At 33.8% G+C, this 57,671-nt stretch carries 47 protein-coding genes, 1 riboswitch and 2 other annotated features (1 of these 50 only partly in view); of the genes, 41 read left to right on the top strand and 6 right to left on the bottom strand.

Features of this window, described 5'->3' with window-relative positions; genetic code table 11:
• Window positions 1-10: 10 nt before the first annotated feature.
• Window positions 11-1,192, bottom strand: coding sequence for a cation:proton antiporter domain-containing protein (locus tag BN4220_RS02385; protein ID WP_066713077.1), 1,182 nt, complete (start codon window positions 1,190-1,192; stop codon window positions 11-13).
• Window positions 1,193-1,266: 74 nt separating this feature from the next.
• Window positions 1,267-1,339: riboswitch (Fluoride riboswitch) on the bottom strand.
• Between the two features lie 568 nt (window positions 1,340-1,907).
• Here BN4220_RS02385 and BN4220_RS02380 point away from each other — a divergent pair.
• Both BN4220_RS02380 and BN4220_RS02375 read left to right on the top strand, forming a co-directional pair.
• Complete coding sequence (locus tag BN4220_RS02380; RefSeq protein WP_066713075.1) at window positions 1,908-2,549, top strand: metal-dependent transcriptional regulator; 642 nt, start codon at window positions 1,908-1,910, stop codon at window positions 2,547-2,549.
• Between the two features lie 118 nt (window positions 2,550-2,667).
• Window positions 2,668-4,347: a S8 family peptidase gene (locus tag BN4220_RS02375; RefSeq protein ID WP_066713073.1), complete on the top strand. Its 1,680-nt coding sequence runs from the start codon at window positions 2,668-2,670 to the stop codon at window positions 4,345-4,347.
• An 85-nt stretch (window positions 4,348-4,432) separates the two neighbouring features.
• On the opposite strand, the gene BN4220_RS02370 is transcribed toward BN4220_RS02375, so the two are convergent.
• The 3 genes from BN4220_RS02370 to BN4220_RS02360 all read right to left on the bottom strand — a co-directional run bounded on the left by BN4220_RS02370 (window position 4,433) and on the right by BN4220_RS02360 (window position 7,010).
• A complete protein-coding gene (locus BN4220_RS02370; RefSeq protein WP_066713070.1) occupies window positions 4,433-4,774 on the bottom strand; it encodes a P-II family nitrogen regulator in 342 nt (113 codons plus the stop codon).
• The gene (gene amt, locus BN4220_RS02365; protein WP_082811989.1) at window positions 4,771-6,138 is read right to left on the bottom strand and encodes an ammonium transporter; all 1,368 of its coding nucleotides are present in this window, start codon (window positions 6,136-6,138) and stop codon (window positions 4,771-4,773) included. Before amt ends, BN4220_RS02370 begins: the two co-directional genes overlap by 4 nt.
• A 305-nt stretch (window positions 6,139-6,443) precedes the next feature.
• Complete coding sequence (locus BN4220_RS02360; protein WP_066713068.1) at window positions 6,444-7,010, bottom strand: manganese efflux pump MntP; 567 nt, start codon at window positions 7,008-7,010, stop codon at window positions 6,444-6,446.
• A 589-nt stretch (window positions 7,011-7,599) separates the two neighbouring features.
• Window positions 7,600-7,874 (top strand) — a binding site (T-box leader).
• A 229-nt stretch (window positions 7,875-8,103) separates the two neighbouring features.
• Here BN4220_RS02360 and BN4220_RS02355 point away from each other — a divergent pair.
• From BN4220_RS02355 to pepF, 12 genes are all read left to right on the top strand, one after another.
• The gene (locus BN4220_RS02355) at window positions 8,104-9,051 is read left to right on the top strand and encodes an AAA family ATPase (RefSeq protein ID WP_066713066.1); all 948 of its coding nucleotides are present in this window, start codon (window positions 8,104-8,106) and stop codon (window positions 9,049-9,051) included.
• A gap of 16 nt (window positions 9,052-9,067) precedes the next feature.
• On the top strand, window positions 9,068-10,243 hold the full coding sequence (locus BN4220_RS02350; protein WP_066713064.1) for a DUF58 domain-containing protein: 1,176 nt from the start codon (window positions 9,068-9,070) through the stop codon (window positions 10,241-10,243).
• A gap of 14 nt (window positions 10,244-10,257) precedes the next feature.
• Window positions 10,258-12,975 carry a transglutaminase domain-containing protein gene (locus tag BN4220_RS02345; RefSeq protein WP_066713061.1) on the top strand — a complete coding sequence of 906 codons (2,718 nt, stop codon included), beginning with the start codon at window positions 10,258-10,260 and terminating at the stop codon, window positions 12,973-12,975.
• A 136-nt stretch (window positions 12,976-13,111) separates the two neighbouring features.
• On the top strand, window positions 13,112-13,741 hold the full coding sequence (locus BN4220_RS02340) for a cytidylate kinase-like family protein (RefSeq protein WP_066713058.1): 630 nt from the start codon (window positions 13,112-13,114) through the stop codon (window positions 13,739-13,741).
• Between the two features lie 240 nt (window positions 13,742-13,981).
• Entirely contained in the window at window positions 13,982-14,959 is a 978-nt protein-coding gene (locus BN4220_RS20660; RefSeq protein WP_347477046.1) for an ABC transporter ATP-binding protein, read from the top strand.
• An 18-nt stretch (window positions 14,960-14,977) separates the two neighbouring features.
• Window positions 14,978-17,440 (top strand): COG1361 S-layer family protein, encoded by a 2,463-nt coding sequence (locus tag BN4220_RS02330; RefSeq protein ID WP_066713056.1) that lies wholly within the window; start codon window positions 14,978-14,980, stop codon window positions 17,438-17,440.
• 135 nt (window positions 17,441-17,575) lie between these two features.
• Window positions 17,576-17,872 carry a hypothetical protein gene (locus BN4220_RS02325; protein ID WP_066713053.1) on the top strand — a complete coding sequence of 99 codons (297 nt, stop codon included), beginning with the start codon at window positions 17,576-17,578 and terminating at the stop codon, window positions 17,870-17,872.
• A complete protein-coding gene (locus tag BN4220_RS02320; RefSeq protein ID WP_066713051.1) occupies window positions 17,862-19,193 on the top strand; it encodes an ABC transporter permease in 1,332 nt (443 codons plus the stop codon). Before BN4220_RS02325 ends, BN4220_RS02320 begins: the two co-directional genes overlap by 11 nt.
• A gap of 186 nt (window positions 19,194-19,379) precedes the next feature.
• Entirely contained in the window at window positions 19,380-19,886 is a 507-nt protein-coding gene (locus BN4220_RS02315; RefSeq protein WP_066713048.1) for a Gx transporter family protein, read from the top strand.
• A gap of 21 nt (window positions 19,887-19,907) precedes the next feature.
• The gene (locus tag BN4220_RS02310) at window positions 19,908-20,918 is read left to right on the top strand and encodes a LacI family DNA-binding transcriptional regulator (RefSeq protein ID WP_066713047.1); all 1,011 of its coding nucleotides are present in this window, start codon (window positions 19,908-19,910) and stop codon (window positions 20,916-20,918) included.
• A 15-nt stretch (window positions 20,919-20,933) separates the two neighbouring features.
• Window positions 20,934-22,022: an HD-GYP domain-containing protein gene (locus BN4220_RS02305; protein WP_066713045.1), complete on the top strand. Its 1,089-nt coding sequence runs from the start codon at window positions 20,934-20,936 to the stop codon at window positions 22,020-22,022.
• A 51-nt stretch (window positions 22,023-22,073) separates the two neighbouring features.
• Entirely contained in the window at window positions 22,074-23,870 is a 1,797-nt protein-coding gene (gene pepF, locus BN4220_RS02300; protein ID WP_066713044.1) for an oligoendopeptidase F, read from the top strand.
• Between the two features lie 209 nt (window positions 23,871-24,079).
• Here the strand turns inward: pepF and BN4220_RS02295 are convergent, their stop codons facing one another.
• Window positions 24,080-26,302, bottom strand: a complete 2,223-nt coding sequence (locus BN4220_RS02295; protein WP_066713043.1) for a S8 family serine peptidase — start codon at window positions 26,300-26,302, stop codon at window positions 24,080-24,082.
• A 230-nt stretch (window positions 26,303-26,532) separates the two neighbouring features.
• Between BN4220_RS02295 and BN4220_RS02290 the strand changes: the two genes are divergently transcribed.
• The 19 genes from BN4220_RS02290 (at window position 26,533) to BN4220_RS02210 (ending at window position 42,185) form a co-directional block, all read left to right on the top strand.
• On the top strand, window positions 26,533-28,095 hold the full coding sequence (locus tag BN4220_RS02290; protein ID WP_066713040.1) for a helix-turn-helix domain-containing protein: 1,563 nt from the start codon (window positions 26,533-26,535) through the stop codon (window positions 28,093-28,095).
• A gap of 641 nt (window positions 28,096-28,736) precedes the next feature.
• Window positions 28,737-28,886 (top strand): 50S ribosomal protein L33, encoded by a 150-nt coding sequence (rpmG, locus tag BN4220_RS19690; protein WP_081841852.1) that lies wholly within the window; start codon window positions 28,737-28,739, stop codon window positions 28,884-28,886.
• A gap of 81 nt (window positions 28,887-28,967) precedes the next feature.
• Window positions 28,968-29,174: a preprotein translocase subunit SecE gene (gene secE, locus BN4220_RS02285; protein ID WP_066713033.1), complete on the top strand. Its 207-nt coding sequence runs from the start codon at window positions 28,968-28,970 to the stop codon at window positions 29,172-29,174.
• A gap of 19 nt (window positions 29,175-29,193) precedes the next feature.
• Window positions 29,194-29,712, top strand: a complete 519-nt coding sequence (gene nusG, locus BN4220_RS02280) for a transcription termination/antitermination protein NusG (RefSeq protein ID WP_066713029.1) — start codon at window positions 29,194-29,196, stop codon at window positions 29,710-29,712.
• Between the two features lie 108 nt (window positions 29,713-29,820).
• Window positions 29,821-30,249, top strand: coding sequence for a 50S ribosomal protein L11 (rplK, locus tag BN4220_RS02275; protein WP_066713025.1), 429 nt, complete (start codon window positions 29,821-29,823; stop codon window positions 30,247-30,249).
• A gap of 63 nt (window positions 30,250-30,312) precedes the next feature.
• Window positions 30,313-31,005, top strand: coding sequence for a 50S ribosomal protein L1 (rplA, locus tag BN4220_RS02270; protein WP_082811985.1), 693 nt, complete (start codon window positions 30,313-30,315; stop codon window positions 31,003-31,005).
• Window positions 31,006-31,111: 106 nt separating this feature from the next.
• Window positions 31,112-31,256: a sequence feature (ribosomal protein L10 leader region), on the top strand.
• Between the two features lie 192 nt (window positions 31,257-31,448).
• Window positions 31,449-31,943 carry a 50S ribosomal protein L10 gene (gene rplJ / locus BN4220_RS02265; RefSeq protein ID WP_066713020.1) on the top strand — a complete coding sequence of 165 codons (495 nt, stop codon included), beginning with the start codon at window positions 31,449-31,451 and terminating at the stop codon, window positions 31,941-31,943.
• Between the two features lie 130 nt (window positions 31,944-32,073).
• On the top strand, window positions 32,074-32,436 hold the full coding sequence (gene rplL / locus BN4220_RS02260; RefSeq protein ID WP_066713012.1) for a 50S ribosomal protein L7/L12: 363 nt from the start codon (window positions 32,074-32,076) through the stop codon (window positions 32,434-32,436).
• A gap of 185 nt (window positions 32,437-32,621) precedes the next feature.
• Window positions 32,622-33,233 (top strand): GntR family transcriptional regulator, encoded by a 612-nt coding sequence (locus BN4220_RS02255; protein WP_066713009.1) that lies wholly within the window; start codon window positions 32,622-32,624, stop codon window positions 33,231-33,233.
• A gap of 1 nt (window position 33,234) precedes the next feature.
• Complete coding sequence (locus tag BN4220_RS02250; RefSeq protein WP_066713006.1) at window positions 33,235-33,879, top strand: GntR family transcriptional regulator; 645 nt, start codon at window positions 33,235-33,237, stop codon at window positions 33,877-33,879.
• 231 nt (window positions 33,880-34,110) lie between these two features.
• A complete protein-coding gene (locus BN4220_RS02245) occupies window positions 34,111-35,481 on the top strand; it encodes a carboxyl transferase domain-containing protein (RefSeq protein WP_066713004.1) in 1,371 nt (456 codons plus the stop codon).
• 21 nt (window positions 35,482-35,502) lie between these two features.
• Window positions 35,503-35,787: a hypothetical protein gene (locus BN4220_RS02240; RefSeq protein WP_066713002.1), complete on the top strand. Its 285-nt coding sequence runs from the start codon at window positions 35,503-35,505 to the stop codon at window positions 35,785-35,787.
• 148 nt (window positions 35,788-35,935) lie between these two features.
• Window positions 35,936-36,367, top strand: coding sequence for a biotin/lipoyl-containing protein (locus BN4220_RS02235; RefSeq protein ID WP_066712997.1), 432 nt, complete (start codon window positions 35,936-35,938; stop codon window positions 36,365-36,367).
• Window positions 36,368-36,384: 17 nt separating this feature from the next.
• Complete coding sequence (locus BN4220_RS02230; RefSeq protein WP_066712994.1) at window positions 36,385-37,773, top strand: oxaloacetate decarboxylase subunit alpha; 1,389 nt, start codon at window positions 36,385-36,387, stop codon at window positions 37,771-37,773.
• Between the two features lie 44 nt (window positions 37,774-37,817).
• Complete coding sequence (locus BN4220_RS02225) at window positions 37,818-38,954, top strand: sodium ion-translocating decarboxylase subunit beta (RefSeq protein ID WP_066712991.1); 1,137 nt, start codon at window positions 37,818-37,820, stop codon at window positions 38,952-38,954.
• A gap of 14 nt (window positions 38,955-38,968) precedes the next feature.
• Window positions 38,969-39,085 carry a sodium pump decarboxylase gamma subunit gene (locus tag BN4220_RS19970; protein WP_148401676.1) on the top strand — a complete coding sequence of 39 codons (117 nt, stop codon included), beginning with the start codon at window positions 38,969-38,971 and terminating at the stop codon, window positions 39,083-39,085.
• A 196-nt stretch (window positions 39,086-39,281) separates the two neighbouring features.
• The gene (gene ttdA / locus BN4220_RS02220) at window positions 39,282-40,181 is read left to right on the top strand and encodes a L(+)-tartrate dehydratase subunit alpha (RefSeq protein ID WP_066712988.1); all 900 of its coding nucleotides are present in this window, start codon (window positions 39,282-39,284) and stop codon (window positions 40,179-40,181) included.
• Window positions 40,178-40,792 carry a L(+)-tartrate dehydratase subunit beta gene (ttdB, locus tag BN4220_RS02215; protein WP_066712986.1) on the top strand — a complete coding sequence of 205 codons (615 nt, stop codon included), beginning with the start codon at window positions 40,178-40,180 and terminating at the stop codon, window positions 40,790-40,792. Before ttdA ends, ttdB begins: the two co-directional genes overlap by 4 nt.
• Window positions 40,793-40,820: 28 nt before the next feature.
• Entirely contained in the window at window positions 40,821-42,185 is a 1,365-nt protein-coding gene (locus BN4220_RS02210; protein WP_066712984.1) for a citrate:proton symporter, read from the top strand.
• A 176-nt stretch (window positions 42,186-42,361) separates the two neighbouring features.
• Here the strand turns inward: BN4220_RS02210 and BN4220_RS02205 are convergent, their stop codons facing one another.
• Window positions 42,362-43,372, bottom strand: coding sequence for a pectinesterase family protein (locus tag BN4220_RS02205; RefSeq protein WP_066712981.1), 1,011 nt, complete (start codon window positions 43,370-43,372; stop codon window positions 42,362-42,364).
• Between the two features lie 309 nt (window positions 43,373-43,681).
• On the opposite strand from BN4220_RS02205, the gene BN4220_RS02200 reads away from it, so the two are divergent.
• The 8 genes from BN4220_RS02200 to rpoC all read left to right on the top strand — a co-directional run.
• Entirely contained in the window at window positions 43,682-45,976 is a 2,295-nt protein-coding gene (locus tag BN4220_RS02200) for a helix-turn-helix domain-containing protein (protein WP_066712979.1), read from the top strand.
• Between the two features lie 318 nt (window positions 45,977-46,294).
• Complete coding sequence (locus BN4220_RS02195) at window positions 46,295-47,269, top strand: ABC transporter permease (protein WP_066712977.1); 975 nt, start codon at window positions 46,295-46,297, stop codon at window positions 47,267-47,269.
• A 12-nt stretch (window positions 47,270-47,281) separates the two neighbouring features.
• Entirely contained in the window at window positions 47,282-48,193 is a 912-nt protein-coding gene (locus tag BN4220_RS02190; protein WP_066712974.1) for a carbohydrate ABC transporter permease, read from the top strand.
• Window positions 48,194-48,257: 64 nt separating this feature from the next.
• A complete protein-coding gene (locus tag BN4220_RS02185; protein ID WP_066712972.1) occupies window positions 48,258-49,769 on the top strand; it encodes an ABC transporter substrate-binding protein in 1,512 nt (503 codons plus the stop codon).
• A gap of 42 nt (window positions 49,770-49,811) precedes the next feature.
• The gene (locus BN4220_RS02180; RefSeq protein ID WP_197467878.1) at window positions 49,812-50,768 is read left to right on the top strand and encodes a serine hydrolase domain-containing protein; all 957 of its coding nucleotides are present in this window, start codon (window positions 49,812-49,814) and stop codon (window positions 50,766-50,768) included.
• Window positions 50,769-51,150: 382 nt separating this feature from the next.
• A complete protein-coding gene (locus BN4220_RS02175; RefSeq protein ID WP_066712959.1) occupies window positions 51,151-52,302 on the top strand; it encodes an MFS transporter in 1,152 nt (383 codons plus the stop codon).
• Window positions 52,303-52,966: 664 nt separating this feature from the next.
• The gene (locus tag BN4220_RS02170) at window positions 52,967-56,803 is read left to right on the top strand and encodes a DNA-directed RNA polymerase subunit beta (RefSeq protein WP_066712957.1); all 3,837 of its coding nucleotides are present in this window, start codon (window positions 52,967-52,969) and stop codon (window positions 56,801-56,803) included.
• A 21-nt stretch (window positions 56,804-56,824) separates the two neighbouring features.
• Window positions 56,825-57,671: the start of a DNA-directed RNA polymerase subunit beta' gene (rpoC, locus tag BN4220_RS02165; RefSeq protein ID WP_066712954.1), read on the top strand. The gene runs 2,894 nt beyond the window's last position; only the first 847 of its 3,741 coding nucleotides appear in the window; its start codon is at window positions 56,825-56,827; its stop codon lies off the right edge, out of view.

Here is a 57,671-nt window from a genome sequence, read left to right as displayed (position 1 = left end):
TAATTAAGGCTTATTCTGTCTTGATTAAAAGCTTTTTATAAAAACGATCCACACAGATTGCGCCAAAAGGTGCTGTTATAAGAATGGATAATACCGCAACTGTTAAAACAGTCTGGCCACAAGGAAGTCCCATTGCCAACGGAATTGCGCCTATAGCAGCTTGAACGGTTGCTTTTGGCGTATAAGCAATCATACAAAAAATACGTTCATTTTTTGTTAGTTTTGTTTTAAATAAGCAAATAGCCACACCAAACATTCGAAATAGCATCGCACCAAGAACGATAAGAATTGCGGAGGCGCCAGACTTAATTGCATAATTTAAATCCACAGTTGCACCTACTAGTACAAAAAGTAATACTTCGGCAGCAACCCATAGCTTGTTATACTTTGTGGATAAGCGTTTGGCTACATTATGATTTTGTTGGTAAATAACGATTCCTGTACTCATAATAGCCAATAAGCCAGACATCGGTAAAATTCCAGAAAGACGGCTCTCACATTCAATTAATAAAAAGGATATACCAAGGAGAACTAATACCTTTATGGTATCCCTCATATGGTAGGCTTTAAAAAAACGTGTAAGGATAAGACCACATATTATACCAACGATGATTCCCATAATAATTGAAATAGGTATTTGTACAAAGCTAGTTACATTAAGCTGTTGTCCATTTGCTAGTGATGTAAAAGCGGTAAACATAACAATTACAAATACATCATCAACAGAAGCCCCTGCTAAAATTAGCTGAGGAATACTATGTTCCTTACCATATCCTTCATCAAGTAACTTTAGCATTCTTGGTACAATAACCGCAGGAGAGACAGCCGCAATGGTAGCACCAATAATTGCTGCTTCTAGTATAGTTACATTTAGAAGTTTCGGTGCAAGGACAATAACTCCGAACATTTCAAAGCATGCTGGCACAAAGCACATTAATATTGCGGGACGTCCGACTTTTTTTAAATCGCTAATGTCTAGGGATAAACCGGCACGAGTCAAGATAATAACTAATGCAAACTGGCGTAAATCAGGTGAAATTCCTAGAATCGAATCATCCAGTAAGTTAAAAGCATAAGGACTTAAAAGCATTCCTGTAATTATCATGCCAAGTAAACCAGGTAATTTTAATTTCTTAAAAATCGAGCTTAGAAATAATCCTAGTAAAAAAATAAGAGCTAAACTAGTTAACATAAAAACCTCCAATTAGATGATGAATAAAATTCTCATAATCAAAGACACAAAAAAAGCTGATGAGTCCTGCGATATGTATCACAGAAGTCATCAGCATATGTGCGGTTTAGGTCTAAGCCATGGGAGAACTTCATTCCCTAATGGGTACTATATCAAAATAAAGTATATGTGTCAAACAAATTATATAATTATAAAGTTATAATTGTATGGTTTTTAACAAAAGAATTAGAGAATTGTAAGGTTTGCTATCATCGTGCTCAGAATTTATTCTTGCTCATTAAAAATAAAATGTTTTTGTGTTCTATCTATTGACGAAATGTAAATTTTAAGGTATATTATAAATAAGATTAAGGCATGCCTAAAAATTAAATTAGACATACATTAATCCATAAAAATTAATAAAATTAATAAAATTAATAAAATTAATAAAATTACTAAAATTACTAAAATTACTAAAATTACTAAAAGAAAACTAAGCATCTGATAATTAAAAAAGATGTATTTAGAACAAACTAATATAAATTTAAATGAAACGTGGATATAGATATTAATATTAAAACGGATGGAGGATGTAATTATGAATTTATTAAAAAGAAAATTAATTGTTTTACTAGAAGTATTAAGTGTTTTGATGATCGCAACTTTAGTTGTTTAGATTAAAACAATCAGATAAAATTAAACTTACGAAGAGCTATACCAAAAGGAGTAACAAACAATGACACAGAGCAAAGAAGATTATTTAAAAATTATATATGAAGCTGATCTAAGGAATGAAGAAGTGAATAACAAATATATAATGAAAGAATTAGGTGTCAGCGCGGCTTCTGTAAGTGAGATGTTAAAGAAATTAGAAAAAGAAGGTTATGTGGAATACATTCCATATCACAATATTGTAATAACTAAGAAAGGCATAAAAGAGGCTGCTTCATTAGTGAGAAAGCATAAACTGTGGGAAGTCTTTTTAATGCAACATTTAGGATATACTTGGTCAGAAGTACATGAAGAAGCGGAACAATTAGAGCATGTAACTTCAGACAAAATGATAGAACGATTGGATCAATTTTTAAATTATCCCGAGGTATGTCCACATGGCGGTAAAATACCTAGAGATAACGATGAGGAGTATACGACTAAGTTATTTCCACTAAGTACGTGTATGGTTGGTCAGACTTGTAAAATCATGGGCGTCCCTGAGGATAAGGAGATACTAGATTATCTTTATCAGGTTGGCATATCCATTGGTGATGAATATGTTATTAAGGAGATTGGACCATTTGAAGGAATGTTTACTTTAGTCAATGATGAAAGGAATGTTCAATTAAGTTATAAAATTGCAACGGAGTTATATGTGATTTAATAAGAAACACCATCGGTTGATGGTGTTTTTTAGATTTTTAGAAATAATTAAAAATTGTCACTGACCACTAAGATATATCATATTTATATAAGAAGAAAAAGAATGCAGAGGCTTAAGTATGGATAATAAAATAGTGAGTGAGGATTATGCAGACATAATTGTTGAAAATCGTCTTTTGCAACCATATCTATCGACGTATGAGGTAATTCCCATTAACAGCAGTTATTCCATGATTAATATACCAGTCAATTTAATTAATAGATGTAGTATAGAGCAATTTGGTTATCATGGATTTCCATTTTGTTATACTACTGAAGCTAGTTTAAGTCTGAATGCTTCAGGAGTAACTGAGGTACAAAGAAATCCTAACCTTGGAATGAGGGGGCAGGGAATTTTAGTTGCAGTTATCGATACCGGAGTCAATTATCTTCATGAGGCTTTTATTAACCGAGATAATACTACTAGAATTACTTCTATATGGGATCAAACGATAAATGACTCGAATGCTATATCGAATGATGTTCTATATGGTACGGTTTATACTAGAGATATGATAGATTCTGCATTAAATTCTGAAAATCCCCTTGATATTGTACCTAGCACAGATGATACCGGACATGGTACAGCAATTGCTGGAATTATTGGAGGAAATGAGAAAATAAATGCTGATTTTAGTGGAGTGGTCACAGATGCCGAGTTTATAGTTGTAAAATTAAAGCAGGCAAAGAATATTACTAAGGAAATGTTTTGTATTCCTCTAGAGTCAGTATGTTATCAAGAAACAGATATATTATTTGCTTTAAATTATGTAATGCAACAAGCAAATATTTTAAGAAAACCTCTCTCTATATGTCTTGCAGTTGGATCAAGTCAAGGAAGCCATGATGGCAGAGGAGTACTAAGTAGTTATATATCAGAGATATCGAATCAGGCAGGTTTGGCAGTAGCAGTCTCTGCTGGTAATGAGGGACTTGCACGAAGACACTACTATGGAATGCTTGATGCGAGTAATGAGTTTAGTGAATTTCAAGTTAGAGTAGGGAGTAATGAACCAGGATTTGCAATGGAATTATGGAAAAGTACGCCGTTTAGGGTATCTATTGATATTACTTCTCCAACGGGGGAATATATAGCGCAGGTATATCCCACATTACGAGATTGCCGGGTGTTTCGATTTATTTTTGAGCCTACAACAATTTGGCTAAATAATATTATTTCTGAAGGGACAACTGGAGATCAATTGATTTTAGTACGATTTAATTTACCAACAGAAGGATTATGGAGATTTCGTATTTATAATCTTGATAAAGAAACATCTGATTATCACGTATGGCTTCCAGCAAATGGTATGATTTCGGATGAAACCTACTTTATAAATCCGAATCCTGATACTACGATTACTTCTCCAGGCAATTCTAGATTTGCTACAACCATAACAGCTTATAATGTAGAGACAAATAGTATCTATAACAATGCCAGTAGGGGATTAACTAGATTGGGACAAATAAAACCAGAGTTGGCTGCACCGGGTGTTGATATTGTATGTCCTACATTTAATAGTAAGGACTCGTATGGATTGATTACTGGAACAGGGGCAGCCGCTGCTCAAGCAGCAGGAATTAATGCAATGTTACTTGAATGGGGAATACTAAAAGGTAATAATACGGGAATTGATGGGATAGAAATTCGAACAATGCTTATTCGTGGGGCACAAAAAAATCCGGATAATTCAATTAATAATGTTTGGGGGTATGGTAAAATTGATGTGTATGGTGCTTTTGAAGCCCTAAGGCCTTAATAATAATTAAAGTAAAAAAAAGCTGTTGCCATATAGTTATTAAATACTTTAAATAACTATATGACAACAGCCTTTTTATGAATTACTATAAGGCATCTTCTCCTTTTTCACCGGTGCGTATCCTTATAACTTCTTCAACTTGATAAACAAATATTTTACCGTCACCAATTTCTCCTGATCTGGCTGCATTCAATATTATATTTTTAACCTTCTCAAGCTCTGTATCTTTTATAACCAAATCAATCATAACTTTTGGAATTAAATCCATTTGAAATTTTTCACCACGCCAAGCTTGAATAATACCTTTTTGATTCCCCTGCCCCATAACATCTGTAACGATAATTCCACGATAACTTTCTGTTTGCTCTAATGCTTGTCGTACTGCATTTAATCTGTCTGGTTGGATGATTGCTTTGATATGTTTCATTGCTTTTTACCCTCCTCGTTATTTTGCTTTTTATTATCATATTGATAGTCTTGCATAATAAGTGTGTATGATGGTTTTCTAGTCAAAAATTCAGGGTAAGCTTGATTACCATGTTCATTCATATCAAGACCTTCTATCTCCTCATGTAATGGAACTCTAAGACCAATAGTTTTTTTAATAATAATCCATGTAATTAATGATGCTGTAAATACAAAAGCACCAACACAAATAATCCCGAGTAGCTGTTTTCCTAAAAGTTCGAATCCTCCGCCGTAAAATAAACCATTGCCTGTAGCTACGCCTGTAATACCATCCTCTGCAAAGAGACCAACAAAAATAGTTCCAAGGATACCATTTACTAAGTGGACAGCTATCGCACCAACTGGATCGTCAATCTTAGCACGATCAATTAAAATAACTGCAAATACAACTAAGATTCCACAGATTGCTCCAATAATAATGGAACTTGTAACGCTAACATAAGCACAGGAAGCAGTAATACCTACTAAACCAGCAAGACATCCATTAATCGTCATACCTAAATCTGGTTTGCCAATAACAATCCAAGCAGTTGCAGTTGAGGTAAGAACAGCAACGATAGCAGAGGTGTTCGTTGTCATTAAGATATGTGAGATTGAGGCAGGATTTGCTTCCATTGTAGAACCAGGATTAAATCCAAACCAGCCTAACCAAAGTATAAATAATCCTATAGTTGCAAGGCTTAAATTATGACCAGGGATTGGATTTATCTTTCCGTCTTTAGTATATTTGCCAACTCTAGGACCAAGAACTAATACTCCAGCAAGGGCTGCCCATCCACCTACGGAGTGCACAACGCTACATCCTGCAAAATCAAACATACCAAGTTTTGATAAGAATCCACCACCCCAGATCCAGTGACCCACGATTGGGTAAATGATTAAGGTGAGGAAAAATGAGAACACAATAAAGGAAATATACTTAATACGCTCTGCAACGGCCCCCGATACAATTGTGGCTGCTGTTCCACAGAATACTAATTGAAAGAAAAATTTTGCATAGAATGGAATTCCAGTCCATGAGATTGCAGAATAAACACCCTCGTATGCTTCACCAACAGCTGGTGAATTATCAGCGCCAGATAACATAAATAATCCTTTTAATCCTACAAAACCATTTCCATCGCCGTACATGAGTCCCCAACCTAAGAGAAGGTAGCCTAAGGATGATACAGCAAATACAATAAAGTTTTTCGATAAGATATTTACTGTGTTTTTTGCTCTTGCAAAGCCACTTTCCACTGCGGCAAACCCTAAATTCATAAAAAACACAAGCATTGCCGCTAAAATTACCCATAAGGTGTCCACTGTTACTTTAAAATCCATAAATGATCCTCCCTTGCCCTAATAACAAAATAGACGCGTAGATAATATCTACACGTCTTTGTTGTATTAGGTTATTTTATTTTATGCTAAGTAAGATAGAGTCACACAAAGGTGAATTTTAAACAAAAAAGAAGGCGTACAGAAAAAATTCTGAACGCCTTTGTTTTTGTCTTTTACTTAACTTATGCTATCATATTTCACTATCCCAAAAAAATCAACCAATAAATGTAAAAATTAGCGAAATCTTAACACAGCTTTAATGTATCGTCATCTTATGTTCAATATACCAATGCTTCATATAAGGTTTAAAAAGATAGAAATCCTAAATGCTCTAATAGTATTTTACTGCCTAATAAAATTAAGATAAAACCACCGGCAAATTCAGCTTTTGATTTGTAAACTGCACCAAAAACATTCCCGATTTTTACCCCAAGTGTAGATAAGGAAAATGTTATAACGCCAATGAAGGCCACAGCGATTGGAACATTTACTGTTAGGCATGCAAAAGTGATACCAACGGCTAATGCATCAATGCTTGTTGCAATTGCAAGAACTATCATATTAGAAAAAGATACGGAATCATTTGATGTCTCGTTATCTTTACTAAAGGATTCTTTTATCATATTACCACCAATTAAAAGTAATAGAATAAATGCAATCCAGTGGTCTACGGATTCAATTTTTTCACGGAAATTAACCCCAAGAAGAAAGCCAATCAAAGGCATAAATGCTTGTAAAAAGCCGAAGTACAAACCAACAATTCCAGCTTTCTTTAAACTAAATTTTTTCATAGATAGGCCCTTACAGACCGCAACAGCAAAAGCATCCATCGATAGGCCAATTGCTAAAATAAATAATTCCAAAGAACTCATAATAATTTCCCTTTCGTATTTAATTTTAGTGCAGACATAAAAAAAGACCTATCTGTGGCGTACCACAGATAAGTCTCGCTATTTAAAATAAAGCCAGATAGAAATTTCGTATCATTATGTTGACTTTATTACACTCAGAGTGCTAACTACTCCCTTATTTGTATTACGATTATAGCGTATTGATGAATTGTTGTCAACAGAATGATTCAAATGGAAAAATAAAGTATAGTTGATGTATTTGTATAATAAAACTCATAATTTGTATGTAGAAAAAAGAAAAATGGTAATACTTTAAAACAAACATATATAGAAAGGATGTAACGATAATGGTTCCATTTTTCTTTTATTTATATATTAGAGTGTTGATGAAAGTAAAAGCATTTATAAGCTGTGAGTTGTTCCAGTTGCTTAAAGAGCATAGAAGACTAAGTTATGAGCGTTTTACAGTTAAATAGGTAATGATGCATTAGCTTTAAAAAAGTAATGCTGCTTTATATTAAAAAAAGTAATGCTGCTTTAGGTTTATTATTGAATAAGTGATTTAACTGGTTGACAAATATAGTAAATTGAATTATAATGTGAAAAATTATGAAATGCGATGAAGAGAAGAGTAATAAAAGAAGAAATTTACAGAGAAATTCCTGGATGCTGAGAGGGAATAATGGATGCTTTTATGAAACAAGTCTTGGAGCAGCATACGGATCTTATCGGCCAATTAATGAATGATATTTCTTAAAGCGCAGGTAGGTGATGCTATGACGTGTGTTCCCGTTACAGAACTAGAGTATGATTTGTACTTGATGAGGTTAATATGGTGACATATTAATAAAATAGGGTGGTACCGCGAATATTCTCGCCCCTACAATTTATTGTAGGAGGTGTTTTTTTATACCCTTTTTTACAACGCAATTCTTAAATGAAGAAGCTTAATTTTAGTCTCGATTTTAATTATGCAACATGCCTTCTATAATTATGAAAAACTTGTCATTTTATCCTAAATAAGGTATATTTATCTAGAAAGAAACAGATACTAATGAGATGAAGATAACTAGATTTAAATAGATGAGAAGGATTGAGCGGAAAAGAGGTAATTATGGAACAGCATGTTGCAAAAGCGAATTTAATTAAACAAGAAATAAAAAAAGTAGTGATAGGTAAGGATGAAGTTATTCATAAAGTATTGACCGCAATTCTTGCAAAGGGGCATATATTAATTGAAGATATTCCTGGAGTTGGTAAAACGACCCTAGCACTAGCATTTTCTAAAGCAATGGAGCTAGAATATCATCGTTTGCAATTTACACCGGATGTTCTTCCATCCGATGTTGTTGGATTTCATATGTATAGCAAAGATGGTGGAGATCCCGTATATAAACCTGGCAGTATTATATGTAATATGTTTTTAGCAGATGAAATCAATCGAACTTCCTCAAAGACACAATCAGCGCTGCTAGAAGTAATGGAGGAAGGAAAAGTGACGGTAGATAGTGTTACGATGGAAATTCCAAAACCATTTACCGTCATTGCAACACAAAATCCCATTGGCTCGGTAGGAACGCAAATGCTACCTGAATCGCAGTTGGATCGTTTTATGGTAAGACTTAGTATGGGGTATCCAGATATTTTAAGTGAAATTGAAATATTAAAGGGACGACAAGCAAATGAGCCCCTTTCTAACGTCAATGGTGTTGTTAGTAGAGAAGAGTTATTATTTATTCAAGAAATGGTGGATAATATATATGTGCACGATGCTGTTTATGAGTATATAGCAAAACTTGTTTTAGCAACAAGAGAACAGGAATTAATAGCACTTGGCGTAAGCCCAAGAGGCACCTTAGCATTAACTAGTATGGCAAAAGCAAATGCGTTTTTAAAAGGAAGAAGTTATGTAATACCAGATGACGTAGCTAGTGTATTTAAGGATGTTACAGCACACCGTATGATATTACAGCCAAAAGCGAGGGTGAATCATGTAACCATATATGATTTAATTGACAACATTTTGGAACAGGTACCTGCTCCAAGATTGATTCTAAAATAGGAGTAAGGGTGAAATTATGTTACGACGGAAGATAATTTATTTACTACTGCTCATTATTTTGGGGTTCCTGTCAATTCTTTATGATTCTTATGTAATGAGCCTTATTTTTTTGGTTGCAGTGTTATTTCCGGTTGTGTTGGCAGCAATTGCGTGGTACGTAAGGAGTAAATTACAAGTTTCTGTGGCTAGTGCATCGAAAATTGAAAAGAAAAATAAAGAAATAGAAGTTGAGATATTAATTAAAAATCCCACAATATTTCCAGTGGCAAGGCTAGTTGTAAAGACAAAATATGGCCATCACTATGAGGAGGCTACAAAAAAAGAAAACTTAACTAGTTTCGTTGATGCAAGCAATGAACAAAAGCTAACAGTACATTTTTCCAGTATGTATTGTGGAAATATAACGTTTGCTGTGGAAACCATACGCTTATATGACTATTTGAATATATTTTCATTTAAAAAACAGATATCTAAGGAACTTACGATTTCAATTATACCGGAGTTTTATATAATTGAAGGAAAGTTAGTTTGGGAGAATCCAAATGTTTTATTGCAAAGTGATATTTATTCCACAATAAAAAGTGGTGATGATTCCTCTGAAATTTTTTCAATTCATGAATATAAAGAAGGAGATCGAATGAATCACATCCATTGGAAGTTAAGCTTAAAGGAAGATGCACTTATGGTAAAAGAGTTTGGACTTCCAATTGATTGTTCCGTGGTGATTTTGCTTGAACTTTGTGCAAATAATAAAAATACGCTAAAAGAGGTGGATGCTGCTCTTCAAGCTGTACTGTCCTTATCTTTTTCCATGATATTAAGTAAACAACAACATTTTATCGCGTGGTATGACAATTATGATGGAATATGTAAGAGAAGTAAAATCGAGAAGGAAGAGGATTTGTATGAAACATTCTCATATATATTTCAAAGTAAATTATATGTATTTTCTGATGCGGTTGTTCGTTTTCATGCTGCAGAATTTGAAAAAGAAGGATATACAAACATCTTTTATGTTACACCAGTGCTAACAGAGATTGCCTTACAAGAGCTAGAAGCTTGCAAAAGAAATGCCTGGTGTCATATCATAGCGATTTCAAAAGAGTCACAACTTACTGAGAGTGTAGAGCATAACTGGATTACAAGTACTGGTTTTAATTTCATAAATCCAGACGAGTTATTCCACTCGTAAAGGACGGTGAGATCATGGGAAAGAAAAATAAAAAACAAAAATTTCAAATCGATAGTATCTCACTGGGGAAAAGTATTAAGGTAACATCTGTTACAAATTACAAGGACTTTACTTGGTTTTATATCTTACAGTTATTTCTTGTTTGGCTTGGAATCTACACACCAATCATATGTTTTGCCAGTAGTTTTGATTTAAGCTATATGAAAGATGTAATTATATTAGCTAGCATAGCTACAACTGTTTTCTATTGGTTTATCTTTTATTTTTATCAATACTTAAAATATTCGATACCAATTACTGCAGTTGTAATTATTTATCTAATCATTAAATATAAAGCATACTTACTAAATGGATTTTATCATCTAGAGAATGCAATCATTGATAAGTTAAATTATTATTTTAATATGTCAGTAGTAAAATATAAAACTGAGCTTTCAAAGGTACTTTGTTTAACCCTTTTACTTATTGTTATTATGCAACTTCTTGGAATTTTACTCTCTTTATTAATTGTAAGAGAGAAGAGAAAAAGTGTATATATCTTTGTATCTCTTCTTTTTGTGTTGTCTGGATTTTTCGTTGGTGTAATACCGAATCCTTATGCTTTAGTAATGTATATACTATTTGTTTATACTATATTTGCAATGGATATCCGGGCATTTCGTAAAAAGATTGAACCAAAGCGTCACGAGACATCAATGAAGGATACTAAAGTTGAATATAAGCAAATTGTACGATTAAAAGTTGGTGCTGTAGTAGGAGGGCTTTTAGGCATAATTACAATTGTTATTTTAATTTTGTTTTCTCCAAAAACATATAGCAAATATGTTGACTTTACAGAAACAAAAATCAATATACAATCAACACTTATGAATTTTTCTTTTGAAGATTTCGTCAATGATGTAAGTAAAAAATTTGAACAGTTAAATTTATTTAATAATGAAGGTGCTTTTAAAGGTACTGGAACAATGGGTGGAGGCTTGTCAGGAGGTAAATTATCAGCGACGCCTAAGGTGGAATTTACAAATAAGACGGTGTTTAAATTAACGATGCCTGCAGAATCGGGCAGTTTATATTTAAAGGGATTTGCAGGTGCCACCTATACAGGAACATCATGGGAGGATTTAAATAGGGATGCAGAAAAGAAATATAGATCCATTGTAGAAACTTATGGTGGTGGAGCTTTTACTGGAGAAAATTTAAGTAATGAGTACTTAAACTTATTCCTTAATGGTGTAATATCATTTTCGACGAACAAATTAGAGGGTGCTGATGCAAATCCATTTGGTTTATTAAAGCGTTTTACTTTAGACATTGACTATGTGAATGCAAATGAAAATTTTATGTATGCACCTTATTTTCTAGGGGAGTTACCAACGGGAGATTTTTTATCAATTTCTGATTTATATGCGAAACCAATGAGAAATAAATCATTTTATAATTATTCATATTATAAATTAACAATGGTGGACACTCTAGCTGATAATCTCTATAAATTCAAGAATTTACAGGATTATATCTCCATTCAAGATGATTATAGGTATTCACAATTTTTAGAATTTGAAGAAAACTATAGAAAATTTGTATATGAAACATATGTAGGTATTCCAGTAGATAAATTTCAAAGACTTACGAAGATTGAGCTGGGCGTGCCAAAAGCATATGATACCGATTCTATGATTAGAGTTGTTAATATGGTAACAAGTTATTTATCGAATACTACCTCATATACATTATCACCAGGAGCACTTCCCAAAGGTCAAGATTACATTGAATATTTCTTATTTGATTCGAGAAGAGGATATTGCGCTCATTATGCATCTGCAGCTGTTATGCTTTTACGATATTATGGAGTGCCTGCTAGATATGTGGAGGGTTATATTGTTACGGAAAATGATATTAATCATGGGAGAGCTGGAGATATTACGTCTTTTCAAATGTATGACAACAACGGAAACGAAAGGCTGTATCAGACGAGGAATAGAACCGTTGAGATCCATGATACCAATGCACATGCTTGGGTAGAAGTTTATATGGATGGTGTTGGCTGGTTGCCAATTGAAGTAACTGCCGGCTACTCAATGAATGGAATAAATTCAATAAATAATACGATACAAAATGAAGTTTCCAATATACCATCGCCGACACCTTTGCCAACGAATACACCAAAGCCAACGGAAAAACCAGAGGTTACAGCAACCAATGCTCCAACACCAACCACAGGTATTAATCCGACAGAATCTGAAGTTAGTCCAAACCCAAGTATAACTGGGGGAGCAAACTCGGGAGAATACGATAAATTTGGTACGAGCATTTTAAAAGACATTATCTTTATCTTATGTATGGTCTTGTTATTACTAAGCCTTTGTTGGTTACGTTATCTGGTATTACGGTATTTTAGAGAAAAAAATAGTTATGATGCATTTCATCGTAATGAATCAGCGCTGTATTTATACAGTCAAATTGAAAAGATGTTAAAGATTCTAAAGTTTCAAAAAATGGAGAGCGAAACTTATGAACAGTTTTTTGAACGGTTGAAAGATGAATATGAGTCATTGCCAGAGGGGTATGAAAAGGTCTTAGCATTATTATTAAAAGCTCGCTTTTCGAATCAAAGAATTACTAAGGAAGAATTTGAAGAGATATTGTCGTATTTTATCGAATTTAGAGAGTCATTTTACAAACAGTTTAAAAAAATACGTCAATTCTATATTAAATACTGGAATATTCTATAAATAGTTATTCATTTTTTCTAAATTCTGTGATATAATTATTTATATAAAAGACTCGCAGTGACAAGCTGGTAACGGGTTTTGTTACTTTTGAAAATCAATTGTTGTTACCGTGGGTCATAAGAATGGAGGTACTGATATGAATAAAATAATTACTATCAGCAGGCAATATGGCAGTGGCGGCAGAGAAATTGGTGCAAAGCTGGCAGCAAAGTTGAATATACCATTCTATGATAAGGAGCTAATAACTAGAGCAGCAAAAGAAAGTGGATTTGCTGAAGCAGCTTTTGAAAATGCAGAAAATAAAGCAACAAATAGTTTATTATATTCCATAGCAATGGGTATGAATTCTTATGGTAATCAAGATCTTGGATTTTCACATCTATCACTTGATGATAGAATTTATTTAGCACAGTCGGATGTAATACGTAAGGTTGCAGCAGAAGGACCATGTGTTATTGTAGGACGTTGTGCAAACTATGTTTTAAGAGATGTACCAAATGTAGTGAATGTATTCATTTGGGCAGATATGAAGTTTAGAGTTGAACGAGCAATTCGTACAGATAATTTATCACCAAATAAAGCGGAAGAGCAAATAGCAAAAATTGACAAAAGAAGAGCGAACTACTATAACTATCATGCAAGTGAAAAGTGGGGAAGAATTGAAAATTATCAATTGGCATTACAAAGCAATTCCATAGGAATTGATAATTGCGTCGATCTGATTAAGATGTTCGTTGAAAGTGACACAAATAATTTGACTAAATAAACGTAATAAATTATTAGGTTGTCTTAATACATTTTTTCAAGGAAGAGTATGTTTTAGATTTATTCTTCTAAGGAGTTAGTGTATTAAGACAACCTTTTTAGCGCTTATTGGAAAAGTAGCTGGTAATTTGTACAAAACGTAAGGAAAAATTAAGAATAATTTATCATTAATTTAACATTTTTAAGTTAGTATATACTTGGTTTGCGTTTAATCAATAAAGGTTGGAAAGAGGGTGTGAGGGTGAAAAATGAGGTTAAACCTATAATTGAAGTACGACATGTGAAAAAGATATATCGCATGGGCTCAGAGCGCATAAGTGCGGTAGATGACGTAAGTTTTGAAATTAATAAAGGTGAATTTTGTTGTCTACTTGGTACTTCAGGCTCCGGTAAATCTACATTACTAAACCTAATGGCAGGGATTGAAAAGGCCTCAGCAGGTGAAATCATTATAAAAGGCCGTAACATTCATAAAATGAATGAGAATAAACTTGCTAAGTTTAGACAGAAATATTTAGGTTTTGTATTTCAATCATATAATCTAATAAACTCTATGACGGCACTTGAGAATGTTGAATTTCCATTGGTCTTTAAAAGAGTTCCACTAAAGCGAAGAAAAAAGATGGCAAAGGATATGTTAGTAAAAGTTGGATTAGGTACTAGACTTAAGCATAAGCCAAAAGAAATGAGTGGTGGTCAGCAACAAAGAGTTGGTATCGCAAGAGCGTTTGTTTCTAAGCCAGAAATTGTGTTTGCAGATGAGCCAACAGGAAATTTGGATACGAAAACTACGATGGAAGTTATGGAATTGATTAAGGACATGGCAAGGGATAACCATCAGACAATTGTAATGGTTACACATGATAAACGTTTGGCAGAGTTTGCTGATAAAATTATACATATTTTAGATGGTAAGATTCAAAGCATTGAAATTGTCCACGAAGTATCTATGGAAGATATAGATAATAGTGATGTTGATAGCGATATTAATATCGATGCCAATGGTGATACAAGTACTATTAGTATAGATAATAGTATAACTGTTGACACCGATGATAACAGTACTAATGGCATTGCAAATAGCATTGCAAATAGCAATGCTATGGATGAAAAAGCAGATATAGCTGTAACGGATGAGGAATCTATAATTACAGCTGCAAATACAAATGAAAGCAAAAACAAAGAAGAATTACCTCAGAGTCCTGAGGAAAACGTGTAGAAAGAAGAGGGTAAAAGAATGAAAAGAAAAAGAATCTTTGCATTATTGCTTGCACTTGCATTAATACTAACGGGCCTTAGTGGGGTAAATGTAGCAAAGGCAGATACCGCCAATCTTTTAATCGATAGTAAATATTCAAGAGTAATAGAAGCTGAGCCAGGTGCTACAGTACATGTAAAAGTACCATTTATGGCGGTGAGTAGCTATGCATATAATCCGATTGTTGTAACGACATATGATGACAAAGCTCCGTTTACAACAAGTAATGTTAAACTCACACAACATGATCAGGATACTTCATTAATTGGTAATTCTGACTACACTTATGTTGAGTTTGATGTATATATGAAGGATAGTGCAAAAATCGGTAATTATGATTTAGGAATCAAGTTTACTTATGATTATTTGGAGGAAACAGTTACACAAATAACAGAAGAACATAAACTAAGTATTCGTGTTCCATTTGAGAAAAATCCTACACAAATTGCAATAAGTAATATTCAATATGATGAGGGAAGTGCTGCTGTAGGAAATACCTTTGATCTTAACTTTGATATAAGCAATGAAGGCCAAATTGGTGCATTAAATACATACCTAACAATAAACTATGCTGAAACTGGTTTAGCACCAGGTTATGCGGTAGATAACATTAAAGTTGGTGACTTAAAAGCAGGCGGAAAACAAAAAATGACCCTTCCTATTAAGGTTCTTCCAACTGCGAAGGAAGGTTTTATTACCTTAACAGCTAAAATTACATATAAAGATGCAGATGGTGTGGAAAGTTCCGTAGAAAAAAATATCTATGTTAATATTAAGGCCACAAGTGTCGCCTCCACAGATGATGCCAGCTTAGTTCTAGGAAGCACTGCGTTAAATAAAGAAGTTTTAGCAGGTTCAGAAATAGATTTAAGTGGTACGATAGAAAACATCGGAAAACAAGCGGCTAAAAAAATAAAGATAACAGTTCCTAGTGGATTAGGTGTTGAAAGTGGTATCATAGCAAGCTTTAAGTCTGATGGAATTAGCGTAAATGATATTGCAGCTGGAAAAAATGCAGAATTTAAGGTACCACTTGTAGTATCAAAGACAGCAAAAGCCGGATTAAATGAAATAGCTGTTCAAGTAGATTTTGTTGATAGTGCAGGAGAGAGTCACTCCGTAGTTTCTAAGTACTATATTACTGTAGTGCAACCAGATGCAGAAGAAACCACAAGTGAAGTTGAAATATCAAACGTTACTCAAAGTCCTTCTGAACCTAAGGTTGGAGATACGGTAACTTTATCTTTTATGATACAGAATAAGGGAAACAAAACAGTAACGGATGTTAAAGTTGGACCGAAAGATTTGGCGGCTGGTACGGGGATAGAGCCTGTTACACCTGAACCAGAAGTGAATATAGGTAAACTTACTGCAGGTGAAAAGAAAAGTGTTTCCTTACAATTTAAAATCGCAAATGGAGCATCCGAGGGATTAAATCAATTAAAACTCGGTAGTACTTTTAAAGATAGCAGCGGAAAGGCACAAAGCCTTGAAACTACAGTTTACATATTAAACATAACAAATAGTGGTAATAGCAAACCTAAGTTAATAGTAAGTGATTCTAGCACAGATCCAGAAGAATTACGTGCGGGTTCAGAGTTTAATTTTACATTTGATTTAAAGAATACACACTCTTCTAAATCAGCAAGAAACATTAAGGTAACAATCTCTCAAAAAGATAATGTATTCTCTGCAAGTAAGGGAACAAACAGCTTTTATATTGAGCAGATTAAACCAGGAGAAACAGTTACAAGTACAATGCCAATGAAAGTAAAGGCTGATACAGCAACAGGAGCTTATGAACTTAATATTTCAGTAGAATATGAATACGATGATATGTCAAAGGTTGATGAAGAAGCTGGTGGAGTGAAAGAAGAAAATGTTTTACGATTACAAGCGGTTGAAAATGCGAGACCTGTAATTGAGAATATTGCCATCGGTTCCTATGACGTACCAACGGTAAATCAAGCAACAAGTGTTAGTTTTGAATTTTATAATATGGGAAAATCAACATTAAGTAATGTGTATTTTACTTTTGAAGGAGATTATCAATTAGATACTGGTGAAAAGTATATACAAGGATCTATGGAAGCTGGAAACTCTGAGTTTATTGAAGTAAGTTTAATTCCATTGGTTGAAGGAATGGCAAAAGGGACAATTGTTATTCACTTCGAAGATAGTAATGGGGAAGAAGTTACTGTGAATAAAGAAATGCCTGAGACATATATACAAGGACAAATGATGCCAGATCCAGACTTTAATGGCGGTGATGATTTACCAGTGAATGGCGGCGATGTAGTAGTTGCTAAAAAAGATATCGTGCCATTATGGGCATTCATTCTTATTCAAGTAGCTATCGTTTGTGTAGTCGTACCTGTAGTTCGTATTATAATCATTAAGATGCACAAACGTAAGATGGAGAAGGCAGAAGAAAAATTATAAATGATAGGACCTTAAATTAAATATTTTTTCTTAAAAGAAGTTTAAAATATGTGGTTGAAAAGAGGTTTTGAATTTCATAATTAGCAGTATTTGATTGCTAGGGTAGTAGATCAAATACTGCAGAAAGAGGTTATTATGCAGATTATAATGAATGAAGCGTTTGACACAACAGTAATACTTAATAGTGGGTTTAATGTAATAAATAATGTGGCAGTTAGCGCCGATAGTACCAGTGTAATGATGGGCGGTGGATCTGGAATTGATGCCGGAGATATGGGAGAAGGGATGCCTTCTGATAACGGAGGTTCCGTACTAAGCTCTTGGGGATTTGTCGGAGGTATTACAGGGGCAACTTTAATCGTTAGTATTGTGTTAGGTATCTTATTGGCTAAGAAGAGAATCAAAAAAGGATTTGATTTATATGAGGATTAGTGACTTAATTAAAATGGGTCTTAGAAATCTCGGTCGTAGAAAAGCTAGAACTTCACTAACGGTCATTGGTATGGTGATTGGTACGATTTCTATCGTAGTAATGGTTTCTATTGGTATTGGTGTGAATAAGAGCTTCAATGATGCAATTATTCAAAATGGAAGTATGACAATAATTACCATTTCTAAAAATCAATACTATGAAACAGAAGACGGAAATTGGGCATCTAAGGAGCAGAAATTAGATGATAGTGTAGTTGAGCAGATAAAAGGTATAAAACATGTTAAGAGTGTTTCGCCAATTTACCAAGCAGGAGTCCAATTTATGAGTGGTAAATATTATTCTTGGGGAAATATTATTGCAATGGATTCAAGCACTTTTAAAGACTTTGGAATGCCAGAGATTTCAGAAGGGACAATGATTACACCAGAGGAGAATAATGTAATTATATTTGGTTCACAATCATTATACGAGTTTTCATATTATTCAGGAAGAACACGTAAGACAAAGACGGTTGAGCTTGGAAAAGATAAGTTGACATTTAGTTTCCAGGACTATCAAGTCAATGATAAGAAAAAGCCACTTAATGTAAAGGTGGATAAGTATGGACTTTTACAAGAAAGTACAAACTGGCAATATAATTACAATATTTATATGGATATCGAATACTACAAGAGTATTTATAAAAAATACGCATCTACATTAAAGATAGAAGACCGAAAGAAAGCAATGGCTTCTTTGGAAAACTACCAAACAATACAAATTAACGTAGATAGTATGAAGAATGTTACTCAGGTACAAGATGAAATTGAAGCAATGGGATATAAAACAACAAGTGACATGCAATATCTAGAAGGGTATCTTGAAACAGCAGATATGCTTCAAATGGTATTAGGTGCCATAGGTGGTATTGCCATGTTAGTTTCTGCAATTAATATAGCAAATACTATGGTTATGTCTATTTACGAAAGAACCAAGGAAATAGGTATCATGAAGGTGCTTGGTTGTCTTGTGAAAGATGTTAAAAAGTTGTTTTTATTTGAAGCAGGTATCATTGGATTAATTGGTGGTATTATCGGAATTGGCTTTAGCTACTTAGCGTCTTACTTTATAAATAAATATGGAGGAAGCTTACTAGGAAGTTTAGTGGGAAATGGTGGAATGTACGGTGATAATTCAGGTGCACAATTCTCTCAAATACCAATATGGCTTCCATTTGTAGCGGCACTTTTCTCAATTCTCGTTGGCGTAATTTCTGGTTATTTTCCAGCTAGACGTGCAACAAAAATAAGTGCAATTGAAGCGATGAAAACTGAAAATTAAAAATCTCTTTAAAAGGGACTGTCGCAAGGTAGAGTTTTAGATATGTACGAATTCTATTTTGCGACAGTTCTTTCATTTCTTAGTAAACTATTGTGAAACGGGGAATATTGTTATATAATCTAGTAAACATTCGCATTTCGTATGTTAAATGGTTCCTACAATAGAATTTGGAAAGGCTTGTGTTTCATGCAAAAAAATCAAACAAAAAAAGTAGCTATTTTTGGAATGTTGATCGCCTTAGCATTTATCTTAAGTTATGTTGAAAGTGTCATCTCCTTTCATTTTGTAGTACCAGGAATAAAGTTAGGGCTTGCTAATTTAGTAGTATTACTAGCACTTTATCTATTGGATGCAAAGTCAGCATTGGTTTTATCCGTAATACGTGTCGTGCTAGTAAGCTTTACATTCGGTAATTTGTATAGTCTTTGGTATAGTTTAGCAGGGGCGATACTTAGTTATATTGTTATGGTTGTTCTAAAGAAGAGTAAGGCATTTAGCATTGTTGGGGTCAGCGTTTCTGGAGGTGTTGCCCATAATATGGGACAAGTTATGGTGGCAATGTATGTACTTGGCAGAGGGATGATGTATTACTTTCCATTTTTAATGGTGGGTGGAATCATTACTGGAATACTAATTGGGATTTTAGGTGGATTAGTATATAAACAGATAAAAAGGGCAGTTAAAATGGATTGATGAGTTTACGGAGAGAAAACGATGGTTACGATAAGAGATATTTCATTAAAGTGTGGTGTATCTGTTTCAACGGTTAGTAAGGTATTAAACGGATATCGTGAAATAGGAGAAGAAACAAAAAAAGAAGTATTAAGAGTTGCAGAAGAATTAGGTTATGTGCCGAATGCATATGCTAGACAACTAAAGCTTAAAAAGTCTTATAATATAGGTGTTTTATTTGACACCTTAGCATCTTATGGGTTAAAAAATGAGTATTTCGCGTATATACTAGCATCGTTTCGAGAGGAAGCTAGCAAAAGAGGTTATGACATTACTTTTATCGAGAATAATATTGGGAATCGTAAAATGACATTTTTGGAGCATTGCAAATATAGAGATTTTGATGGAGTTTGCATTGTATGTGCGGATTTTACAAACCCAGAAGTGATTGAAGTAATAAACAGTGATTTCTCTGTTGTTACAATTGATCATTCCTTTAGCAATGCAATTAGTATTTTATCGGATAATGCTAAGGGAATGAGGAAGTTAACAGAGTATATTATATCAAAAGGTCATAAAAAGATTGCTTATATTCATGGAACAAAATCAACGGTTACGCATAATCGCTTAGCTTCCTTTAATCAAGTTTTAATGGAACATAATATTTCAATACCTGAATATTATTATAAGCAAAGTGAGTATCGTAGTGATAAGCTAGCAGAGGAACTTACAAACGAACTATTAGATTTAAGCGATCGACCAACTTGCATTATAGCTCCTGATGATTATGCGGCATTAGGAGTTATAAAAGCAATCAAACGTCGTGGGTTAAGTATGCCAAAAGATATCTCTGTAGCAGGCTATGATGGTATTTCAATTTCTCAGGCATTAGAACCTAAGTTAACTACAATCAAGCAAGATACAGATAAAATTGGAGAATTGGCAGCAATAAAATTAATAAATTTAATGGAAAATCCAATGGCAACAATGATTGAACATGTCACTATGGATGTCGAACTATATGAGGGAGAGTCTATAAAAGATTTGAATTAAAAGAGAGGTAAACGGATGAGATTGGTATCCATTGAGATGTTGAAACCTGACATGGTTCTAGCGCGCTCTGTATATCAAAGGGATGCACTTGTTTTAAAGGCCGGTAGCCGAGGTATAAGTAGATTTATACCGAATCTAGAGCGTATGGGAATACGTTACGTATATGTAGAAGATGAACAGAGCAAGGGAATAGAAATTCCAGATGCAATAACAGAACAAACAAGAACAACTTGTAAATTAGTTCTTAGGAACACCATTGAAAGTTGTTTAGAAAAAAAATCAATGAGTTTATCAAGCTTATCGGATAGTGTTGATGATATTATAGTAGAGGTAATTCGAAATAAGGATGTACAAGTGAGTTTGAATGATATCGGAGCAAGCGATGAGTATACATATTATCATTCGGTAAGTGTTTGTGTATATTCCTTGTTGATAGGAAGAGCGCTAAACTATAGTAGAGCTGCAATGCAACAATTAGCCATTGGAACTTTATTGCATGACATTGGTAAAGTTGCATTGGATGCAAAAATTTTATATAAAAAAGAGAAATTAACAGATGATGAATATGAATATGTGAAGCAACATGTGGAGGCAGGATATCAAATACTCCAGCGTGGGGCTGCACTTCCTGAAATATCACGAAAGATAGCAATTACACATCATGAAAGGCTAGATGGTTCAGGTTATCCTTTTGGATTAAAGGAAAATCAATTGCATGAGTTTTCTAAAATCGTTGCTATTGCAGATGTGTATGATGCCTTAACAACGGATCGATGTTATCGAGAAAGATGGCCGACCAATAAAGCGGTCGATTATCTAATCGAAAAATCAGGAACCTTTTTTGCACCTGAATTAGTGCAATTATTCATTAGGCAAATTGCAATCTACCCTAATGGGTCACTGGTTTTATTATCGAATCGAATGCTTGCAATCATTAAGGATCAAAATCAAAACGTACCACTGCGTCCAATTGTTCGTATTATTACGGATGAAAACGGCAATAAGGTTACACCATATGAGATTGATCTGATGAAAGAATTAAATATTACGATTATTGAATCTGAATTAGAAATAAAGAGAAAACTACATAAAAAAGACGAGTAGTATAGATATCATATATATTAGACTACGATTAAGGAAAGGAATGGTAAGAATATGGCAAAAGAATTAAAAAAACGTTCTGAGGTAGAAGAACAATTTACTTGGAACTTAAAGGATTTATTTATAAGTGATGAAGCATTTTATGAGGCGTATAATGCAGCAAAAAGATTTCCAAAAGAATTGCAAGAATTTAAAGGTAAATTAGGTAGTTCAGCAAATACATTATTAGATTACTACCGTTTAAGCGATGAAGTATCACTTGAATTAGATAATTTATTGAATTATGCAGCAAGAAAAAAGGATGAGGATACAAAGAACTCAACTTATCAATCAATGTATGGATCCGTTATGTCCTTGTATGTTGAAATCTCAGGGGCAGCGTCCTTTGAAGGTCCTGAAATTATTGAAATACCGGAAGATACATTACAATCATTCTTTAAGGAAAATGAAGAATTACGTCTTTATGAACTTGATATTTTAAGAAAACGTAGAAAGATGGAACATACTTTATCAGAGAAAGAAGAAAAGATACTTGCAGAAGTTGGTGAAGTAGCGAACTCCGCTGCTGATATTTTTGGAGTATTTAACAATGCGGACTTAGTATTCCCAGAAATAACAGATAAAGATGGTAAGAAAGTGCGTCTAACACATGGTAATTATATACCGTTTATGGAAAGTTCTAATAGAGAAGTTCGTAAAGAGGCATTTCAGGCATTATATTCTGTTTATGGACAGTATAAGAATACAACAGCAGCTATTTTAAATGCACAAGTAAAACAGCTTCAGTTCTTTGCAAATGCAAGAAAATATGAATCTTCTTTACATGCAGCTTTGGATGAAACAGAAGTTCCAGTTGACGTTTATTATAATTTAGTTGACGCTGTAAATGACAATATGTCTTATATGCATCGCTATGTAAAGCTTCGCAAAAAATTAATGAACTTAGATGAGTTGCATATGTATGACCTTTATGCACCAGTAGTACCTAATATGGATGTTGAGATTCCTTATGAGGAAGCAAAAGACACAATTATCAAGGCGTTAGAACCATTAGGTAAGGAGTATTTAGAAATCTTAAAGAATGGTTTTAATAATCGTTGGGTTGATATTTATGAAAATGAAGGAAAACGAAGTGGTGCTTATTCAGCAGGTGCAAAAGTGCATCCATATGTATTAATGAACTATGCAGATACATTAGATAGCGAGTTTACACTTGCTCATGAGATGGGTCATGCCCTACATTCTTACCTATCAAATGCAACACAACCTACCATATATTCTGATTATAAAATATTTGTTGCTGAAGTTGCATCTACATGCAATGAATCTTTATTAATGCAATATTTATTAAAGAACACAACAGATAAAATGCAAAGAGCTTATTTAATCAATCATTTCTTAGAGAAGTTTAGAGGTACATTATTTAGACAGACAATGTTTGCAGAGTTTGAGTTACTTATCAATCGTATGGTTGAACAAGGGGTAAGTTTAACAGCAGATGTTTTATGCGATGCTTATCATGACTTAAATGTAAAATATTTTGGAGAAGATATCGTAGTTGATCATGAAATTGACGTAGAATGGGCAAGAATTCCTCATTTTTATTACAACTATTATGTATATCAATATGCTACAGGATATTCAGCTGCTATTGCATTATCAAATCGTATCTTAACAGAGGGTGAACCAGCGGTAAAAGATTATCTTAAATTCTTAAGCAGCGGTTCCTCTTATGATCCAATTTCATTGTTAAAAATTGCAGGTGTTGATATGTCAACAGCGACACCAATTAAGGAAGCACTTGAAGTGTTCGGAAAATTAATCGATGAAATGGAAGAATTATTAGCGTAATAACTATTAGAAACTAATAAAAGGGTCTGCCGCAAAATGGAAGTAAAATTCTATTTTGTAGCAGACCCTTTTGTTTATTATAAAAATTTGTTCTTTGTCTTATGATTTAATGCATACCTAGTCTTTTATTGTGCAAAAACATAATTAATAACATAAAACCTTAGCTAATAACACGAAATCATAATTAATAGTATAAGACCATAAGGAAATTATTCCTTAGGATACTTTACTGTAACGACGCATGTTCTCTTTATACCGCTTGAGGTTGTAGCTGTTATAGTAGCCTTCCCAGGGGAGATTCCCTTTAGTAATCCCCATTTACTTACGGTAACAACGGAAGGATTTGAACTTACATAAGTTACTTGATCTGTACTATTATCTGGACCTAATGAAGGCCATAATCGGAAGAACTTTCCGACACCAAGGGTTTTATTTAAACGATTTAATGATAAAGCTGTTGACTTTATAATTTTTGCATTAACGTATGATATAACTTTATTACCTCGGTAATCTTGAGCATAAATGGTATATCTGCCTGGGGTAGTTACTTCAAAAACACCGGTATCATTTTCTAGCTTTATAGCTGTTCCGGAATTAATGGAACGAAAATCATCAATTGTTTTAACGCCTGTTAAATACTTTGCAGTCTTGACTCCACTTCCTAAATCAGTGATTGAAGCGGTAATCGTAATAGATGAATAATCACCCGAAACTTTATAGCTTGAATTGATGGTTGGAGCTTCCATATCATCAAGTACCTCATAAATTTGGGATGTTTCATTTCCAGCATAGTCACTTATATAAAAGGTATAAGTACCGGCCTTTGCTAAAGAGAGTATATTATCGGATATTCCAAGTCCAATGGTCCCACGTTTAAAATAATCAGTTGAGCGTTCACCAATAATATACCTTATGGTTCTAATTCCTGAACCGTCAAAGTCATCTGCGTTTATATCAATTAAAATACGGTCTTTCTCATATCTTGTAGAAAGCTGCAAATCAGGCAAGGTATTATCTGGTTGCAATTCTTCCATTGATGCAACAATGGCAGCGGCATTAGGAATTCCAGGGTTTTTTGTGAAATTTTCTAAGCCTTCCATGTATTTTATATTGTTTACAATTATGTTTTTAACATCGGAAGCATAGAGGTTGTCGCTATAAGTATATAACATGGCGGCAATTGCACTAACATGAGGTGCGGCCATAGAAGAGCCACTCATTGTACCATAGCTTCCAACCGTTGTACTAATAATGTTTGTACCTGGTGCTGCAATATCTACTGTTTGTTTTCCATAATTAGAATCCTTAGATAATGCTCCGTCTGCATCAATAAATGAAACAGAAATTTGGTTATCTAAATTATAACTCGCTGGATATAAAGGAGTGGTGTCATTATTTGTTCCACTATTTCCTGCAGCTGTAACAAAAAGCATTGTAGATTCTTGCATTGCTGTTTCTAAAGCAGCACTATAGCTTGTGGAACCCCAGCTCATATTGCATATATCAGCCCCCATCATAGTCGCATATTTGATGGCCTTGATTGCATTTGCAACAGTTCCTTTACCGTTTGCGCCTCCATGGATTTTAAGGGACATAATTTTAACATTGATATTGGAGGCAACCCCTGCAATACCGATTTTATTATTTGCATTAGCAGCTATGATACCTGCGATATGTGTACCGTGGTCATCGTTATCTTTTGGTGAAGCTAAATCCATATTTTTAGAGGAGTTATATTGATAATGACAAACGGTGTCGTCATTATTATAAAAGTCCCATCCTACCATATCATCAATGTAACCATTGTTATCGTTATCGATACCGTCACCTGGAATCTCACCCTGGTTTATCCAGATACGACCAACTAAATCAGGATGATTAATATCAACGCCAGTATCTAAAATGGCGATGACAACTTCTTTTTCTTTCATATTCTTTGACGAATAAATAGACCAAGCTTTAGGAATGTTTAAATCAATGTCTTGAGTTGAGCTTATTATACTTGTATTAGAGTTGTTTACATGATAATAATATCCATTGTTTTTTAAAGGCCACTGTGAATCCGAGTATGAATCATTGGTGATGCCTTGCAGTTCAATCTCAGAGTTTGATTCAGCAACTAGTATGCACGGATTCTCATTAAGAGACTTTAATATATTTGATGTGTCCTTAGTATTATTTAATTTGCATAGAGCATAGTCTTCTATTTGCTCTAAAACAGTAACATCATTTTGGTAGATGTCTAAAATTTGATTTTGCTCTGTCAAACTCATATCAGATTTAAATATAATAATAATTTCATCTAATAAATTATTTTGAGAAGGTTTGTTTTGGGCACTTACCGTAGAAACAGGAATTAACAGAAACGTTAAACATAAGAGACAAAGCAGCCGTAGACGAATATTATCACTTATATTTCTTAGAAAAACCAAAATAATACGCCTCCCTTGCTTTTTTTTAAAATATAGCTTTAAGAAATGTCAGTATTATGTCAAAAAAATTACAAATGTGATAATTTGTGGTATATTTGGATAGCAACTACACAATCTTAAAATTTCTGTTATAATAGCAAATATAGTAGGGAAAAAATGAAAGCAAAGGGAGATGCTTTACTAAACAATGAAAAAATTCTGATAACTGTAAGGTAAGGATTGGTGGTTCAGTGAAAGTACTAATAGTTGATAAAAATGCAAATGAAATAAAACGTATAACCAATATTATAAAACGAAATATGAAACATGTAGAAATTACTGGTTATGCCAGTGACAGAAGAAATACGCTTATCAATATAGAAGAGTGCAATCCTGAGGTAATTATCATATCAAAAGAACTTGAATATGAATCAGGGTTTTCTATTGTTGAGGAAATTCGAAAAAGTCATTTTAATTTGCCTATCATCTTATATTCTTTGGAAGAGTGCATGAACGATTTGAAGAGATCCTTAGAGCTTAGGTTGAGTGATTTTATACTTGCTCCAGTAACAAAACATAATTTAATTCCCTCCTTAATTAAAATAGAAGAACAAGTACAAAAATCTAAAAAAGAATTGGAAATGAATAAAAACAGTGAACTTGTTTTAAAAAAGGGGAAAGAGGCGTTAGAATTTGGATTTATATATTCCGTCTTATTTAGTGGGAATACGAAAAATCCTTGGAAGGAACTTCAAAGTATTTTCCAAACACGAAATAAGGGTTATGTAATGAGTTTAAACATCATGCCTTGTGAAAAAACAGACTTTATACCTTATGAAGAGTATAATAAGGCTATTAATAAAAATGCGCCATATGGATATCGTTGTATTATGGCTGCAACGATGGAAAAACAAATTGTTATGTTTGTTATGGAGACTAGGGAAAATTCGCTAGATGAAAAGTCAAGGAAGATGCAACAACTAAAGTTTGCAGAAGCAATTCGTAAATTTTTCCTATCCGCATTTCAAATTCGAATTGCGATTGGTATCGGAAGCGAACGTAGCATAGATAAATTAGCTATTTCATATGAAGAAGCTTTAAGAAGTATGCAAATTGAGAGAAATAGCGTAATATCTCATATTGAAGACATAGCATTAGGTAAATATATGAAAGGCCAATATTATATGGAGCTAGAATCAAGGATGCTTCAGGATGTTGGTAATAAAGACTTAAATGCATTGGAAAGTTTTACAACAATACTTGGTATTATGGATGACTATAAACCTGAGGATAAAAAAAGCAAGATTTTAGAATTACTTATTTTATCTACATATGAATCGAAAAAGAATGGACCAAGTACCTTAGATTCCATAAACTATATGCAAATGGTAAAGGCCTTAGAAAAGATTGAGATGCAAGAATTAAATGCTTGGGCTATTCGAGAGTTGACCTATATTATACATAGCATCAAAGAAAATAGTGAGGAGCATTCTTTTGGTATCAATAGAAATGTATTAAAATATATTGAAACTCACTTTAATGAAGAATTATCTTTACAAGAAATTGCTAGTTTAGCGAATGTAAGTCCACAATATTTTAGTCGTTTGTTCCGAGAAAAAATGGGAATGACATATGTTGATTACCTTACGAAAGTAAGGATCAATAAAGCTGTTGAATTGTTAAAATATTCAGATAAAACGATTCAGGAGATATGCTATGATGTTGGTTACAAAGACCCGAATTATTTTAGTAGAGTTTTTAAAAAGATAACAGGCTTAAGTCCGAAGGAATATATGGAGAAACGTGTTCGATGATTAGTGATATTAAATAGGAGTGCCAAGGGGTGACATGATAGCCCTTATTTGGAACTAAGAATATAAAAATGTATGAATACGAGTATCCGAAGTATCTCAACTTTTTAGAGTGCTTTTGATACTCGTATTTAATTTTAAAAATATGAAATGATTCATAGTAAAAGTGTTTTATGGATTCAATCACCATATTAGGAGTGAATGAATTCAAAAGATGAGAAATTTATATAATGGATGTTTTAAACTAGTGCGTAAGAGCATAGTGTTAAAATTTAAAAAAGCTTTTTAGAATAATGAATATAAAAGATAATTTGGGCTAGACAATATGATGGAATCATGTTATACTGAGAATCGATTTGTTATAAATTATCTAGAAACCAATATATATATGCTATTGCATATATTTTTTATTTTACTTATGATAAAGAAAAAATAGTTGACGAACAGACCTACAGTATGATATAGTAAACTAGCTATGGAAGAGGTCTTTTTTTTATGCTTAAAAACAGTGAAGACCTGTATAAATCGCCACTATTCTTAATAGGCGGTGGCTACATGTTAACACAAGAATAAGGTAGGCTAGATAAGGCAAATCTAGATAAGAAAACTTTATTCACCACAGAATAATGACGGAGGTGGAAGTTGTGCGAGTAAAGATTACATTGGCATGTACAGAATGTAAGCAGCGTAATTACAACACTACAAAGGAAAAGAAAAATCATCCGGACAGAATGGAAACAAAAAAATACTGCAAATTCTGTAAATCACACACATTACACAAAGAAACAAAATAATTATGTCTAATACGCTTTGTGGCAAGTAATTATAATTACTGCTACGGCCGAATGGAAAGACAAGGAAGGAAAAGTGAAATTATGGGAGAAACTGCAAACGCTACTGAAAAAGCTCCAAAGAAAAGCTGGTTCAAGGGTCTTAAAGCTGAGTTCAAAAAAATAATTTGGCCAGATAAAGAAACAGTTACGAAACAGTCATTCGCTGTCATTGTCACAACCATTATATTAGGCATAATTATAGCTTTACTTGATGCGGCGATCAAAGCAGGAATTAATGTTATAATTTAGCTAGGATAAGGGTGATAATATGTCAGACGCTAATTGGTACGTTGTTCATACCTACTCGGGTTACGAGAACAAGGTAAAAGCCAACATTGAAAAAACAATCGAAAATAGAAAACTTCAAGACCAAATATTAGAGGTTTCTGTGCCTCTTCAAGATGTTATTGAGGTTAAGAATGGTGTTAAGAAAAAGGTTCAAAAGAAATTGTTCCCTGGATATGTACTACTTAACATGATTATGAATGATGATACTTGGTACGTGGTACGTAATACAAGAGGTGTTACAGGATTTGTAGGACCTGGATCGAAACCTGTTCCACTCACTGAATATGAGATGAAGAGCATGGGAATTAAAAAGGATGAAGTGATAATTGACTTCGAAATCGGCGATACTGTTACTGTAATCTCAGGCGTATGGGAGAACACACAGGGCATTATTAAAGCGATTAATCCTCACAAACAAATTATTACAATAAACATTGACATGTTTGGTCGTGAGACACCTGTTGAGATTAGTTTTTCTGATGTGAAAGTTGAAAAGTAAAGATAAGCAGAATGTTAACTAAGTTCACGAGTGAGTGAACAGTGGGAGGGTAAGTTAACGATGGTTAATTACTCCCGGTAAAACCACATTTTTAGGAGGTATGCTATCATGGCAAAGAAAGTTACAGGTTATATTAAATTACAGATTCCTGCTGCAAAGGCAACACCAGCACCACCTGTTGGTCCTGCACTTGGTCAGCACGGCGTAAATATCGTACAGTTTACAAAAGAATTCAATGCTAGAACTGCAAATCAAGAAGGAATGATTATTCCAGTAGTAATCACTGTATATCAGGACAGAAGCTTTAGCTTTATTACTAAAACTCCTCCTGCAGCAGTATTACTTAAGAAAGCTTGTAATTTAAAATCAGGTTCCGCTGTTCCTAACAAAACTAAGGTTGCTACAATCAAGAAATCTGAAGTTGTTAAGATCGCTGAATTAAAAATGCCTGACTTAAATGCAGCTAATATTGAAACAGCAACTAGCATGATTGCTGGTACTGCAAGAAGTATGGGAATCACTGTAGTTGAAGATTAATTGTAAATGTAGATGTTTACATGTGGGAGGGCAATCCCGATAATACCACTAGGAGGTTAAATCATGAAAAGAGGAAAGAAATATACTGATTCTGTAAAACTTATTGATAGATCAGTTCAATATGATGTGAATGAAGCTATCAGCTTAGTTAAAAAATCAGCAGTAGCAAAATTCGATGAGACTATTGAAGCGCATATCAGACTTGGTGTTGACGGACGTCACGCTGACCAACAGGTTCGTGGTGCAGTAGTATTACCACACGGAACAGGTAAAAAAGTAAGAGTACTTGTTTTTGCAAAAGGTGATAAAGTAGCCGAAGCAGAAGCAGCTGGTGCAGATTACGTAGGCGGCGAGGAATTAATTCCAAAGATTCAAAACGATGGTTGGTTTGAATTTGACGTTGTTGTTGCAACTCCAGATATGATGGGTGTTGTTGGTCGTCTTGGTCGTGTACTTGGACCTAAGGGCTTAATGCCAAACCCTAAGGCTGGTACAGTAACTATGGATGTTACAAAGGCTGTTAACGATATTAAAGCTGGTAAGATTGAATATAGATTAGATAAAACAAACATTATCCACGTGCCAGTTGGTAAAGCATCCTTTACTGAGGAGCAACTCGCAGACAACTTCCAAGCCCTTATGGGTGCAATCATTAAAGCAAAACCAGCTTCTGCAAAGGGACAATATTTAAGAAGTGTAACTGTAGCTTCTACTATGGGCCCTGGAATTAAGCTTAACACTGTAAAATTATCTTAATTTTAGTAAAAAGTGTTAGAAGAAAAGTTTTACTTTGTGGTTGACACACTAATAGATTTATGTTATACTCAAAAAGCTTGTTGTAAATGTGATTACAATTCGCATTATAACATATAAATAATTGCCGAAGACAGTAGGTGCCGTAATGGCATAAGGAGAACCCGCCTACCGAGGAATGATGTTATTCAAGCATTATGCTAGACTAATTGTTAAGCCTCCTGTCTTTTGCGGGAGGCTTTTTTTCTCCTTACTTTTTGCAGGGGACATTTCATATGTCTTTTGCAAGAAGCATTTTTAACAATCGTCCTATAAGACAGGACACATTGTTCCAAGGCAACGATATACATCTTGTTCGTGAAAAGCGTGTATATCTGGCACGTAAGTGCCATAACACATCAAATGATGTGTACAGTCACAAAGAATCTATAAGGAGGTGTACTCAAATGGCAAAGGTTGAAATGAAAAAACCTATCATTGACGAAATCAAGGGTTACGTTGCAGATGCTAAATCTGCAGTATTAGTAGATTACCGTGGTCTTACAGTTGAGCAGGATACAATTCTTCGTAAGAAGTTAAGAGAAGCTGGTGTTGTATACAAAGTATACAAAAACACTTATCTTAAGATGGCTTTCGAAGGAACTGATTTCGCTCAGTTAAATGGTCATCTTGAAGGACCATCTGCAATCGCATTTGGTATTGAAGATGCAACAGCTCCTGCTAGAGTATTAGCAGAAGTTGCAAAAACAGCAGAAGCTTTAGAGTTCAAAGCTGGTGTTGTAGAAGGAACATATTATGATGCTAAAGGAATCCAAGTTATTGCAACTATTCCTTCAAAAGATGTTCTTATTTCCAAGTTACTTGGAAGCTTACAATCCCCAATTACAAATTTTGCTCGTGTTATCAAACAAATCGCAGAAAAGAATGGCGATGTAGCATAATCCATTTGGGATTTGTAAGAAGTTTAGAAAATAATAGTTTTCTAAATAACGTTGAGAAACAATGTGCTGCATAATAAGTATGCAAGCAATTAAAACGAATCATATTAAATTTATATGGAGGTAAATTATAATGACAACTCAAGAATTTATCGATGCTATTAAGGGCATGACTGTGTTAGAATTAAACGATTTAGTAAAAGCATGTGAAGAAGAATTTGGTGTAAGTGCAGCAGCAGGTGTTGTAGTTGCAGCAGCTGGTGCAGCTGAAGCAGCTGAAGAAAAAACTGAATTCGACGTTGAATTAACAGACGTTGGAGCAAACAAAGTTAAAGTTATCAAAGTAGTTCGTGAAGTAACTGGATTAGGCTTAAAAGAAGCTAAAGATCTTGTTGATGGAGCTCCTAAGATGCTTAAAGAAGCTGCTTCCAAAGAAGAAGCTGAAGATATCAAGACTAAACTTGAAGCTGAAGGTGCAAAAGTTACTCTTAAGTAATTATTGCCTTAATAAAACCTCTGAAGGTTGTGTATACAGCCTTTCAGAGGTTTTTTTGATTTATAAAGAAAGTATAAATGCAGTGCCTTATCAATTAGACACTGCGAGATTGCGTTCACCTAAATGCGCCATAGTTGACTTTGTATAAAAAATTGGATACAATAATGTGGACAAGGATGGTGGATATGGATTTAATCAAAAGAGTACAGACAAAAGATCATATTGCCGATTTATTAAGAAAAGAAATCCTTCTAAACCATCTTAAAGATGGTGAGGAACTGATTCAGGAAGTCGTTTCTAATCAGTTAGGGGTGTCTAGAATGCCGGTAAGAGAAGCATTTCAGATTTTGGAATTAGAAGGCTTTTTAAAGAGGCTCCCAAATCGTCATGTGATAGTAAAAGGGATTACGAAACAAGGGATACATGAAATATTCTCATTTATTTGTGATATTCAAATTGGATTTATTAAGAATGTCATTCATACAAAGGAAGAATATTATGAACACTTTCAAAAAGTTTATAACGAGTATAAATGCAATTCTATGAATGAAATAAAATTGCATAGATTTTTTAGTGAGGAAGTTGAGAATTATTACATACAACAACTTCACAAAAAATTATTAGATATATATGTATTTTTTGTTTTAAAAGACTTGGAGTTATCAGGGGCAGAGGAAATACAGATTTGGGATGACGTCGCAGAAGCAATTAGAACGAAAGATGAAGAGAAACTAAGTGAGTTATTTAAACATTATTATTTGTGTTTGACTAATAAAATGGTAGAAAAGGTGCTATGAGATGACTTTAAAACAAATAAAATTAATGCCTGCTAGAGAACAGGCAGCCTCTTCCTTACGTAAAGCTATTTTAGCGAAAGAATTAGAAGCAGGTACAATTATAACTTTAGATGGAATTTCAAAGCAGCTTGGGCTTTCTATTACACCTGTAAGAGAGGCTTTTCAAATCCTTGCCAATGAAAACCTTATTAAATTACGACCTAATAAAGGTGCTATAGTACTAGGAATTGATGAAAAAGCCATTATAGATCATTATGAAACCCGAGGAATTTTGGAAAGTGAAGTTGTTTACAAGATATGTAAAAACAATGCTGATATATCCAAGGTATTAGAGGCATATGAAAATGCAGTTCAATCTTTAAAAGAAAATAATTTTAGTGACTACTCAAAGTATAACCAGTCTTTCCATTATGAACTTTGGACAGCAGGAGGAAATGATAAAATTAGATCTCTTCTTTCTTCAATGTGGAATGGTTTGTCTATGGGAAGTAATGTGAAAGTAGAGGAATATGCTAAGATTTCTATAAATGAGCATAGACAGATTGTAGAGGCATTAAAGGAACGTGATGCGGATAAAGCAAAGCTAATTATGTGTAACCACATAAAGAGAAGTTTAGAAAATATATTAACTCATTATAATAAATAAATCGCACAAATATAAACGATAAGAACTATGAAAAGACACTGCTTAAAAGCAGTGCTTTTTTTGTTTATATAATTAAATAATTGAAGAGTTGGTCAACTTATATAAAAATAATGACAATATTATATATAAATTGCCCAAATTATACAAAGTAATTGACATATTTATTGAAGGTGTTATTATATAAATGGATACATTATTAAATATAAAATATAAATCATGCAGGAGTAAATTATGGATATTGCAGAAAATGAAGCAAAAATGAGAATTAATGCTTTGCTAGACGCCGATAGTTTTGTTGAGATAGGAAAACATATACTAGGTGAAAAAACTGATTTTAATCCTGAACCAACTGAAAATAGAGGGGATGGTGTAATAACTGGATATGGCCTTGTAAATGGGAAGTTGGTTTATGTATTTAGCCAAGATTCTTCTGTTTTAAAGGGCAGTATTGGTAAAATGCATGGAAGAAAAATCAGTAAATTATATGCATTGGCATTAAAGTCAAAATCTCCAGTAATAGGTTTAATGGATTGTGGCGGCCTCCGTATCAGTGAAGGGTTGGATGGAATGGAGGAACTAGGCAACATTTTTATTCAACAAACAATGGCCTCAGGCATCATTCCACAGATACTTGGAGTATTTGGTAATTGTGGTGGTGGGCTTTCTCTTATGAACGCAATGGCAGATTTTACTTTTCTAGAGGCGGGTAAGGGAAAATTATATATGAACCCACCTGCGGTAGTTGAACATAACAAAGATTTTGACTTTTTCCCTATGAATCAACAAGCGGATGGCATAGGATGTGAATCTGAGATCATTGGTAAAATCAGAGAGTTAATTGATATTTTACCGGCTAGTAACAAAGAAGATGCGGAAATATTAAAAACGGATGATGATTTAAATCGTATGATTCCTGATATTGAGGAATATAAAGAGGATGGAAGAAAGTTAGTGACTGCAATTAGTGATAGTAACTTATTCTTAGAAGTGAAGGCAATGCAGAATGAGGAAGTTGTTACTGGATTTATTAAGCTAAATGGAGTTACTACCGGTGCAATTGCAGTATGTGGTACTGAACTTACCTCAGGTGGATGTAATAAAGCAAGAGAATTTATCGCTTTCTTAAATGCTTTTGATATACCTTTGGTAACTCTTATTAATGTTTTGGAATTTAAAAATACACTTGAAGAAGAGGCTATTGTAGGAAGAGCCGCTGGATTATTAACGAAAGTATTAATACATAGTGATATTCCGAAAATTAATGTTATTGTAGGACGTGGAATTGGAAGCACTTATTTGGTACTTAATAGTAAGCATATAGGTGCTGACGTGGTGTTAGCTTGGGAAGGAAGTAAAATAGGAGTTATTTCTTCAGAACATGCAGCTAAGGTATTTTGTAAAGGTGAAAAGGAATTATCACAATTAATAGAAGCAGAAGAAAAGTATAGCAATCAACAAAATAACACAAAGTATTCTGCAGGAAAAGGCTATATCGATGATATTATCAAACCTCAGGAAACTAGACAAAGAATTATAGCTGCAATGGAAATGCTTTATTACAAAGAAGAGGCAAGGCCAAAGAAGAAACACATTATACAATAATGAATGCAGAGGTAATAATTTATGAATGAAATACTTGATATTACTTTCAGTGTTAGGGAACTTTTAATTCCCTGTGGGGTTATTATCGCCGTTTTCGTAGTATTGATATGGAAGCTTCTTAATAAGACTAATCAGGCAATTGAAGTAACTCATGAAGAAATGCCGGCTATTCAAGAAAATACCTTAAATCAATTTGAGGACTACGAATTAGTTGCAGCCATTACAGCAGCAATTGCTTGTACTTTGGGAACAGATAGTAACGGTTTAGTTGTAAAATCAATTAAAAGGATACCAAAAACTAGATAGTAACTTAAACTTGAGTTGTTAGTCACAAGCTCATGGTAAGGGATGAAAGAAATAATTTTAGAAAGGAAAGCCACTGATTAACTCTTTCAACCTTTTATAGTGGCAATACTGTATTCAATGATTGGTATAGTATTAAAAGGATATAATTATGAAAAATTTTAGAGTTACTGTAAATGGTAACGCTTATGATGTCACAGTGGAAGAAGTAATGGGAGGAAATTTTACTGCTAAAGCACCAGCACCGATGAATGCGCCAACACCAGTATATGTACCAACACCAGTACAGCATCAGGAGACAGTGGCATCAACCCCTACAGTTAATGAAACAAAGATAGTTGCTGAGCCAACTTCATCTGGTGCGAAGGGAAGAATCTCAGTTGTGGCACCTATGCCAGGTAAAATATTAGCAATCAAAGTGGCGGTTGGTGCCACAGTAAAGAAAGGTGATGTTGTGGTATTGTTAGAAGCTATGAAAATGGAGAACGAAATTGTTGCATCAGAAGATGGAGTAGTAGTTAGTATCAATACATCTGTGGGTGATATGGTAGACCCAGGTCAAATCATCGCTACGTTTAATTAAGTTTAGGAGGTGTTAAGATGGCAATAAAAATTACGGAAACTGTTTTTCGTGATGCCCATCAATCCTTGATGGCAACAAGGTTATCAACAGAAGAAATGCTACCAATTATTGAGAAAATGGATCAGGTAGGCTACCATTCTGTTGAATGCTGGGGAGGCGCAACATTTGATGCATCCATTCGATTTTTAAAAGAGGATCCATGGGAAAGACTTAGAAAATTAAGAGATGGCTTTAAAAATACAAAGCTTCAAATGCTCTTAAGAGGTCAAAATCTACTAGGATATCGTCATTATGCGGATGATGTGGTTGAGTATTTTGTGCAAAAGGCCATTAGCAATGGTATTGATATTATTAGAGTATTTGATGCATTAAATGATGTAAGGAATTTAAAAACATCTATTAAAGCTGTTAGAAAAGAAGGTGGACATGCTCAAGTAGCGATTTCTTATACGTTGGGTGATAGCTATACCATAGACTATTATGTAAAAAAGGCAAAAGAAGTAGAAGAGATGGGAGCTCACTCCATTTGTATTAAGGATATGGCTGGCCTTTTATTACCTTATGAAGCAATGAATTTAATTAAAGCATTAAAGAAAGAAATCTCTTTGCCTATACAATTACATACTCATTATACTAGTGGTGTAGCATCCATGACATATTTAAAAGCAGTAGAGGCAGGAGTAGATATTATTGATTGTGCTATTAGCCCTCTTGCATTAGGTACAAGTCAGCCAGCGACAGAGGTTATGGTAGAAACATTAAAAGGAACTCCTTATGATACTGGACTTGATCAAAAGCTTCTTTCTGAAATAGCCGAATATTTTAGACCGATTAGGGAAAAAGCATTGGAGAGCGGTCAAATGAACCAAAAGATTCTGGGAGTTGATATTAAAACACTTTTATATCAAGTACCAGGAGGTATGCTTTCAAATTTAGTATCTCAATTAAAGGAGCAAAAGGCGGAAGATAAATTTTACGAGGTACTTAAGGAAATACCTCATGTAAGACAAGATTTTGGTGAACCTCCACTTGTTACTCCATCTAGTCAAATTGTGGGAACACAGGCAGTACTAAATGTATTATCAGGAGAACGTTATAAAATGGTAACCAAGGAAAGTAAAGCACTTCTTAGAGGTGAGTATGGTAGAACAGTAAAACCTATGAACAAAGAGGTTCAAAGAAAAGCTCTGGGTAATAAAAAGGTTATCACTTGTAGACCTGCAGACCTGTTAGAGCCAGAACTACCAGCTGCACAAAAAGAGATTGAAGTTTGGAAAAAACAAGAGGAAGATGTGTTGACCTATGTAATGTTTCCACAGGTTGCTACGGAATTTTTTCAATATAGACAAGCACAGCAAGATAAAATAGATATAAATCTAGCAAATTCCGGAGTATATCCAGTTTAAAAAATAATTTGACAGAATATTAGCTATATAGGAGAGGAATTACTATGGATTTTCTTATTTCAGGATTTTTGTCAGTGACAGTGGAGCAATTAATTATGTACGGAGTAGGTATTTTATTAATTTACCTAGCTATCTGTAAAGATTTTGAACCGTCACTGCTACTACCAATGGGTTTTGGTGCTATTTTAGTAAATTTACCTGCCAGTGGTGTTATTAATCAGACATTAGCAGGAATTGGTGAGACAAACGGAATCATCGAATGGCTTTTTAATGTGGGAATCGAAGCTTCAGAAGCATTACCTTTGCTTTTATTTATCGGTATAGGTGCAATGATTGATTTTGGACCTTTACTTGCAAATCCTAAAATGTTGTTATTTGGTGCGGCAGCTCAATTTGGTATCTTTTTTTCTATTTCAGTAGCAGCATTATTGGGTTTCGACTTAAAAGATGCGGCTTCTATTGGGGTGATTGGAGCGGCTGATGGTCCTACTGCAATTTTAGTTTCTCAGATACTAAAGTCTAAGTACATAGGTGCCATTGCAGTTGCGGCATATTCTTACATGGCTTTAGTTCCAATTGTTCAGCCTCTTGCTATACGTTTGGTAACGACTAAGAAAGAACGATTAATACGTATGAACTATAACCCAGGTAATGTTTCAAAAAAAGCTAGAATATTCTTCCCCATTATCGTAACATTACTTGCTGGCTTCGTAGCCCCTGCATCAGTTTCATTGGTTGGCTTCTTAATGTTTGGTAATTTACTACGTGAATGTGGAGTGCTAGGGAACTTATCTAAAACAGCCAGTGACAACTTGGCGAATCTTGTAACATTACTTCTTGGTATAACGATTTCATTTAGTATGAAAGCAGAAGATTTTGTTAATGTTAATACATTATTTATTATGCTTATTGGTCTCGTTGCCTTTGTGTTTGATACGATTGGTGGCGTGTTATTTGCTAAGGTTTTAAATTTATTTTCCAAAGAAAAAATTAATCCTATGGTTGGAGCTGCAGGTATCTCAGCATTTCCTATGTCTGCAAGAGTAGTGCAAAAGATGGGATTAAAAGAAGATTCAACAAATCACTTGCTCATGCATGCAATTGGTGCGAATGTATCTGGACAAATAGGATCTGTAGTTGCCGGCGGAGTTATATTAAGCTTGATGGCGCAGTATTTGTAGAAGGAGGCCACTTTATGTTAGAGAACTTTATTATCACATTGGATTTAATGTGGAAAGGAATGGCTGCAATCTTTTTAGTGTTAGGTTTGCTCTCTATAATTACAGCCCTAATGCAGAAGAAAATAAAATAGATAAGAAATAATTAACAATAATAATGCACAAAATTTGTGTAAAGGTACCATTGATTATAAAGCAATTTTACTATATATTAAACTTAAAAATGGATACAATATAAAATATAAAAAATTAAACAATATAATTTTTTATGTAAAGAAAAGAAATTTACTTTTCTAATGATCTGTTGTATTAAAAAAGGAGGAATACATTATGGAAAAACAAGCAGCCTTGGATTTGCTAAGAGACAAAATAGCAGCGTTTGTAGGATTGGTTGGGAAAAAGCTACCAGACGATGTAACTGCAAAGTTAAAAGAGCTTAGTGAAGGTGAAGAAATGCCCATGGCAAAAATGATTTATGAGGCTATGGAGAAAAATCAAGAACAAGCAGAACTATTAAACAGACCTTCTTGTCAGGATACAGGCGTGATACAAATGTTTGTAAGAGTTGGAACGAAATTCCCTTATATTGATAATTTGAAACCGCTCCTAAAAGATGCTGTTGCAAAAGCAACAAAAGAAGCTCCTCTTCGCCACAATACGGTAGAAACTTTCGATGAAGTGAATACGGGCACGAATGTTGGTACTGATTCTCCATGGTTATATTGGGATATCATTCCTGAGAGTGATAAATTAGAATTAGATGTTTATATGGCAGGTGGAGGATGTTCACTTCCTGGACAAGGAAAGACATTAATGCCAGGTGAAGGCTATGAAGGAGTTGTTAAATTTGTATTGGATGTTATGACTTCTTATGGACTTAATGCATGTCCTCCTTTATTAGTAGGTGTTGGTATAGGTACTTCCATCGACTCCGCTGCATTTATGGCTAAGAAAGCATTGATGCGTCCAGTAGGTAGTCATAATCCTAACCCGAAGGCAGCTGAATTAGAAGATGAGATGACAAAAGCAATTGACTCAATTGGTTTAGGGCCACAAGGTTTAAGAGGTACTAAGTCTGTTTTAGGAGTAAATATTGTAAACTCAGCTCGTCACCCATCCGTTATCTCTTGCGCAGTGAATGTAGGATGCTGGTCACATAGACGTGGAACAATTGTATTTAATAGTGATTTAAGCTATGATTCTATTACACATAAGGGGGTACAACTATGAAGAAAATTCTAACTACACCAATTTCAGATGAAGATTTAAAGGATATTAAAATTGGAGATGTAATTTACCTTAATGGGCATATTGTAACATGTAGAGACGTTGCTCATAGAAGATTAATAGAGTTAAAAAGAGAGTTACCTGTAGATATTAAAGGTGGAGCTATTTTTCATGCCGGCCCTATTGTTCGTAAAATTGAAGGTGAAGACAATAAATTTGAAATGGTTTCTATTGGACCAACTACAAGTATGAGAATGGAGAAATTTGAAAAAGAATTCATTGAACAAACAGGGGTTAAATTGATCGTTGGTAAGGGCGGAATGGGTCCTAATACAGAAGCTGGCTGTAGAGAACATAAAGCAATACATTGTGTTTTCCCTGCAGGATGTGCAGTTGTAGCAGCAACTTGTGTAGAAGAGATTGAAGAATATCATTGGGAAGACTTAGGAATGCCTGAAACATTATGGGTTTGTAGAGTGAAGGAATTTGGACCACTTATTGTATCGATTGATGCAGAAGGCAATAATATTTTTGAACAAAATAAAGTTGAGTTTAATAAACGTAAAGATAAGGCTTTGGAGGAATTATATACAAAAGTACACTATATAAAATAATATTGGGATAGGTAGACGGAGGAGAATTATGTTAACTTTTTTAGCTTTAGCCATGATTGCTACATTTATAATACTGCTCTCTAAGAAAAAATTATCTGTTTTTGTTGCCTTAACACTAGTTCCTTTATTTTTTGGTATTATCGCTGTATTCATCAACGGAAATAATTTTTTAGATTTATTTGATTGGATAAAAGAAAGTGTTTTCTTTAAACAGAATGCTACAACTGGCAAAGTTTCATGGGGTGTTATTTCACCAGGTATAACAATCTTATTTTCAATCTTGTTTTTTGACTTAATGTTAAATGTAGGATTGTTTGATCCTGTCGCTGAATTTTTTATCAAGAAAGCAAAAGGGGACCCTCTAAAGGTACTTCTTTCAACCGTTATGGTTGCAAGTGTAGTTGCTTTAAATGGTGATACAACTACTACAATTATCATTTGTCTTGCGGCTTTTAGAAATCTTTACAAACAATTAAATTTAAAGCTTAGTTACTTAGCAATAATTATTGTTGCACCGATTGGTATATGGAATCAGCTACCTTGGGGTGGACCTACGATTGCTGCAGCTACAGCAATTGGTGTAGAATTAAATGAACTATTTGCTAATCTATTACCAGGTTTATTAGCTGCACAGGTTGTAGTTATTATTATTACAGCTGTACTTGGAATGAAAGAAAGAAAAAGATTAAATTACGTATCTTCCTCAGCTGGTCAAGTATCCAAGGAACATTTGGAGAATATGCTTTCTGCGATACGTGATAAGGATCCAGAATTAAAGAGACCTAAATTATATTGGTTTAATTTACTTATAACAGGAATTGCTATTTTTGTATTGATTAAAGGATATGTGCATGGATCCGTAGTATTTATGCTAGCTTTCTCCGTTGCTTTAGTTGTAAACTATCGTTCTGTAAAAGAGTGTAACGAACGTATTGAAGAGCTTGCAGCAGATGCACTACCTACAACCTTAGCAACCTTAGGTGCAGGTATTTTCTCAGGTGTATTATCAGGAACTGGTATGGCAAATGCATTAGCAGATTCTGTGGCAAGTATCATTCCTACAGGACTTGGTTCTCATATGGCTCCAGTATATGCAGTCATTGCCGCACCAGCCATTTGTTTCCTACCACAGGATGCTTTCTACTTTGGTATTGCATCTGTAATAAGCAATGTCATGGGACAATTCGGAATTTCTCCAATGGAGGCAGCAGTAGCATCCATGGTTGGGCAATCGTTCCGTTTAATAAGCCCTGTTATCCCAGCGCTTTACTTACTATGTGGTGACACAGATCAAAACTTTGTAAGTTTTCAAAAAGAATATACGAAGCATTTCTTTTGGATATTAATAACTTATTTAATCGTATATGGGCTATCCGGTGCACTCCCATATTAATAATGAAATATTTTTGTACATAAAATAAAAAGCTCTTTTTATAAGTGTATCTTCATTGCCAATGCATGAGAAGAAAGGCTTATAAAAAGAGCTTTATCTTTTTAAACTAAAAACAATATAAAAATAAAACATGTAGAATCAAATTTTTTGCAAATCTAGAATATAGATTACGTTTATTAAAGAGTGTTATATCTACTAGGATTCCAATTATCATTATCTGCAAGAACGCTCTTTACAGAGTAATATTCTAATAATCCTTCATTATCAAGCTGCTTACTAAAAGTAGCTCTTTGGGATGGGCTTGCACCTAAGCCTACATTGTTAAATTCTACATACGATGTTGTTACTTCAGCGTTTACTTTATTCCAATTATGCCATCCGATTGGTTTGATATGATTTTCCATATGACATTTGATAAATGCGGTCTTTGCATAATCCCTCCATGGGCGCCCCAAGTAAACAGAATTTTCACGGCCATCACCTGTTAAATAGCATTCATTAAATACATATCCATATTCCTGATTTGATGGTGTACTAGCAGCTGTAATAAAGGAATCATTTTCACTTTCTAGTTTACGGGTAAAAATCTCGCAATGATTAAAGTATGCAGTGCTTGGACCAAAAATATAGTCAACATCTCCACAAATATAACAATCTTCAAAATAGATGCGGGTATTAGGATGTTCAATAGGAACGGAGGAATTTTTGAACCATTCTGGTAAAATTAAACGTTCCATATGTAGTGCAGTAGAATCTGCAGTAAAAATAGTATCTTGATAGCCTAGAAATCGACAATGATAGAAACTGGTTCTATCTGAAGCAATATATGTAGCTAATGCCTGTCCTGCAATGCGCCCTATTCCAGCGAAATTTTCAAATGTAATATTCTCAACTTCAATATTGTTTCCAGCAAATAAAATAGTTGCAGTATTAAAGGTTCCGTATTCACTTCCATCTGCCCTTAGTGTTTTGGCACCATCATTATATCGAAAAATAGTTGTATGACAATCTTCCCCTACGATGCGAATATTTTCTTTACGAATAAAAACCTTTTCAACATATATACCTGGCTTAACTAAAATTGTAATTTGTTCTACATGATTATCATCAATTGATAATATTGCGTCTTGTAATGTAGTAAAATCTGCATCACCATCTTTTGAAACTACGATTGTTTGATTTGTCATTTTTTCCTCCAATCTTGCACTTGTAAGAAGTACATAAGGTTAAAAGTAATTTCAACCATAATATTTTTAGTTTGTAAATAAGCATACTAATTAATGGTAACTTAGCAGTTACGGATATTCAATAATAATAAATTTATATAATATAAAATAATTGTTATTTATGTTATAAAAACTATTTTTATTGTGGAATTATTATATTATCAAATTATTATAAATAATAAATATTAGTCAAAACTGCTAAAAATATTGTGGTTTTGTGTTGATTTAGATATAATAGTTATGATTCTTAGTGATGGTTGGAGGTTATCTATGTATAAGAAGATATTACAAAAGTATAAGGAACGTAAAATTCTACAAAGTATTTTTATGGGTAGTTTTGGTATATCAGCGTTGTGTATAATTATCTCTTGCACGATAGGTTTTGGTTGGTTTCAAAAATCAAGTGAACTTGAATTAATGGAAAGAGAACGTAGAGAATTATCGAATTATTTTTTAGTGTTAGATAATTATATTAGTTCTGCACAAGATACTTTAGAGCTTTTATATAAAAATGTCTATGTGAAACGATTAATAGTTAGTGGTGATCTATCGTGGAATGATAATATGTCAGTGGTTGCAAATAATGTATTAAATACCGTATCTGTTAATCCAAGATTACATTCTATTTATATCTTCGGTAACCAAGAAATCTTATTAAAAAGTAGTAATCATTCATATCCATTAACTATTAGTCAAGATAATGAAATGAGAGAATTGTTTCGTAATTCTTCAATGAAACATTATAATCTATTAGCTTATAATGATGTTTATGGGAAAGAACGTGAAGTTTTAAGCATATCTATGGGAGAATTTTCAACGGAAAGTAAAGAATTTGTTAATGGAGTTATGGTAAATCTAGACATTGGATCCATTACCGATGAGATATTTTCAGAAGTTGGTAAAAATGAGAATTATCTAATTGTGGACTCTTATTTAAATGTGATTGGATGTAAAGGAGAAGACTATTCATTTAAATATACACTTTCTAATAATTCGTTGATACAAGCAATTCAAAACGATAATAGAGAGCAAAACACTTTGAAGCTAAAAGGAGAAGACGGAAAGATTTATACAGTGAGCTATCTTTACTCAAAGCAAGATGGTTATTATATTATACATAGTATCCCATATCAAAATTTTATAATGCCAATACAAAAAACTAGGTTTATCGTTATTGTAACAGGTATTATTATGGCTTTTGCTGCGCTTACGATATCCTTTTTAGTAGCATTACGGGTTTATCATCCAATTGATGAAGTAGTAGATACTTTTCAAAATCGTAATGACAAAAAAGAATATGAAAGTAGGAAGCGTAGAACAAAAAATGAATTAACAATTATTTCTCAAACAATGACATCCATGATAAATCAACTGAACCAGTTTTATGAAAAGAAAGAACAAGAAGAAATTGTTCAATATTTGACAAGTAAAAATGCGGATGTTGTATTGCCAGAATATTTTTCTGAGGCATATGAAGGCAGGGAAGATAAATGTAACTTCCAAGTCATTGTACTAAGAATTTGCGATGTTGATGACTTTGTTATGAACAATACAAAAGAAGCAATTGATTTCCAATTGCAGACCATTTCCAATATGATGGCTCAAGCAATGCATAATTTTGGAGAGATAAAAACAACCATAATAGATCAAGAATATATTGCTGTGATTCTATTTCCAGAGGATCTCAAAAACAATAACATACGAATAGAAGATGAAGTTCATAAGTTTTTGCAACAAGTGGATGACTTGCTTTCAATAAAATTAGATGCAGGTTTAAGTCAAATACGCAATCGTTTAAGTGACTTAAGAGAAGCATATCAAAGTGCTAGAGCAGCTACAAGTTATCGTTTCCTTTATGGAATGAAAGTTGTTGTTAGTGAAGAACAAATGCAAAGAAGTGCACTTGGAGGGAAAGTAGATATAGATACTACAGAGATTATGGAGGCTGTAAAAACAAGAAATCTTGAGTTGTTTAAGCAGTGCTATCAGGAAATGGCAAAGTCACTTCGAGGCTGTTCCATTCAAGTAGCATATGAAATATTGATTTCATTGGCAATTGCCATGAATAAATATCATAATGAGATTACAAAACATAGTAAAGAGATAAAAGTTTCTAAAATTGAGTCCATACGAGAAGAAGTCATGTCGTTTCATTATATTGAGGATGCTACGAACTGGTTTATTGACTTGTTTGTCAATATTTCTGATTCTGTTAGTAAAGTTCAAAATAGTGGTAGTGCGGATATTGTATCAAACTCAATACGTTATATTGAAGAACATTATATGGATGTTAATATAAGTGCGCAGTTTTTAGCTAGTAAGTTCAATATTACACCATCGTATTTTAGTAGAATCTTTAATGAAATATGCACTTGCGCATTTCCGGATTACTTATCGGGATATCGTTTAGAAAAAGCAAAGCAAATGTTAATTGAATCTCCAAATAAAAGCATCCAACAAATATGCGAAGAAGTCGGGTATACGAGTTCTTCATACTTTACTGCAATGTTTAAGAAAAAATATGGTGTCACGCCAAGTAAGTATAGAGCTGCAGCAATCGAATAAAATTATAAAAGCTGATGTGTAATAAAGTCTTGTTATAGATTTTATTTATACATCAGCTTTTATATTGCTTACACGACGCAATATAAATTACGTATTTATCATCTCAAAATACGATAAGTCCTAGTGTTTTAGGCCTTAGTTCAAAATATTTATACTTTAAAATAATTTGATATTTATGTTTTTTCATTATTTTATGATAGTACAAAAATGAAATAATGCTATTTTACAGATTTTGATAGTATGTCAATTCTTTTGGATTGAAGGAAGTAAAAAGTTAGTTCATAATGCAAGAAAAGAAACCGAAAGGGAGGAATTCGTGTGGAGGATATAAAGAAAGTACCTGTTAGACAAGCACCAACTTCGAAATTATCAATGGGTGTGAGATTAACAAAACATTTTAAAAAGTATAAGGCGCTTTGGCTGCTTGCAGTGCCAGGAATTATTTTGACACTTATGTTTGCATACATACCAATGAGTGGCTTAGTAATCGTATTTAAACAGTATAACTTTAAAGATGGTATCTTTGGTAGTCCATGGGTAGGATTTGATAATTTTAAGTTTTTCTTCGCTAATTTTGAGAAAGCTTGGAGAGCTACTAAAAATACAATGATATTAAATGTTTTATATACAGTTTGCGGAACCACCTTTGCAGTAGCACTTGCAATCATGTTTAATGAGATACGTAATAAGAAAGTTCTAAAAGTAACTCAGTCATTATCAATTTTACCTTATTTTATTTCATGGGTAGTTGCGGGTGGTATTTTAAGAGCATTATTAAGTTATAATGGCGGTAGCATTAACTTAGTATTAGAAGCAATTGGATTTGATAAAATTGATTTCTACAATGATCCAAAGTATTGGAGAGTTATTTTAACCATAGCAAATATATGGAAGGGTGCGGGCTATAGTGCCATCATTTATTTTGCAACAATCACAGGTTTTGATACCGCTTATTATGAATCAGCAGAAGTAGACGGAGCGACCATGTGGCAAAAAATCCGCTACATAACAATACCACTTTTAAAGCCAACGATTATTATTCTATTCCTACTATCCGTTGGTAAGATGTTAAGCGGTGATTTAACAATGATGATGTCTTTAACGAATCTTTCACCAATGTTATTAGAAACTACAGATATTATTGATTCATTTGTATATCGATCTGTTGTTGGAATGGGCGATTTTACAATGGGCTCGGCAATTGGTTTATATCAATCCTTATTTGGATTTGTTTTAGTGTTGTTCTCCAATTGGTTAGCGGGAAGATTTGATAAAGAGTATAAATTATTCTAGGAGGTGAACCCTGTGTCTGTAAAAAGTAAGAATAAAATTAAGTCAAGAACTATGAGTGATAAGATACTTCGCGTGTTATTTTATATAATTGTTATTGCTTTTGCCTTTGCATGTCTTTATCCGATGTTATTAGCACTGGGGGTATCATTTTCTGATGAAAGCACGGTTGTAAAAGAGGGATATACGGTTATCCCGAAGAAATTTAGTTTAGAAGCGTATAAACTTGTGTTTACATCATTAGGAAAGAACATCTTTAATGCATATAAAGTTACAATAATGGTAACGGTATTTGGAACAATTTTTTCGCTGTTGGTTTCTTCTTCATTTGCATATGTACTTTCTGTAAATGAATTTAAACCAAGAGGAGCTTTAAACTTGTTTTTATATATTCCAATGATTTTTTCAGCTGGTTTATTACCTTGGTATATTATGTGTACAAGATATTATCATCTAACGGATAAGTTTTTTGCTCTCATTCTTCCGTGTAGTATTAGTGCATTCAATGTTTTCTTATTACGTAATTTCTTTAAGTCAATTCCAGAAGAAATTGCAGAAGCAGCAAGAATTGATGGAGCAGGATTTTTAAAGATTTATTCCAAAATATATTTACCACTTGCTAAGGTAGGACTTGTAACGGTTGGGATGTTCTATGCATTAAGTTATTGGAATGATTATTATCTGGCTTTGATGTTTATATCAAAACAAAAACTGTATCCACTTCAATATTATTTATATAATATGTTATCAAATGCGCAATTCATGGCTAGCCAAGCGAATCAGTCATTAGGTTATACAGTAAATACGCCACTTGAAACAACTAAAATGGCAACTATTTGTATCACTATTGGACCTATTATTTGCCTATATCCATTCGCGCAAAAGTATTTTACAAAAGGAGTAATAGTTGGAGCTGTAAAAGGTTGATGTCGATTTGGGGTTCACAGATCAGTGAACTTTAAATAAAATAGAATTTAGGAGGAAAGTATTTATGAGAAAATGGAAAAAAACAATGGTTTCTGCAACAGCAATAATGATGGCTTGTTCCATGTTATTTGTAGGATGTACGGGGAAAACAGCAACAACACCCACAGATACAGAAAAAAAGGAGTTAGAGCTTGAGGAAAACTCACTGCGTCCAAAGGAGTTAGATACAATTAAAGTTGTTTTATTTGGCGAGGAATCACCAAGAATGACAGAGTTAATGAATAATGAGTTTCAACAGCTCTTTATTGATGAAATAAATACAAAAGTAGAACTTATGTATTTACCTTGGACAGAAAATGGTGCAGGTGGTAAAGTAGACTTAATGATAGCATCAGGACAAGAGTTTGATGCTGCAATTATTGACCCAACTTGGGCAGCTTCTAGTGTAAGTAAGGGATATTTACAAGATCTTACTAGCTCAATTGAAAAGTACCTTCCTGACTGGAGAAATAATATGGATGAGGTAAGTTTTGAACCATATACTTACGATGGCCGTATTTATGCGATTCCAATTGGTAACAAACCAACTGGTGGTGTTTATAGTACTGTTTGTGTAAGACAAGATATTATGGATACTATTGGAATGGAAACAATTGAAAATCTTGATGACTTAACAGAGTATGTAACAAAGGCTAAGGAACAATTTGGATTAAATGCCACTTATGAATTAGCATCAGCAGAATATATTATTCGTGGTACAAGTGATAGAAATTTAACACCTCTTGCTACAGGACTTTGGGTAGAACAAGATACGAAGGAAATTGTAAGTTTTGCAGAAAGTGAAGAATTTGAAAAAGCAGTTAAGCTTTATAACGAATGGTATAAGAATGATTTGATTCCGAAAGATATTCTTACTAATACTGTTACTAATCCATTTCAAGCAGGTATGGTATCTTTATTCCGTGGTACTTGTGGAACAACAGTTATTGAGAATGAACCAAGCTTAAAGAAAGTAGTACCGGATGCTTACACAAAAGAGTATTATATACGACCAGATAAGCCAATCTATAAGAAAACTTATGAAAGTACAGCATTTCAAGTGCCTGTAACTTCTGAAAAAGCTGATCGTGTCGCTTTGTTTGTGAACTTATTGCAAAAGAATACAGAAATTGCAGATATGTTAATTTACGGTATTGAAGGAACCGACTATACACTTGAAAATGATAAGATTGTACCTATTAACACAGATGAATTATTCTATCAATGGATGATCTTTAATGTTAACATATCTCATTTTGATGAACGCTTCCCAGACGATTTCATTGATACATACCGTAATTGGGACAAGGAAGCAATTCGTAGTTGTTCTTTTGGATTTTCTATCAATTATGATAAAATAAAAACTCAGAAAGCTCAAATTGAAAGTATTTGGACAGAACTTGCAAATCCAATGCTAGCAGGTATTAAGGATTATGATGAAAACATTGATCAATTGATAAAAGAATTAAAAGCAGCAGGCTGGGATGAGTATGTTGCAGAAATTCAGAAGCAGTTTGATGAGTTTTTAGCAAAGTAAATTAAAGTAATAATAAGAGAATATGTTTTAATGGGGGATAACATGCAGTGGAATAGGATTTGCCCAAGTGAGGTTGGGATACCAGAGGAAAAAATTAACGAGTTTCTAAATGAATTAGAAAAACACAATGTTGAACTAGATAGTCTTATGATGATTTCAAAAGGAAATTTGATATATGAGAACTATTTTAAAGGTTGGAATGCAGAGAAAAATCACAGAATGTATTCTGTAGGTAAAAGTTTTACTGCAATTGCAATAGGTCTCTTAAAAGAGGAAGGAAAGCTTAGCTTGGAGGATCCAATCTGTGATTATTTTAAAGATAAGCTTCCTAAGAATGGTGTACATCCTTATATCGCAGAAATGAAGATTAAGCATCTGCTAACAATGACAACAGCCCATAAGTCAACCACATACAAGCTCTATGATGGTGATTGGGTAGAGTCCTTTTTCTGTGTTGAACCAGATTATCATCCAGGCACTATATTCTCATATGATACCTCTGCTACGCATGTATTATCTGCTTTGGTTGCCAGACTTTCAGGAAAGGACTTGTTTACTTATCTGCGTGAAAAGGTACTTGATGCAATTGGATTTTCAAAAACAGCAACATGGGATAAGGATGATGCGGGAATTGTAAGAGGTGGAGACGGGCTATCTTGCACTACAAGAGACCTTGCAGCAGTGGCGACTTTATGTATGAATCAGGGGATATATGAAGGAAAACAATTGATTCCTAAAGAGTATTTAAAAGAGATGACGACTGCTCTAGTATCAACTGCGCATTATGAAGCGTACGATGAGCAATTTGGTTATGGATATCAGATTTGGGGTAATCGAGATGGAGGTTTTACTTTCTATGGTATCGGTGGTCAGCTTGCTGCATGCTATCCAAAACATGATTTTATATTAATAACCAATGCAGATTTGGTAGAGCGTTCTAAGGATATTAAGTATATCCATCAAGCATTTTATGATGTGATATTTCCGCTTTTAAATTAAAAAAGCAATAGGTTTAAGAAAGAGATTTACAGTCAAGAGTATTATCAAGGTTGTTTCTTGGTAGTACTCTTGACTTTCTGCTCTTTTAAAATATTTTACTCTGTGGTATAATGGAGCGGAATGAAGTAAATAACTTTGCTTCTGAATATCAAATTGAGCAGATTAAGTGGCAATTATGTTGTGTTGCATAATTGTTTTTCTTATGCCCAATGGATAAAGTAAATCCAATTAATTTTTATGTAGCGTGACACGCTGTGAGGATATTTAAATATTTCATAGCGCGATAAGCTTCTTTTTTTATGGGGGCTTTTAAGGGTGGTATTACACGAATTTTTTTTAGTTTGTGCTTCTGCCATGATACAAGTGAGAAAGGGAAATAATTATGAATCGAAAGTGGAAAATCTTTTTACCATGTTATTTTGCATTCCTCGTAAATGGAATGATGGTGCTTGAGGTCGGAACAATTCTGCCTTATCTTATTACTGAAGCAGGTCTTAGTTATGGTGTAGCAGGAGGATTATTGTCGGCTTTTGCTATTGGTAATTTTCTAGCAAGCTTTGTGAATCCATTTTTTATAGAAAGGTTAGGACGTAAATTTACGGTTGTTTGTCTGTCAAGTTTAATTCCACTTAGTTTATTAGGAATTACATTGTTACCACCAGTATTATTGTTGTATTTATTGTTTGTATTATTAGGAATAGGAAGAGGAACAGTTAGTATTTTTAATAACACAGTAGTGAATGAACAGAGTAATGGTTCAAATGCGGCACTTAACTTCTTACATATGTCATTTGCAATTGGAGCATTTTTAGCCCCATTCTTAACCTCTCTTTATATTAATATTGGTTTAACATGGAGACATATTGTTTATACAATTATCGGATTATTAGTAATAGCATTGTTCTTATTATTTAATATATCCAATGATGACAATCAAGTAAGTAAGCAAAAACAAAAAAGCGAGGAAAATCGTTCTTATTTAAAGAGTGTTGATTTCTACGTAATTGGCTTAGTGTTATTCTTTTATTTAGGACTTGAAAACTGTGTAAATGGATGGTTTGTTACATATTTTAAAAGTACTGGTATCATGAGTGATAGTTTTGCAACTAACTTAGTTTCAATTACTTGGGTTGCTGTAATGATCGGCCGAATTGTTACTGCTAGTTTGTCAAAGAAAATGAATAAAAAGAGTTTAATACTAATCAACTGTATCTTTACAGCTATATTCTTTGTTCTACTTGTAGCTACAAAAAATTTAACTGTGATTTCCATTTCAATTGCTATGCTAGGATTTTTCTTTGCTGGTATTTATCCAACATGTATTGCTAATGCAGGTACTATAATAAAAGGCTCGTCTTCTGGTATGTCGATGTTACTAGCAATTGCAGCTCTTGGAGGAATCGTATTCCCTAAAATCATTGGAGTGGTTGCAGATGTTATTGGATTAACTGGAGCGATTGGCATCCTTACGATTAGCACAACATGTATGGTAATATTCGCGTTTATTAATTATAAAAGAAAGAATATTGAATAAAAAGAATATTAGTCAAAAGGATGATTAAATCTAAAAAGTATTAGATAGAGAAATATTAAAGAGACAAATAAAGAGATAAATAAAGAGATATTAAATAAGAAGGAAGGGGTTATTTTCATAACCCCTTCAAATGTTTTTCTAATGAACTTCTTATATACTTGTATAAATAATAGTTTTATTTCATCTATTTATGAATCCTGTATTATTTATGACAATTCTGGAAACACTTAGATAATACTTTACATTTTAATGCAATTTTAGATTATCCGTCAAAAAAAAATTAAAAGAATTTAAAAAAAGCTGTACAAATTGGGTATTGACAGCTTGACTTTACTATGATAATATGAAATGTGCACTATTATGGTTTTGTGTGCCCACTCATATCAATTATAACACATAATATTGGAATTGCAAAGAGTTTTTAAAAATATTTATTATAATGCTGGTGGAATACACAATATATGCCAAAATCAATACTTAATACGTCTTATTTAGTTGTATTATGTGTTGATGTCAGATGGTTTATACCATCCAAAAAGTGCTTGCCATTAAAGGTAATGCCTTGGAAGCAGGGCTACGGTATGCGTGAATCGACATTATGTTCGTAACACGTTTAGCCGATGATATATATAAACCTAAAAAAATTCAAGGGGTGAAAACGTCAATGGATAAAAACAGAATACGTCCAATTAAGCTTGGTAAAGGCGTAAGAATGAGCTATTCAAAGCAAAAAGAAGTACTTGAAATGCCTAATCTCATTGAAGTTCAAAAGGATTCCTATAAGTGGTTCTTAGAGGAAGGTCTTAACGAAGTATTCGATGACATTTCGCCAATCGAAGATTACAGTGATCATCTAAGTTTGGAATTCGTTAGTTTTCAATTATGTGAAGATGATGTTAAGTATTCGATTGAAGAGTGCAAGGAAAGAGATGCTACTTATGCTGCTCCTTTGAAGGTGAAGGTAAGACTTCGCAACAAAGAGAACGATGAAATCAATGAGCATGATATATTCATGGGTGATTTACCATTAATGACTGAAACTGGTACCTTCGTAATTAATGGTGCTGAGAGAGTAATAGTTAGCCAGTTAGTACGTTCCCCTGGAATCTATTATGCAATCGGCCATGATAAAATTGGAAAGACACTATATTCAAGTACAGTTATACCTAATAGAGGTGCATGGTTAGAGTATGAAACAGATTCTAACGATGTTTTTTACGTTCGTGTAGATAGAAACAGAAAAGTTCCTATTACAGTGTTAATTCGTGCGCTTGGTATTGGTACAAACGCAGAAATTCAAGAACTTTTTGGAGAAGAACCAAAGATTACAGCAAGTCTTGCAAAAGATCCATCTGATAATTATCAAGATGGTTTGCTTGAGTTATATAAAAAATTACGTCCAGGCGAACCACTTTCTGTAGAAAGTGCAGAGTCCTTAATCAATAGTATGTTTTTTGATGCAAGAAGATATGATCTTGCTAAATTCGGACGTTTCAAATTTAATAAGAAGTTAAATCTTAGAAACCGTGTTGTAGGATTTCCTTTAGCAGAAGACGTTATTGATATGTCAACCGGTGAAATCGTTGCAACTGCTGGTACTTTAATTACAGAAGAGTTAGCATATGATATTCAAAACAGAGCAATCCCAGCAATTATCGTACAAGCGGAAGAACGTAACGTTAAGGTTTTATCTAACTTAATGGTTGACTTAGCCGCTTACATTGATTGCGATCTTGAGGAATTAGGAGTTACAGAAGATGTATACTATCCAGTTCTTAAGAATATCTTAGAAGCTTATACTGACTTAGAAGATAGAAAAGAAGCAATTAAAAAGTCCATCAACGAATTAATTCCTAAGCATATTACTAAGGAAGATATTATTGCTTCTATTAACTACAATATGCACTTAGAATATGGACTTGGTAGTGCAGATGATATCGACCATTTAGGTAACAGAAGAATTCGTGCAGTTGGTGAGTTATTACAAAACCAATATAGAATCGGTTTATCAAGAATGGAACGTGTTGTTCGTGAAAGAATGACAACTCAAGACTTAGAAGGAATTAGTCCTCAGTCTTTAATTAATATTAAACCTGTGACAGCAGCTGTCAAAGAATTCTTTGGTAGTTCACAGTTGTCTCAGTTTATGGATCAGAACAACCCTCTTGGTGAATTAACACATAAGAGACGTCTATCCGCACTTGGACCTGGTGGTTTGTCTCGTGATAGAGCCGGATTCGAGGTTCGTGACGTTCACTATTCTCACTATGGTAGAATGTGTCCTATCGAAACTCCTGAAGGTCCTAACATCGGTCTTATTAACTCTTTAGCATCCTATGCTAGAATTAATCAGTATGGATTTATTGAAGCTCCATATCGTATGGTAGATAAATCAGATCCATTAAATCCAAGAGTAACCGATGAAGTAGTTTATTTAACAGCAGATGAAGAAGATAAATATGTTGTTGCACAGGCAAATGAGCCAATTGATGAGAACGGATATTTTATTTCCAATAACGTATCTGGTCGTTATAAAGAAGAAACATCTCAATTTGAGAAGAAGAAAATCGATCTTATGGACGTATCTCCTAAGATGGTATTCTCCGTTGCAACAGCAATGATTCCTTTCCTTGAAAATGACGATGCGAACCGTGCACTTATGGGTTCTAACATGCAACGTCAGGCAGTACCACTATTATTTACAGAAGCTCCAGCAGTTGGTACAGGTATGGAATATAAAACAGCAGTTGACTCTGGTGTATGTATTATTGCTAAAAAAGCAGGTACTGTTGAAAGAGCAACTTCTCGTGACATCACTGTAAAGAACGATGATGGAACAAAGACTGAATATAGATTAGTTAAATTCGCAAGAAGTAACCAAGGAACAAGCATTAACCAAAGACCTATTGTTGTAAAAGGTGAAAGAATTGAAGCTGGCCAAGTAATTGCAGACGGTCCTTCAACACAAAACGGTGAATTAGCTCTTGGTAAGAATCCATTAATCGGATTTATGACTTGGGAAGGTTACAACTACGAAGATGCTGTCCTTTTAAGTGAGCGTTTAGTACAAGAGGACGTTTATACATCTGTTCATATTGAAGAGTATGAAGCAGAAGCTCGTGATACAAAACTTGGACCTGAAGAAATCACAAGAGATGTACCAGGTGTCGGCGATGATGCATTAAAAGATCTTGATGAAAGAGGTATCATTCGTATTGGTGCTGAAGTACGTGCAGGAGATATCTTAGTTGGTAAGGTTACACCAAAGGGTGAGACTGAACTTACTGCAGAAGAACGTTTACTTCGTGCTATCTTCGGTGAAAAGGCAAGAGAAGTTAGAGATACATCCCTACGTGTTCCACATGGTGAATACGGAATTATTGTAGATGCTAAAGTATTTACGAGAGAAAATGGTGATGAATTATCTCCAGGTGTAAATCAAACTGTACGTGTTTATATTGCTCAGAAGAGAAAGATTCAAGTTGGTGATAAGATGGCTGGTCGTCATGGTAACAAGGGTGTTGTTTCCAGAGTATTGCCAGTAGAAGATATGCCATTCTTACCAAATGGTAGACCTCTTGATATCGTATTAAATCCTCTAGGCGTTCCTTCACGTATGAACATTGGTCAGGTACTTGAGATTCACTTAAGTCTTGCAGCTAAAGTTCTTGGATTTAATGTTGCAACACCAGTATTTGATGGTGCGAACGAGTTTGATATCATGGATACTTTGGAATTAGCAAATGATTATGTTAATACTCCACTTGATGAGTTCCAAGAAAAATATAAAGATATCTTAGATCCTGAAGTAATGGATTATTTAATTCAGAATCAGGATTATAGAAAGCAATGGGAAGGTGTTCCAATTAACCGTGATGGTAAGGTTAGACTTCGTGACGGTAGAACAGGTGAATATTTTGATGGAGCTGTAACAGTTGGTTTCATGCACTACCTAAAACTTCACCACTTAGTAGACGATAAGATCCATGCACGTTCTACTGGTCCTTATTCCTTAGTAACACAACAGCCACTTGGTGGTAAAGCACAGTTCGGTGGACAGAGATTTGGTGAGATGGAAGTTTGGGCACTTGAAGCATATGGTGCTGCTCATATCCTACAAGAAATCTTAACTGTTAAATCCGATGATGTTACTGGCCGTGTTAAAACTTATGAGGCTATTATTAAAGGTGACAATATTGCAGAACCTGGTATTCCTGAATCCTTCAAGGTACTTTTAAAAGAACTTCAATCCTTAGCTCTTGATGTTACTGTTCTTGATGAACAAGGTAGAGAAGTTAAGATGTCAGAAAATATTGACTATGGCGACGGAGAATTGACTCCACTAATCGAGGGCGATGAAAACTTTAGATATGATGAAGGTTATGAGGAAGCTGGTTATAGTGAAGTAAATCCTGAGGAAGAGTCCGGTATGTTTGATGTTTTCGAGGAAGAAGAAAGCGGCGGATTGGAATTCAATGAAATGGAAGATTTCGAAGATTAACACTGAAGGGAGAGCCAGATAATGCCAACAGAAATGATGAATGATAGTGTCAAAGAAATAACTTATGATGCAATTAAAATCGGTTTGGCTTCACCAGAAAAGATCAGAGAATGGTCTAGAGGTGAGGTAAGAAAACCCGAAACTATTAACTATAGAACATTAAAACCGGAAAAAGATGGCTTATTCTGTGAAAAAATCTTTGGACCAAACAAAGACTGGGAATGCCATTGCGGTAAGTACAAGAAAATTCGTTATAAAGGCGTAGTCTGCGATCGTTGTGGCGTTGAAGTTACAAAAGCGAGTGTACGTCGTGAAAGAATGGGTCACATTGAACTTGCTGCACCAGTCTCTCATATATGGTATTTCAAGGGTATCCCTAGTAGAATGGGTCTAATATTAGACCTTTCTCCTAGAACCTTGGAAAAAGTATTGTATTTTGCATCTTATATCGTGCTTGATAAGGGAGATTCCGATCTTCAGTATAAGCAAGTTCTTAACGAAAAAGAATATAGAGAAGCATATGATAAATATGGCTCTAAATTCAGAGTTGGAATGGGTGCAGAAGCAATCATGGAGCTTTTACAAGCAATTGACCTTGAAAAAGAATCCAAAGACTTAAAAAGAGGTTTAAAAGAATCCACTGGACAAAAGAGAGCAAGAATCATTAAGAGACTTGAAGTAGTGGAAGCATTCCGCGAATCTAATAATAAGCCAGAATGGATGATTATGACCGTTATTCCAGTTATACCACCAGATTTACGTCCGATGGTACAGCTTGATGGTGGACGTTTTGCAACGTCTGATATGAATGATTTATATCGTAGAATTATCAACCGTAACAATCGTTTAAAACGTTTGTTAGAGCTTG

The sequence above is a fragment of the Clostridium sp. Marseille-P299 genome (genome assembly GCF_900078195.1).
Lineage (GTDB): Bacteria > Bacillota > Clostridia > Lachnospirales > Lachnospiraceae > Lachnoclostridium.
This window is presented reverse-complemented; position numbering and strand designations above follow the sequence as displayed.

What these genes read in the sequence shown, in the direction of transcription:
- BN4220_RS02385 (WP_066713077.1), bottom strand. Translation starts at nt 1,192, where the DNA reads ATGTTAACTAGTTTAGCTCTTATTTTTTTACTAGGATTATTTCTAAGC.
- BN4220_RS02380 (WP_066713075.1), top strand. Translation starts at nt 1,908, where the DNA reads ATGACACAGAGCAAAGAAGATTATTTAAAAATTATATATGAAGCTGAT.
- BN4220_RS02375 (WP_066713073.1), top strand. Translation starts at nt 2,668, where the DNA reads ATGGATAATAAAATAGTGAGTGAGGATTATGCAGACATAATTGTTGAA.
- BN4220_RS02370 (WP_066713070.1), bottom strand. Translation starts at nt 4,774, where the DNA reads ATGAAACATATCAAAGCAATCATCCAACCAGACAGATTAAATGCAGTA.
- amt (WP_082811989.1), bottom strand. Translation starts at nt 6,138, where the DNA reads ATGGATTTTAAAGTAACAGTGGACACCTTATGGGTAATTTTAGCGGCA.
- BN4220_RS02360 (WP_066713068.1), bottom strand. Translation starts at nt 7,010, where the DNA reads ATGAGTTCTTTGGAATTATTTATTTTAGCAATTGGCCTATCGATGGAT.
- BN4220_RS02355 (WP_066713066.1), top strand. Translation starts at nt 8,104, where the DNA reads ATGGAACAGCATGTTGCAAAAGCGAATTTAATTAAACAAGAAATAAAA.
- BN4220_RS02350 (WP_066713064.1), top strand. Translation starts at nt 9,068, where the DNA reads ATGTTACGACGGAAGATAATTTATTTACTACTGCTCATTATTTTGGGG.
- BN4220_RS02345 (WP_066713061.1), top strand. Translation starts at nt 10,258, where the DNA reads ATGGGAAAGAAAAATAAAAAACAAAAATTTCAAATCGATAGTATCTCA.
- BN4220_RS02340 (WP_066713058.1), top strand. Translation starts at nt 13,112, where the DNA reads ATGAATAAAATAATTACTATCAGCAGGCAATATGGCAGTGGCGGCAGA.
- BN4220_RS02330 (WP_066713056.1), top strand. Translation starts at nt 14,978, where the DNA reads ATGAAAAGAAAAAGAATCTTTGCATTATTGCTTGCACTTGCATTAATA.
- BN4220_RS02325 (WP_066713053.1), top strand. Translation starts at nt 17,576, where the DNA reads ATGCAGATTATAATGAATGAAGCGTTTGACACAACAGTAATACTTAAT.
- BN4220_RS02320 (WP_066713051.1), top strand. Translation starts at nt 17,862, where the DNA reads ATGAGGATTAGTGACTTAATTAAAATGGGTCTTAGAAATCTCGGTCGT.
- BN4220_RS02315 (WP_066713048.1), top strand. Translation starts at nt 19,380, where the DNA reads ATGCAAAAAAATCAAACAAAAAAAGTAGCTATTTTTGGAATGTTGATC.
- BN4220_RS02310 (WP_066713047.1), top strand. Translation starts at nt 19,908, where the DNA reads ATGGTTACGATAAGAGATATTTCATTAAAGTGTGGTGTATCTGTTTCA.
- BN4220_RS02305 (WP_066713045.1), top strand. Translation starts at nt 20,934, where the DNA reads ATGAGATTGGTATCCATTGAGATGTTGAAACCTGACATGGTTCTAGCG.
- pepF (WP_066713044.1), top strand. Translation starts at nt 22,074, where the DNA reads ATGGCAAAAGAATTAAAAAAACGTTCTGAGGTAGAAGAACAATTTACT.
- secE (WP_066713033.1), top strand. Translation starts at nt 28,968, where the DNA reads ATGGGAGAAACTGCAAACGCTACTGAAAAAGCTCCAAAGAAAAGCTGG.
- nusG (WP_066713029.1), top strand. Translation starts at nt 29,194, where the DNA reads ATGTCAGACGCTAATTGGTACGTTGTTCATACCTACTCGGGTTACGAG.
- rplK (WP_066713025.1), top strand. Translation starts at nt 29,821, where the DNA reads ATGGCAAAGAAAGTTACAGGTTATATTAAATTACAGATTCCTGCTGCA.
- rplA (WP_082811985.1), top strand. Translation starts at nt 30,313, where the DNA reads ATGAAAAGAGGAAAGAAATATACTGATTCTGTAAAACTTATTGATAGA.
- rplJ (WP_066713020.1), top strand. Translation starts at nt 31,449, where the DNA reads ATGGCAAAGGTTGAAATGAAAAAACCTATCATTGACGAAATCAAGGGT.
- rplL (WP_066713012.1), top strand. Translation starts at nt 32,074, where the DNA reads ATGACAACTCAAGAATTTATCGATGCTATTAAGGGCATGACTGTGTTA.
- BN4220_RS02255 (WP_066713009.1), top strand. Translation starts at nt 32,622, where the DNA reads ATGGATTTAATCAAAAGAGTACAGACAAAAGATCATATTGCCGATTTA.
- BN4220_RS02250 (WP_066713006.1), top strand. Translation starts at nt 33,235, where the DNA reads ATGACTTTAAAACAAATAAAATTAATGCCTGCTAGAGAACAGGCAGCC.
- BN4220_RS02245 (WP_066713004.1), top strand. Translation starts at nt 34,111, where the DNA reads ATGGATATTGCAGAAAATGAAGCAAAAATGAGAATTAATGCTTTGCTA.
- BN4220_RS02240 (WP_066713002.1), top strand. Translation starts at nt 35,503, where the DNA reads ATGAATGAAATACTTGATATTACTTTCAGTGTTAGGGAACTTTTAATT.
- BN4220_RS02235 (WP_066712997.1), top strand. Translation starts at nt 35,936, where the DNA reads ATGAAAAATTTTAGAGTTACTGTAAATGGTAACGCTTATGATGTCACA.
- BN4220_RS02230 (WP_066712994.1), top strand. Translation starts at nt 36,385, where the DNA reads ATGGCAATAAAAATTACGGAAACTGTTTTTCGTGATGCCCATCAATCC.
- BN4220_RS02225 (WP_066712991.1), top strand. Translation starts at nt 37,818, where the DNA reads ATGGATTTTCTTATTTCAGGATTTTTGTCAGTGACAGTGGAGCAATTA.
- BN4220_RS19970 (WP_148401676.1), top strand. Translation starts at nt 38,969, where the DNA reads ATGTTAGAGAACTTTATTATCACATTGGATTTAATGTGGAAAGGAATG.
- ttdA (WP_066712988.1), top strand. Translation starts at nt 39,282, where the DNA reads ATGGAAAAACAAGCAGCCTTGGATTTGCTAAGAGACAAAATAGCAGCG.
- ttdB (WP_066712986.1), top strand. Translation starts at nt 40,178, where the DNA reads ATGAAGAAAATTCTAACTACACCAATTTCAGATGAAGATTTAAAGGAT.
- BN4220_RS02210 (WP_066712984.1), top strand. Translation starts at nt 40,821, where the DNA reads ATGTTAACTTTTTTAGCTTTAGCCATGATTGCTACATTTATAATACTG.
- BN4220_RS02205 (WP_066712981.1), bottom strand. Translation starts at nt 43,372, where the DNA reads ATGACAAATCAAACAATCGTAGTTTCAAAAGATGGTGATGCAGATTTT.
- BN4220_RS02200 (WP_066712979.1), top strand. Translation starts at nt 43,682, where the DNA reads ATGTATAAGAAGATATTACAAAAGTATAAGGAACGTAAAATTCTACAA.
- BN4220_RS02185 (WP_066712972.1), top strand. Translation starts at nt 48,258, where the DNA reads ATGAGAAAATGGAAAAAAACAATGGTTTCTGCAACAGCAATAATGATG.
- BN4220_RS02180 (WP_197467878.1), top strand. Translation starts at nt 49,812, where the DNA reads ATGCAGTGGAATAGGATTTGCCCAAGTGAGGTTGGGATACCAGAGGAA.
- BN4220_RS02175 (WP_066712959.1), top strand. Translation starts at nt 51,151, where the DNA reads ATGAATCGAAAGTGGAAAATCTTTTTACCATGTTATTTTGCATTCCTC.
- BN4220_RS02170 (WP_066712957.1), top strand. Translation starts at nt 52,967, where the DNA reads ATGGATAAAAACAGAATACGTCCAATTAAGCTTGGTAAAGGCGTAAGA.